The sequence below is a fragment of the Carnobacterium jeotgali MS3 genome (assembly GCF_000745125.1).
Lineage (GTDB): Bacteria > Bacillota > Bacilli > Lactobacillales > Carnobacteriaceae > Carnobacterium_B > Carnobacterium_B jeotgali.
On sequence record NZ_JQNF01000010.1, the window covers coordinates 749,070 to 806,740 of the forward strand.

The following is a 57,671-nucleotide window of genomic DNA, read 5'->3' on the forward strand; positions in this document are numbered from 1 at the left end:
GTTGCATTATTTCGTTACAAAGACCGATTAGTATATATCGCTGCATTAAATAAAGGCGTAAAAGAAGAAGCAAAGGCAATAGAATGGATGCAAGAAATAGGGAAATTAGCATTTAAATTTTTAACGAATGCTGACTGATGATCATCCTTCTTGCTGATAGAATTAAAAACGAAGCAATAAGGAGAGAAAAAAATGAAAAAAATAGTGAATGTTGCTACAACTTTTTTATGGTCAAACAATAATGATCATCCTATTAAAGAAAAGTTAGCACTACAAAATAGTAAAGAAAATTTTTATACATTATCAGATGAAGAAGTCCTCAGTTTATATAAAGATCGTTTGGTAGATTCAGAAGTGCTTTATGGTGATAGTGTTGAGGTTCTTGAAATTGTTGGAGAATATGCTAGAGTAACGGTTCCAAAACAAGCTTATAAAAATGACCCTAGCGGATATCCAGGCTGGATAATGGTTAAAGACCTTGTTCCCATGCCAGATGGCTGGTCAGAAGCACTAAAACAAGTTGTGGTTAGCCAACCAACGGCAACACTCAATTTTATAAATGAGACACAAATTGCGCAAGTTGTTTCGATTGGTACGATTTTACCTTTAGTAGAAGAGACGTCTACCCACTACAAACTTCTCACTCCAGATGGGATTGGCTATATTTCAAAAGAAAAAGCTCATATAGTGGATAACACGCAAATCAATGCTGTCGAACAAATAATCGAGCTAGCAAAATCTTTTTTAGATTTGAGATACGTCTGGGCGGGAACGAGTGCAGCAGGATTTGATTGTTCTGGATTTGTCTATACCTTGTTTCGGACTTTTGATATTTGGCTGAGCCGGGATGCTCAAGAACAAGTTTTTGAAGGAGCTGTTTATACCTATCAAGAAGCAATTCCAGGAGATTTATTATTTTTTGCTTACGAGGAAGGCAATGGAGAAGTTCATCATGTAGGTCTTTATTTAGGCGATGATCAAATGATTCATTCGCAAACTCCTGGATCAAAAGTAATGATTACTAAACTTGAGGGAACAACGTATCAAAAAGAATTATGCGCAGTTAGACGTTTTTTTTAAAGGTACACATAAATTTATAAAACAGACATGAAAGGGTGAAAATAAATGAAAAATCAATTAAAGGGTTTAGGTATACTTAGTTTGACATTGTTATTAGCAGCTTGCGGAGACGCGGATTCTGATGGATCTTCAACTGCGAGTTCTCAAGCGGATGGAGAAAAGAATTTAGCCGATAAACAAGAATTGCGCTTAACAGCTTCCTCAGAAATACCCTCTATGGATACAGCTTTAGCAACCGATTTAACAAGTTTTACCGTTATGAATAATGTATTCGAAGGATTATATGTTTTAGGGCCAGATGCTGAACCTATCTTAGGTGTGGCAGCGAAAGAGCCGACTATCAGCAAAGATGGAAAAACGTATACCTTTGAGATACGAAAAGACGCTGTGTGGTCTAATGGAGAACCTGTAACGGCAGATGATTTTGTTTACGCTTGGCAAAAAGTCGTGGCACCAGAAACGGCAAGTGGATATGCTTATATGTTTGATGGCTTGATTCAAAATGCTACAGAAATTATAAATGATGAAGCAGAGCCAACTGATTTAGGTATCAAAGCAATCAGCGATACAGAATTAGAAATTACGTTGACGCAACCGACACCTTATTTTGACCAATTATTAACTTTGCCATTTTTCTTCCCACAAAATAGAGCATTTGCCCAAGAGCAAGGTGATGAATATGGCAGCACGAATGAAAACCTAATTTATAATGGTCCTTTTGTATTAGAGGGATGGGATCAAGCAAGCAGTGTAGGTTGGACTTTTGAAAAAAATAAAGAGTATTGGGATGCTGATTCAGTCACGTTAGATACTATAAGTGTTGATGTAATTAAAGAAGTTACTACTGAGTTGAATTTATATGAAAATGGCGATACCGATATTGCCTTTTTATCTGGAAGTTTTGTTTCACAGTATAGTGAAGACCCTAATTTTCATTCATCATTAAATGCAACAACGTTTTATATTGAGATGAACAACTTAAATAATGAAGAAACGATTGAATTAAGCAATCCCAATATTCGTTTAGCGATTGCCTCAGCAGTTGATAAAGAAGGCTATGTTAACAATGTCTTACAAGACGGATCAGCCTCTATTGATGGATTTGTTCCAGCTGGATTGGCAAGTAATCCGACAACCGGTGCAGATTACCGTGAAGATGCAGGGGATTTATTGCCTTACGATTTAGAAAAGGCTACAGAAGCTTGGGAAAAAGGCCTTTCTGAATTAGGAACAGATACTATTGAATTGGAATTGATCACTTCTGATACAGAAGATTCAAAACGATTGGCTGAATATTTACAAGACCAATTGCAAAAGAACTTGCCAGGATTAACGGTTAAATTGAGAAGTATGCCTTTCAGTATGAAATTAACAACGGTACGTGAAGGCAATTACGATATGGCTGTCAATTCATGGATTGCCGACTTTGCAGATCCAATCAATTATGTAGAACGTTTTGATACAGATATTAACCGGATGAACTATTCAAATCCAGCTGTCGATGCGCTAGTTGATAAAGCAAAAGCAACTTACGATGATGACGAAGCCCGTTGGGAAACATTAGTAGATATTGAAAAAGTTGCTTTAGGGGAAGATGCTGCACTTGCACCACTATATCAATCAGCGGATTCTTATTTGTTAAACCCTAAGGTCAACGATTATTACAAACGCGTTTTTGGTCCAGATAGTTATAAATGGACTTGGATAGAAGCGGAATAAGTGGAAATAAGCAGCCTGATATACTAAAGGGCTGCTTATTTGTTGGCGATTAAATTTTGATAAGCGCAAAAATAACTTAACTGAACGATTAAAGTTCGCGATAAATGATGAAAAATATGCAAGGGTATAAAACGGTTTTATTTTTTATGAAACACTGAGAGCAAACGCTTTACAACTATCTTTTTTAGCAGTACATTAAGAGTACACGGATTGTAAGCGCATTCTATTAATGGAGGGAATAAAATGACAAAAAAATATATTATGTCAATTGATCAAGGTACTACTAGTTCGAGAGCAATTATATTTGATAAAGCAGGAAACCCTAAGTGGAGTTCTCAAAAAGAATTCACGCAACATTTTCCTCAACCAGGTTGGGTAGAGCATGATGCGAACGAAATTTGGATTTCAGTTTTAACAGTTATTGCAGGTGTATTGATCGAATCAGGATTGAAACCATCGGATATTGATAGTATTGGTATCACCAACCAACGTGAAACAACCGTTGTCTGGGACAAAGAAACGGGTAGACCGATTTATCGTGCTATCGTATGGCAATCAAAACAAACAAACGATATTGCAGATCAATTAAAAAAAGATGGGCACACAAAATTAATTAAAGATAAAACAGGATTAGTGATTGATTCTTACTTCTCAGCAACTAAAATTAAATGGATTTTAGATCATGTTGAAGGATCAAGAGAACGTGCTCAAAAAGGCGAGTTACTATTTGGAACGATCGATTCTTGGTTGGTTTGGAAATTAACAGGTGGAAAAGCACATGTTACGGATTATTCAAATGCCAGCCGTACGATGTTGTTTAATATTTATGACCTTAAATGGGATGAAGATATTTTAGCATTATTAGACATTCCAAAAGAAATGCTGCCAGAAGTAAAATCTTCTTCAGAAGTATATGGAAAAACAATTCCAGAACATTTTTATGGTGGACAAATTCCAATTGCGGGTATGGCTGGTGACCAGCAAGCTGCTTTATTCGGCCAAGTAGGATATGAAAAAGGAATGGTTAAAAATACGTATGGTACAGGTGCATTTATCATCATGAATACTGGAAAAGAACCCATTAAATCTGAGAACGGTTTGCTTACATCTATTGCTTATGGCATAAATGGCGAGATTACGTATGCGTTAGAAGGTAGTATTTTTGTAGCTGGATCAGCACTTCAGTGGTTAAGAGATGGCATGAGAATGTTTAGAACAGCTCCTGAATCTGAAAAATACGCTGAAAAAGTAGACTCAACAGAAAATGTTTATGTAGTACCAGCATTTACAGGATTAGGTGCTCCGTATTGGGATCAAGATGCTCGTGGTGCTGTCTTTGGTTTAACACGTGGGACAACGAAAGAGCACTTCATCAGAGCGACACTTGAATCATTGGCTTACCAAACCAAAGATGTTGTAGATACAATGAACAAAGAATCAGGTATTCCAATTAAAACATTACGCGTAGATGGTGGAGCATCAAAAAATAATTTCTTGATGCAATTCCAAGCTGATATTTTAGACACTAAAATTGAGCGTTCTAAAATCAGTGAAACGACAGCTTTAGGTGCTGCTTATCTGGCGGGACTAGCAACAGGATTTTGGAAAGATCAAGATGAAATTAAAAAATACTGGGAAAAAGATGCTACATTTGAACCAAATATGGATGAAGAAGAGCGTGAAGATTTGTATGCCGGTTGGCAAGCAGCTGTAGAAGCTACTCGAGTATTCAAACATAAATCTAAAAGAAAAAATAAATAAATAGTTGTAAATCTCTTAAATGAATAAAAAACGGCTCTTCGTCAAATAGTGTGGCTGCTTCAAAAAATTCTTTCGGAATAGACGGATTTGCTTGTAAGAGCCCTGGTACCGTCTTAAGCCTAAAGTCTTAAGATCTTTCAAGCCTCAAACACCGCTTAATCGCTAAAGCGTTAAGGCGATGTAATTCGCATTGAATACTTTACAGGGCTACAAGCAATCCTATTCCTGCAGAAGTGTTAAGCATGAACTAAATTAATCTATCCACACTAAAAAGTATAGAGCCTAAAAAACGGATAACACACCCTCATTAAGATGGCGTATTATCCGTTTTTATGATGATTATTAACTAAATGGTTTAATCAAAATCGATAGAAGAGTTGTCTTTTACAGTCAAGTTTTCTTCTTGACGTAAATGTATTTTTTTCATAGCAAAACGAGCAGGTGGTTGAGCAAGCAATAATTCGCAGAATAAAGCGATACAAAAATTTCTTGGCCAATGAGACAATGCGGCAAAAGAAGCTAAACTAATGCCGTTTCCAAGCATATCTCCAATGATAGTCATTGTGAATGACATTCCGATAACAGTGAAAAAGACTGTAAATAATATTTTTGCATTAAAGCTGTCATTAGCATCAGAAAAATTGTGAACCATTTTTTCTGCAATGCGCCCTACGATAAAATTTTCCATTAACATGGCGATAATAAAAGCAAATGGGAATGCTTTAAGAATAATCAATGCAACTTGTGTATCAAATTTCCCAAAATTTAAGCTGATATTTACTGCACTCATAACTAGTGCGGATATCGCGCAAATAATAGCACCGTAAAGTATTCCTTCTTTGGCATTTCTGGGCAATCTGTCTTCTGTAAATTCTTTGATAATAAAAACTCCTTTTTTGTGTCTAAAATTAAGTATACACAAATGAAGTGAGTTGCATAAGAAATATTTTCATGAAAATTGCATGAAAATAAAAATCAAACGATTTCTAAAACAAACTAAAAGAATTTAAGCTGGGAAAGGGTGTAGGTAGGCTCTTTTTAGGCATCAAGACCCAGTATAAATAGTAAGAGCAATTGTCATTTTTGTAAATGAAATGAAGCAGCCATCCTATTTTAGGAACAGCATTATGTAGACAAAAAACGTTCACTGCGCTTTTGCAGTGAACGTTTTTTTTAAAATTTATTTGATTTTTAATGTATTCAATTGTTCTTCAATAGCTTCTATTGGCGCTTCTGCTTGCAACAAGGCAGCTGCAGTATAGGCACTTTCAATCAAAGCAGTATCGTATAAAGTGACCGTTTTATCAGAAGTTTCAATAGCGAGTTCTAAATTCATTTTAGCACTGCCTAAATCATAAAAAGCAAGGATCGTTTCTTCTTCAAATGAAGACAAGGTTTCTTCAATTCGATCAAAACTCGTTCCAATCCCACCTTCAGGAGTTCCACCAGCACTTTTAACAGTAACATCTTTAGCAACTTCACTGATTAATTTAGCTAATCCCTCAGCAATTTCAGCTACATGAGAAACAAGCAATACACCATATTTTTTACTCACCATAAACACCCGCTTCCACCATTGTTTTGAAGAGATAGCTGCTAGACATAGCACCAGGATCAATGTGACCAATAGAACGTTCGCCTAGATATGAAGCGCGTCCTTTAGTTGCTTTCATATCTTTGGTTTTTTCAACCGCTTCTTCAATCAAATCAACAGTTAAATTAGTCGATTTTACAGCTTCAATAACAGGAATCCATTCATCCACCATTGTTTTTTCTCCGGCTACAGCTTTCCCACGCTTTTGAATACCTTCTAATCCAGCTTGTAAGACCGTTGCTAAGTCATCACTGTCTTGGCTAGCTTTAGCCATGCTGATAAATGCAGACCCTAGTAGAGGACCAGAAGCGCCTCCTACTTTACTAACTAAAGTCATCCCAGTTGTTTTAAGAAGATCCGTTAATGTTTCAGGATTCTTAGTTTCTAAAGCTTCAGTTAATGCATTGGCTCCACGAGCAAGATTATTTCCATGATCGCCATCACCAATAGCTGTATCTAGATCACTGAGATAAGCTTTATTTTCTAGAATTTGTGCAATGAAAAGTTCTAACCATTTTTTTGTCGTTTCTTTTGTTAACATAAAATTTTGTCATCCTTTCTTTACCAAGCTATAGTCGTTACTGGTGCGTTTAAATACTCTAACCAGCTAGAGTCTTCAATTTTAGCTAATGTTAAAGATAAACCTTCCATATCAATAGAAGTCATGTAGTCACCGACTTTTCTAAAGGATAAAGTTAACCCTTCGTCTGCTAATAATTGTTTTACATCATTCATGAAAATGAATTGTTCCATTAATGGAGTACCACCCATACCGTTAACTAAAACGGCATAAGAATCGCCTTTTTCCCATTGGAATTCTTTTTTCAATTGAGTGACAAGTTCTTTAGCTAATGCTGCAGAAGGTTGAAGTTTTTCTCTACGGTAGCCGGGCTCACCGTGAATTCCTACGCCAAATTCGATTTCATCAGCTTCTAAATCAAACCCTGGTTTGCCAACTTCTGGTACAGTAGCAGGATTTAATGCTACGCCTAAAGATTTGATAGCCGGAATAAGTTTATCGGCTAATGCTTTAATTTCTTTTAAAGATAACCCTTTTTCAGCTGCAGCCCCTAAAATTTTATGAACTAAAACCGTGCCTGCAATCCCACGTTTACCAGCAGTATACGTACTGTCTTCAACAGCGATATCATCATCTACGATTACATAATCAACTTGAATATCTTCCATTTCTGCCAATTCTTTCGCCATATCAAAGTTCATGACATCGCCAGAATAATTTTTAATAATTAAGAAAACACCTTTTCCTTCATCACTAGACTTAATGCCTTCTAAAATTTGATCAGGAGTTGGAGATGTAAATACCTCACCACATACGGCAGCTGATAGCATTCCTTTTCCAACGAACCCTGCATGAGCTGGCTCATGACCACTTCCACCACCACTTACTAATCCAACTTTTCCACTTTTTTCAACTTTACGATGGATGACCGATGTTTCTGGCAAACGTTCAACTAAATCTTCATAAGCGAAAACTAAGCCATTTAACATTTCATCTAATATATTTGCTGGATCATTGATAATTTTTTTCATTATTTTCCAGACCTCCTAAAGTAATTTAAAAATAGTTTCACTAATAGTGTAACCGTTTTTAAGGTATAGAACAAATATAAACATTTAATGAAGTGAAATACTGAAAAATAACGAGTTGGTTGTTTATTGTTTTGGTATACTGTTAGTAGATAAGACGACTATTCTAAAATTGTATTCTCTAATGTACAAAAAAAAGCGAAGAATTAAGAAATTGAAAATGAAGGAGATTATACGATGAATAATCAACTGCAATTGTATTTACTAGTAAAGCAGCTTTATCAAGCTAACTTTTGGAAAGATTATTGGGATAACGATATTATTGGTATTCAATTGCCTAATCGTAAGGATCCTGTTTTTATTTCAGTACTAGGAAAAGCTGAACAAAATTTTGGTTTTTTGATTTATCGTGATTTGGAAGAACTGTCTTATTATTTTGAAATGAGCACACGTGCTGAGTACGATTCAGCAATGGAAATGCTACAGGTACAAAAATGCATCTCTATTAATTTTGAAGACCGACAAGAAATTCCAAAAGAAGAGTATGAAAAAATAAAAGCTAGTGGTGTTACTTTCAGAGGTAAAAAAGCTTGGCCAGTCTTTACCGATTACAAACCAGGATATTATCCGGTTACGCTAAATGAGAGTGATGTTTCTTTTTTGATAGCTGTTTTTGAAAAGTTAATCGAGACGGCAAATGCATTTCGGACATCTTTAGATTTTTATGAAAAAGAACAAGAAAGTTATGAAATTTTAATGCGCACATATAAAACAGATGGTTCTTATAGAGATGGCTTGTATGCTGTACCCGAAGTTATTTTAAAAGGGATATCCGTTAGTAAGATTGAGTATGCTGCAATCAAAATAACGGATTTTGAAATGAAACGAGTGAATAACCAAAAAATGAAGCATACGGTATGGGAGTTGGATATCGACTTTGTTGGTGTTCCAGTTGTACCTCCAAATGGTGGACGTCCGATCTTTCCTAGTTTATTGATTGTGGCAGATTCAGAAAATGGTGAAGTGATTTGTAGTGAATTTATTAATCCAAAAGATGCTGAAAAAATCCAACGTATTATCATTCAATTAATTTTGGCACAGAATGGAAGACCACCTAAGATTGTTGTACAGACAAATCGTTATGTTAAGATTGCCAGTTATTTAGAAAATGTATTGACTGCTTTAGATATAGAGCTGATTCCTATTCAACAGCTACCTTTATTATCTGTAGTGAAAGAAGATATGCTAGAATATTTTAAAGAGTAGTTTTGATAAAAAATGGAGGTAACTAGTGAAAACTTTAGTAATTATATCTCATCCTGACATAATGGAGTCGGGAAGCCAACAATATCTATTAAGTTCAATCCCAAATGATACGAATATAACCGTTCGCCATTTGGAATCGTTGTATCCGGATTTCAAGATAGATGTCCCAAAAGAACAGGCACTACTCAAGGAACATGATCGAATTATCTTTCAGTTCCCACTTTATTGGTATAGCTCTCCAGCATTGTTAAAAAAGTGGCAAGATGATGTATTAACAGATGGATTTGCTTATGGGAAAAAAGGGAAAGCTTTAACTGGAAAAGAATTTGGCTTAGTCCTAACAATTGGTGTGAAAAAGGAAGAATATCAACCTGGAGGGCGTGAAGCTTTCAGTATTGATGAACTAACAAAACCTTATCAAGCGCTAGCTCTTAAGACAAAAATGATATTTCTTAAATCATTGCCGATTTTTCAATTTAGCTATTTGACAGAAACACAAAAGATGGCTTTATTGATTCGTTACCAGCAATACTTGACTCGAGAAAAAGATGACAGTTTAGAGGCACGTGAAAAGTGGTTTATTCAAGAATTACAAATGACAGATTTAAGCAAATTAAATGAAGGCGATCAATTTATACTAGAGCAAACGGTCGAATTTATTGAAGAAAATCGGGATACAATCGACGAATTGAAAATGCTTTTAGATCAAATGAATTAAACTGGATAAAAGAACGAAGGTAGGCGAATGAAGTGGAACAAAAAGAATGGTTGCTTCTAGAATTGGAAAGAGTCATTCAAACGAGTCGGGATTATAAGCAAAAAGCGTTGTTAAAGTCAGCGAAGGACTTAATCAATGAGCAAGTTGAACGGATTCGCCAGATGGAAGGCGAATTAGATGGGACCTTATGGAGTCCGCGCAATTGGAATGAGTAAGAGTAGAATGAAACGCTAACGAACTAGAGATAGCTGTGTAAAAATGCAGCTGTCTTTTTTTGTTCTGAAGAATTAGGGTATCGATTGTTGGGTCAAAACAGGTATAATAGGAAAAAAGGAGGAGTAGTGAAGATGAAAAGAGAAAGTGCAGCAGACTATGACATTAAAATGGAAAACGTCCGTTATTCTGCTCCTCAACGGTATTATGGAACAAGGCTCTTATTTGTAATAAGAGGTTCTGCAACTATTTCATTTGGAGGACGTAATTTTGAAATGGCAGAAAGCGATATATTAGTTGTTAATCGCACAAATAATTATTCTGTCATGGGAAGTGAAGATAGTTGCATTATTTCATTTAGCATTTCTAGTCAGTTTTTTGTGACGCATTATAAAGACTATTTCCATTACAATTTTGACTGCTTTTCTAAGGAACTAGATCCTGGCAGAGAAGGTGTGATTGCTCAACTAAGACATTTGGTAGCTGAAATCATGATTGCCGATTCTAGAAAAGAAGAAGGCAACACATTAGAAATTCGCAGCAATTTGTATCAAATCATGTTAATGATGACGCGCTTTTTTAAAAAAGAAGCGCCACATTGGAAAGGCGTAGATACAAGTGATGAAAGAATTGCCCGCCTTATTCAGTTGATCGAACAACGCTATGCAGAGCCGTTGACCTTATCTGAGTTAGCAGAGCATGAAAATTTATCTTCTTCTTACTTATCTCGTTATTTCACGCAAATGACAGGCATGGGATTTTTAAATTATTTAAATCGAGTTCGGGTAAAGCATAGTCTAGATGATTTATTGTATACATCAGATAATTTATTTCAAATAGCAATGAAAAATGGATTTTCAACTGCCAAAAACTATACGGTTGTTTTTAAAATGATCTACCAACAGACACCGGCTCAATATCGAAAAGAACATCAACATGAGCAATTGGAACAGCATGAAGCTCTAATTAATAAAGTTGAAGCTAAGACAATCCTTGATTCTCCGGCTATTTTAGATCGACTAGCTAGCTATTTAGATGTAGGAAGCAATCAAAGCTACACGATTGATGAAAATCAACTTGAAGAACGCCAGATTGTGTTGAATTGTGATGGGAAACAAGAATTAAAACGGGAAAAACATATCGTATTTATTGGCGAACTAAAAGAATTATTGAATGAAAATGTAAAAAAACAGTTGATTTTGGCTAAACAGCAGCTAAGAGTAGACTTTGTTGGAATTCAAAAAATCTTTGAAGAAACACCGTTTTTAATCGAATCTGAAACACCCGAAGTACCGGTTAGTTCGCCGATATATGCTAATTCTGATATTGTTTTGCATTTTTTAAAAGAACAAGGAATCTACTTATTTTTGAAGCTAGAGTATAAACAAATTAGTCAGAATGAAGATTATTATATTAAGAAAATTGATCAGTTTATTCAACATGCTCTTCAAGTTTTCGGGCGTGAATTTGTAGAAAAATGGCAAATTTTATTTTATAGCAAAGAAGATAATTCAGTTGAGTCAACCGAAATAGAACGGATCTACTTAAAGGTTTGGCAAGTAATCAAAAACAAATCAGAAAAAATGAAAGTTGGAACATTTCTTCCGTTTGATGAAAAACAAGTGCAATTGCCAGAAAATCAACAATGGCAGATTAAACATGCTAGTAAGATTGAATTTATAGGGTATGAAACAGATCAAAATGACATAATCAATTTTAATGATATAAATGTAGAAGAATTTGCTAAAAGTCATCGTTATATTACAGACAAAACAAAAGAAATAAAAATATTCATGCATCAACATCAAATGGATAGGCCGTTGTTTCTTATTAATTGGAACATTTTAACCGGCAATACTCGTTATATAAATGGAACTTTCTTTAGAGGAGCATTAATCTTGAAAAAGATTTTGGAATTAGAAGGTGAAGTAGAAGGGATTGGATTTTGGATTAACACTGAAATTCATGAACGTGTAGAGAGATGTACGAATAATTTAGTAGATAGTTTGGATTTATTTCATTTTTTTAATGAAAAACACCCGATTTTTTATACCTTGCGTTTTAAAGAACGGTTACGAGGTAATGTGATAGCAAGCGGAAACGATTATATTATGACTGAAAATGAAGATGGTTATCAGCTGATTATTTTCAATGAGCGACAATTCAGTCCGCGTTATTCCATAAATGAATTATTTGTAAAAAATAGAAGCAAAGAATTGCACATTCATCTTACAGGAATAAAACCGGGCAATTATCAGATTCGAACATTAAAATTTGATCGTGATAATGGCGGGTTGTATTCTAAATGGTGGAATTTAAACAGTAAATACGGTATTGACCACGAATTGATGGATCATATCGTTCAGTCGATTAATCCATCGCTAGATATTAAAGATGAATATTTAAATGAAGAATGGTCTTTTTATGCTTTGTTAAATACGAATGCGATTCATTTTATTGAATTTCGAAAAGCAATTGATTAAATAATCTTGATTGCTTTACAAATTTGAACGCTATGGCTATAATGTAATTCGGTAGGAGGTAAACCATGAAAAAAGTATTAATTGCTGGTATTAAAGGCTATCAAAAAGGAATTTCACCTTTATTTCAACCAAGTTGCCGCTATTATCCAACCTGCTCGCATTATGCCATTGAAGCCATTGAAAAACATGGTGTTGTAAAAGGAACAGTAATGGGAACAGCTCGTATTTTAAGATGTCATCCTTTTATTAAGGGAGGATACGATCCCGTCCCAAATAAATTTACGTTAAGACGAAATAAAGAAATAAAAACAATTAAAAATTAACAATAAGCTGACAAATTTTAAATTTGTCAGCTTATTTAGTCGCTTCAGATTAGTGTTAGAAAGACGGGGAAACTACATTTTAATTTTAGTATTTGCATAAAAAGGGATGGACAACTTTGACAAACCTCTAAATATAGTGTAAATTGTCTTAGGGACGAAATATTAATAAAACAACGAGAAATAATGTTCGTGTTTTACGATCCTGTATAAAAAACAAATAATTGCCTAAAAATTAGAGCTATAAGAGAAAGAGGTTAAGGAAAAGATGAAAGTTTTTGACTATGAAGATGTCCAACTTATCCCTAATAAAAGTATTGTAAGAAGTAGATCCGAGTGTGATACAACAATTGAATTTGGCGGTAGAAGATTTAACTTACCAGTTGTACCGGCTAATATGCAAACAGTTATCGATGAAACATTAGCTATTTGGTTAGCAAAAAATAACTTTTTTTATGTTATGCACCGTTTCGATGAAGAAGACAGAATTCCTTTTATCCAACGAATGAATGAAAAAGGATTATATTCTTCTATTAGCGTAGGTGTAAAAGATGCAGAATATGACTTTATTGAAACATTAGCGAAAGAAAATCTAGTACCAGAATACATTACAATCGATATTGCTCATGGGCATTCTGATTTAGTAATTAATATGATCCACCACATCAAAAAGTTCTTGCCAGGAACATTTTTGATTGCGGGTAATGTTGGTACTCCTGAAGCTGTTCGTGAGTTAGAAAATGCTGGGGCGGACGCAACTAAAGTGGGTATTGGACCAGGAAAAGTATGTATCACAAAATTAAAAACCGGATTTGGTACTGGTGGCTGGCAATTAGCAGCTTTGCGTTTATGTGCTAAGGCTGCAAGAAAACCATTGATTGCGGATGGCGGAGTACGAGATCATGGCGATATTGCTAAATCAATTCGTTTTGGAGCATCTATGGTGATGATGGGTTCATTGTTCTCAGGCCATGATCAATCTCCAGGAAAAACGATTGAAAAAGACGGAAAAATGTACAAAGAGTATTTTGGTAGTGCTTCTGAATACCAAAAAGGCGAACACAAAAATGTCGAAGGTAAAAAAATCCTTGTAGAATATAAAGGCGATATTGCTAGAACCTTATTGGAAATGAAACAAGATCTACAATCTTCTATTTCATATGCGGGTGGAAATGATGTTGAATCGATTCGCAAAGTAGATTACGTGATTGTTAAAAATTCAATTTTTAATGGTGACCGCTAAATAAATCTTAAAAGATCCTGTAAAGGGTCTTTTTTTGTAGCTGAAAAATAGTTGCGTTTTATTAGTTCTTTTGAGTAAATGCAAATAGTTTGTATCCGTAAGTTTCTTTGTTACACTTAATAAGTAAACTGAAACGAAAGGAGCAAGAAATGATGAAAGTATTAGTAGTAGGTGCAAATGGACAAATCGGTAAAATGATTGTAGATAAATTGCACGAAAGCGACAAACACTCAGTACGGGCGATGGTTCGAAAACCAGAACAAGCCAATGCACTAGATATGAACGGTGTGGAAGCGTGCTTAGCAGATTTAGAAGGACCAATTGGGGCGATTCAAAATGCTCTTGAAGGTATGGATGCTGTCATTTTCTCAGCTGGTTCAGGCGGACAAACAGGTTATGACAAAACAATGTCGATTGACTTAGATGGAGCAGTAAAAGTAATGGATGCAGCAAAAGAAGTTGGCGTAAATCGTTTTATTATTGTTAGTGCAATGAATTCAGATAATCGTGCAGCATGGGATAGTGAAGAAATGAAACCTTACAACATTGCCAAATATTATGCAGATCGTTGTTTGAAACAAAGCGGATTGACGTATACTATTTTGCGTCCAGGAGCATTGGAAAATGATCCTGCTACAGGGAAAATTGAAGTTGCTGAAAACTTGCCAGGCGGTGCTATCTCTCGTGAAGACGTAGCAGAAGTTGCTATTGCTAGTTTAGATAACGAAACGACTTTTAATAAAGAGTTTGATCTTTTAAATGGAGATATACCGATTGATGAAGCATTAAAAAATCTATAACCTCTTTTATTAGGGTGTGTTTTAAAACTAGTTTATCACGAGAAAAATAGCTGAGATAAGCTGAATCAAAATCGTTATCCGTTTGAGTAGCCGTAATAAGCCCTCATTCGACTCACTCAAAGTCGTTATCCATTTGAGTAGACGTAATGAGTCTTTATTCGAGCAACTCAAAACAAATTTCTATTTGAGTTTGCACAGTAAGTCATCATTCGACCAACTTGAAGTCAGTTTCTATTTGAGCAGACGCAATGAGTCTTAGTAGTTTTCAAATACGTCCTAGTTAAACGGAGACTTGTTTTAGTGCTCATTTAATCAATAAACCTAAACGAAAGCTCTTTTCACTTTGAATATGTAGGTAGAAGAGAGACAGAATATAAAATAAGAGGCCGGGGACAATTTAATTGTCCTCAGCCTCTTATTTTCATACCATACCTGGTTTTAAGATCACTTTGATATTTTGATCTGCTTTTTTATCAAAAATATCATAAGCTTTTGCTGCTTGTTCTAGCGGCATAGTATGAGTAATGATATCCGTAGGGTCAAAAATATTTTTTTCGATCATGTCATATAATTTTGGCATAAGATGAATAACAGGAGCTTGACCTGTTTTTAAAATAACGTTTCGGTTGAAGAAATCATTGATTGGGAAACTAGCAGAAGGCGTCATGTACACTCCAGTAACTTGGACCGTACCGAACTTCTTAACACTTTCAGAAGCTGTAACAAGCGGACTGATCGTTCCACTTTGTACGCTTAGAAGCGTCTTAGCTTTTTCTCTAGTAGGAGTCACTCCATCCATCCCAACGCAATCGATCACGACATCCGCTCCGCCGTTAGTTGTATCATAAAGGAATTTTCCAACTTCAGTAACATCTTTAAAATTCACCGTTTCAACATTATTGGTATTGCGTGCATGGTCTAAACGATGCTTCACATTATCGACTGCAATAACTCGTTTAGCCCCTTTCATTTTGGCAAATTTTTGAGCAAATAGCCCAACAGGACCAGATCCTAAGATGATGACCGTGTCGCCTTCTTTGACGCCGCTGCTTTCTACACTCCAGTAAGCAGTAGGGACGATATCGGATAAGAAAAGAACTTTTTCATCTGGCAAATCATTTTCCGGAACAACAAAAGAGGTGAAATCAGCAAAAGGAACACGTAAGAATTCTGCTTGGCCTCCAGGGTAATTCCCATGCATCTTACCAAAACCAAATAGTCCGCCGTTATCGAAAGCTGGATTTGGATTAGAATTGTCGCATTGACTTTCCATTTCGTGAGTACAGAAATGACATTCGCCACATCCAATATTAAATGGAATAACGACACGGTCGCCTTTTTTAACTTTTTTTACACCAGGACCGACTTCTTCAACAATTCCCATCGGTTCATGACCCACTACATAATCTTCTTCCATTACTGGCTTTCCGTTATGATACAAGTGTAAATCAGATCCGCAAATAGCTGTTGCTGTAATGCGGACAATCATATCAGTAGGTTCTTGAATCGTTGGATCTGGAACATTTCGGACTTCCATTTTTTCATTTCCTTGCCATGTTACTGCACGCATAAAATCGCTCCCTTAATTTGTATTTTATCAATCAAAGTTTAACATTGCGATTACAGATAGTAAATTAATAACGCTTACTTTTAAGGATAAAAAAACGTCTGATCCATTAAAATGCTAAAGGATCAGGCGCTTATTTCTTTTAAACTAATTTAACTAAGAAGTATTTTTTCTTCCCTTTGCGAATCAAGATAAAACGTTCATCAAAAGAGTTTTCAGGTGTCACAATGGCTTCAACATCTGTGACCTTTTCACCATTCATGGATAAAGCTCCATTTTTAATATCTTCACGAGCTTGGCGTCTAGAAGGTTCAATACCGACTACATCGACTAACCATTCTACGATATTTTTTTCTTCTTTTGGAGCTTCAAACGTAGGCATGTTTTTGAATCCTTCTTCGATTTGATCAGCCGTTAAACTTTTTACATCACCGGAAAAAAGAGCTGCAGTAATTTTTTCAGCATCTTTCAACGCTTGTTCGCCATGAACAAATAGCGTCATTTCGCTAGCTAATGTTTTTTGTGCTTCGCGTTTATGCGGCTCTGTTGCTATCTTTTCAGCTAAAGCATCGATTTCTTCTTTAGTTAAGAAAGTAAAGTACTTCAAGTATTTCACGACATCACGGTCGTCTTGATTTAACCAAAATTGGTAAAACTCATAAGGAGTGGTTTTTTCTGGATCTAACCAAATAGCACCACCTGCAGTTTTCCCAAATTTAGTTCCGTCTGCTTTTAACATTAACGGAATGGTCAGCCCATAAGCTTCAGCTTCAGAACCTTCTTGTTTACGGATATATTCTAAACCAGCTGTAATATTTCCCCATTGATCTGCGCCACCAATTTGTAATTGAACATCTTCATGTTGGTACAAGTGTAAGAAATCAATCGATTGTAAAATTTGATAAGTAAATTCAGTAAATGAGATACCTGTTTCTAAACGACTGGCAACGATGTCTTTTGACAACATAGTGTTGACGTTAAAACTTTTCCCAATATTACGTAAGAAATCAAGTAAAGAGATTTCTTTTGTCCAATCCAAATTGTTCACCATACGAATAGAGTTTTCATTTTTACCTGCATCAAATAGTTTTTCCATTTGATGTGTTAATTTATCGACATTATTTTGAACTTGTTCGCTCGTTTGTAAAACACGTTCTTCAGATTTACCACTAGGGTCACCAATTGAACCCGTCGCGCCACCAATGACGATAACGGGGCGGTGTCCAGCTAATTGAAATCTTTTCAGAATCATAAAAGGAATCAAGTGGCCAATATGCATACTATCGCCAGTTGGGTCAACCCCACAGTATAGACCTACAGCTTTTTGGTCAATCAATTTTTTTAAACCTACTTCATCTGTTTGTTGATTAATGGCATCGCGCCATTCTAGTTCATCAATAATATTCATTTTTCTAGCTCCTTATATCTGTATTTTTGTGCATAAAAAAAGCCCAATAAAAAGAAGTTATCTTTTTATCGGGACGAAAATTTCCGTGTTACCACCCAAATTGCAGTCTGTTTTCAACACAAAACAAGCCTGCCACTCATTTACTGTTAACGTTAGTAATACGCTTGAGGTTAGTCAAGTTACTCCGGAGTGTACTTCGCAAAAAAGGTTTGTGCCTATTTTCATCAACCATAGGCTTTCTATTGAACAGGGACCAAATGCTACTAAGCTCTTTCATTGTAAGTTTGTTATGAGATTGTTATTAGTATAGATGAAGTGAAGACAATTTGTCAATCTTGTTTTTAAGGGAATAATACTAGTACTATAAGTGGAAGAGTTGAAATGAAAGACGAAAAAATTGACTCACTTGATGTTAACGATGACAATGGACTGCTACAAGAGATGATATCTAGTCATTAAAATAGGAGTTAGGTATCGTTTTTTTGATTTACACGTTAGTTGTCTGTATAATTTTGATAAGTAAAGGGAAGGTAGGATTTTGAATGGATATTTACACAATAGGTCATTCTACTCATAGTAGTGAGGAGTTTATTTCTTTGCTTCAATCATATGATGTAGAAACTTTAGTTGATGTACGTTCTTACCCTGGTAGTAACCATATGCCTCAATTTAATAAAGAAAACATAGAAAAATGGTTGCCTGAAAGCGGTATTAGTTATATTCATATGCCTTCATTGGGTGGTAGAAGAAAGAAAAATCACGAAATAGACGAATCATTAGTGAACGGATGGAGAAATACGTCTTTTCAGAATTATGCAGCCTACAGTCTAACGAATGAATATGAAAAGGCAATCAGTGATTTACTAGACCTTGAAAGTAAAAAACGAGTTTGTTACATGTGCTCTGAAAGTGTTCCTTGGAGATGCCACCGCTTGATTATTTCAAATACTTTGTCATTAAAAGGATTAACTGTTCACCATATCATGACAGAGAAAAAAGCTACTTTACATGAAATAGGTATGTATGGTGCTAAAGCGGTTATCGAAGGATCCAAACTTATTTATCCTGATTCATGTTCATAAATCAAAAAGACGCTATTCATCACAGGCATATAGGCCATGATGAATAGCGTTTTTTTATCAGTAATTAATTATATCAAATTTCTTGTACAGAATTAAGAAGGTACACTATATCTTACTGCTATGAAAATAATTTTGTTCACTTGTGCCAAAATCAAGTGAAAACTTTTGTTACATAAATTTAAATTCAACGAGTATTAAAGGTCTCAGCGATTTCAATCATTGCCTCATTGAATTCTTTTTGAAAATATGTGGTTTTACTGTGATCCTTATTCACGATGAGGCTAATGTAAAAGTGAGGTGCATTTTCAATGGGAACTCTGACCAGTCGTGGGCGATCGTCTATTAGAATATCGCTCATAAAAGCAACCATGTTAGTGGAAGAAGCAATGGACAATGCCGTTTGAATTTCCTTAGTATAAAGAGTCTGTGGCTGTTTAATTTGGTTGTTTTTAGTCCATTCTTCAAAAATACGTTGGTGTGTATAACCTTGCGCTAAGGAGATAAACAGCTCATCTTGAAGTTCCGCTGCCATGATGATGCTTTTTTTGGCTAATGGATTGTCAGGGGATACCCAAAGAGCTAACTCTTCTGTTCGCAAAGGAATTTGTAATAAATTTTCTGCTGAAAAAGTAGGACAATCGCTCCCAATAATGGCCAATGGAACTTGACCTTTGCATACCAAATCCAGCATAACATCAGAACTTTCTTCTTCAATGAGTTTCATAGAGGCTGAAAATTTTGTCAAATGTGGCATCAGTTGTGCCATGAAATGGCCGCCAATGGTTGGTAAGAAGCCAAAATAAACGATTTGATTTTTCAAATCATGAATTTCTTCTTTAACTTGTTCTACTGTTTGTAAAATATGAGTTGAATGCTTAAATAATATTTCACCAGTTTCTGTCAAACGTAAATGTTTGTGAAGTCTTTTTCTATCTATCAATACAGTTTCGAGTTCCTTTTCAAGGCGTTTTAAAGCCATCGAAATGGAAGGCTGGGAGACGTAAAAATGTTCTGCTGTTGCAGTAAAGTTCAAGTTTTCAGCCAAATAATTAAAGTAAACTAAATCTTGTAAATTCATAGGGTCCTCCTGTTGGTTTTGTGAATTTAATAACATAAACGAAACGTATACTAAACTAATTTTGCATAAATATTATTTATCATATCATAAAAAAACAATATTTTCTAAGTGTGGAAGAACATGATAAAGTAACACAAGTGGTGAAGCGCTTCCAAAATAATGGTGAAAGGTGTGACATTTTTAAAGTGATTAACAGGTTGAAAATTATTCAAGATTGATGTCCAAATCGCTATGTCTGAATTACTTTTTGTGAGACGGATTATAGTTGTAATTGTAGCTCCGTTGACTGTACTGAGTGCTCAATGGCTATTTTAAATTTAGAAATAAACTATTAAATTCATTATATAAAAAGGATGGTTGGAAATTTATGGTAAATGAACAAACGATTAAATACGAAGCACCAACAGTAGAGCAAGAAATTGAAGTAATCAGCACTTATCGGCTTGAAGACAGAGCTCGTGAAGTCGTTCCACATGGTGGATTTGATTATATGTCAGGTGCTTCAGGAGATGAATTTACATTAAAACAAAATAATGAAGCTTGGTCACACAAAGGAATTTTGCCTCGTGTATTAGCTGATGTAGAAAATCCGGACACATCGACTTCTATTTTAGAACATGACATTAAAGTCCCTTTTATTATGGCTCCTATTGCAGCTCATGGGTTAGCTCATGAAACAAAAGAAGCAGGAACAGCTAAAGGAATCGCTGAATTTGGCGGCACGATTATGTCTATCAGTGCTTATTCAGGAGCTACGTTTGAAGAAATTGAAGATGGCTTGAAAGGCAGTCCTCGTTGGTTCCAAATTTATATGAGTAAAGATGATGAAATGAATAAAAATATTCTTGATGAAGCAAAATCTGATGGTGCGACAGCAATCATCTTAACAGCGGATTCAACATTAAGTGGTAATCGTGAGAAAGATATGCTGAATAAATTTGTTTACCCATTTGGTATGCCAATTGTCTCTCGTTACTTAACCGGATCAGGGAAGAATATGTCTTTGAACAACATCTATGCTCAGTCAAAACAAAAAATCACCCCAAGAGATGTGAAGTTTATTTCAGATTACTCTGGCTTGCCAGTGTTTGTTAAAGGAATTCAAACTCCTGAAGATGCTTCATTAGCGATTGGTGCAGGAGCAGCTGGTATTTGGGTATCCAATCATGGTGGACGTCAATTAGATGGTGCACCTGGATCATTTGATACTTTGGAAAGTATTTCTAAAGTTGTAGCTGGCCGTGTTCCAATCGTATTTGACAGTGGTATTCGTCGTGGAGAACACATCTTCAAAGCTTTAGCAAGCGGTGCAGATATCGTGGCTGTGGGTCGTCCAGTATTATACGGGTTAGCTTTAGGCGGATGGAAAGGTGTTAAATCTGTCTTAGAATACTTCGAAACAGACTTGAAACGTGTTATGCAATTAGCTGGAACTCAAACAATCGAAGACGTTAAAAATGCTCGTTTGTTTGATATGAAAAAATAAATTTATGTGAATTTGAGGGAGCGGTGCCGACTAAACGGCATCGCTACATATTAAGTGGAGCAGAGGATTTATGAAAGATGAAAAAAATGCACTTATACAAAAGAATCAAGCTCTGAAACTCACTTAATAAAAAACGGATAATGGAAGGAAAAAAATTATGATATTACAGACATTACTTGCAGTACTGCCTATTGCATGGCTAATTATCTCACTTGGCGTATTAAAGATGCCAGGTACAAAAGCTTGCTTGATTGGACTGCTTCTTACACTTGGAATCAGCATCGTTGGTTTTGATTTCCCAATTATTGATGCTTTTACAGCAACATTAGAAGGCGTTATTAATGGCATTTGGCCAATCGTTTATATTATTGTAGCCGCTTTATTTACGTATAATTTAGCTACTTATTCTGGAAGTATGAAAATTATCAACCAATTGTTGACAGGAGTCTCCAAAGATATGCGAGTATTAGTTTTACTGATTGCTTGGGGATTTGGTGGTTTTTTGGAATCAATTGCTGGATTTGGTACGGCAGTTGCAATCCCGGCTGGAATTCTAGCTTCATTAGGTGTAAGCCCAGTTATGGCAGCTGTTATTTGTTTGATTGCGAATACTACCCCAACTGCATTTGGAGCAATAGGATTGCCTGTAACCTCATTAGCTCAAGCAGGAGGGCTGGAGGTTATGCAAACATCTTATATAGTCTCATTGCAGTTGTTATTGCTTATTCTAATTGTTCCCTTTATTTTAGTTATGCTAACAGGTGAAAGTATAAAATCATTAAAAGGCGTTACTCTGATCACCTTATTATCAGGGCTTGCATTTGGTTTGCCTCAGGTTTTTGTGGCTCGCTACATTGGACCTGAGTTGCCGGCTGTTATTGGTTCTTTAGTTTGTATTTTGGTCACAGTCTTGGCGGCCCGTTTTGTAAAAACACCAGAAGACTCTCCTTACTTGATTAAAGATAATGATCACGTAGGAAAGTCATCAGTTACCTTCTCGGTAGCTTTTAAAGCTTGTCTGCCTTATGTTTTTGTTTTTCTATTTATCATTTTATCTTCATCTTTATTCCCAGCTATCAGTGGTACATTGGGAAAAGTACAGTCTTCATTTGTAATCTATTCTGGAGAAGGTGCAAAACCTTATATGATCAAGTGGTTGACTACTCCAGGGACATTGATTATCTTAGCTACTTATTTAGGTGGATTGATTCAAGGAGTTTCCTTTGGCAAAATTACAGATATTTTGTGGAGTACGATCAAGCAGCTTAAAAATACCGCTGTGACTGTAAGCGCGATTGTAGCCCTATCTAAATTAATGGGATATAGTGGCATGATCAGTGTACTATCAACCTCACTTGTTACTTTTACGGGACCTTTATTCCCATTGATATCTCCTCTAATTGGAGCCGTTGGTACATTTATTACGGGTAGTGATACAAATGCGAATATTCTCTTTGGAGCACTGCAAGTTAATGCTGCTCAATCGTTAGGTGCAAATGAATACTGGTTAGCTTCAGCTAATATGGCGGGAGCAACAGCCGGTAAGATGATATCTCCTCAAAGTATAGCTGTAGCAACTGCAGCTACAGGTTTGATTGGACAAGAAGGTGCAATCACTAAAAAAGTATTTAAATACTTTGCCTTGTATTTAGGTGTAATTTGTTTAATTGTATTCTTTTTAGGGAAACTGTTAGGTATGATTTAATTCTAAATCAAGTAATACGTTTATAAAAGGCTATTAAAATTGAGCTGTTGTGCATTTTAGGAATGCACAACAGCTCGATTTTTTTGTTTACTCAATATATGATGATGTAAACAATAGTAACCAGGCTAAAGATAGTTGAACTCTGAAAGCCAAATAACAGGTGATCTGACATTTGATAACTTTCATGAGTACAGTCGCTATTCATCACAGTTATATATGTCCTGAAGAATAGTATGTTTTATCAATGACTAATTATCTCTGATTTCATAGTCTCAGTCGCTTATATATTTTATGTAGTAAACGTTTTACATATCATTATGACGGCATTGTTGTTAAAATAACGATGTACTCTTTAACTAATAATTACTAATTACCAGGAGGAGATAAAATGTTATTCTTACTTTTAGCTGTTATTGGTCTCATTATCGTTGGTTGGGGTTGGTCTAAAATGGATGGTATTGCTGATTATTGGATTGATCAAGGTAAAAAAAACACTAAAAAATAATGAAATGCCTATCATATAGAGTTAGGGAATTTAACGATTACTTTTTTAATTACAGAATTTAGTTTTTAACGTAAATTCCCTATTAAATTTAATAGTCATTTTGTTAGTTCATGACTTATGTCAATCAAATTATATATTTCTTCATTCGAAGCGGTTCCATTTAAAATAACAGTTAACCAGTGTTCCTTATTCATATGGTATGCATGGGAAAACCCTTCTTTTGAAGACAAAGGAACGACTAGCTCAGGTTCACATTTTATGTTTAATATGTCAATAATTTCATCACCGTCTAAACCAATTTTATTTTTAGGAACACTCATGATAAGTGCATACCATTTTTTATTGTGTTTATGCCGTAGCACTTCATAACTTGGATACTTAGTCCATAAATGCTCTGAAATAGTTTTATAGTTCTCTTCTGCGTATTTTAAAATATCTGAACGAGTAGCCATATTATTGCCTCCCACAAATTTAATTACATAATATATCACAGTTTATCAAAAGGACAAAGCAGTCAATAAAGTTTAAAGTGAGCAGATGATTCATTTAAGAAGTATAAGAATTTCACTATAGATATACGACTTTATGTACCAAATATTAAATTCATTAGGTTAATGATAGGAAGTAGGAAATGATAAAAATAATTGGGGGAAAATTGTTTAATTAATCTGCTAACGACAATCCTATAATGTCAACATCTTGAAATTTATGTAAGAGTTTTAATTCTTTGTCAACTGTATCGTATTCATACAAATCACAAGGTGATTGCCAATTTACATTTAATTTTACTAAAACAAAATAATTTTCAACAACTTTGAATATTTGGAATTCCAAAATATCGTGTTCTATTTTTTCTGCTGATTGAAAGATTCCTGTAATTATTTCATCATTCTTAACAATAGTACCTGCAGAATCTTCAAGAGCAATGTTATTTATCTTATTAAGAACCTTATTATTAGAAATATAAGATGAAAAACTATCTGAATCGGCATTGTATAATTTGAAATCGTCACTTATAAATGTGTCTATTTCTTCGCTATTCCAATTTGAAGAAATCGATACATACTCTATTTTCCCAGTGGTTTCATTTCGTGTGATTAAATTTATTAATGGGCTATTAGATATTTTATAGGAGCTTAATAAAATCATAACTATAACTATTATGGACAAAATAAATTTAATTTCTTTTTTCATAATTGCCTAGCTCCTTGTGTGTATGGTTATCCTTTATTTTATATTATAACGTAGAAAATAATTGTATGTATATGGCGTCATTTAAACCTTAATAAAAAGATAACAATAATTATATGAATTCATATAAAATTAAAAGGTATACTTCTTTTAGTAATAAAAACTAAAAGAAGGTAGGAGATAAAATGGGTTTTTGGTATTTTCTAATACTCTTTGTAGGGATTGCTCTTATTGTAGTAGGTATGCTGAATAAGGATGTTTCACGTTCAGTTAAAGTCGTAAGCATGATGTTTAGTATAGGTGTTTTATTTATTGTCATTTCGTTAATTATGTTTTTACCAGGTAGCTCTGAAATAGTCGCGCAATTACTACAACTAAATTAAAAAATAAAGAAAAAGATAGGAACTTAGATTCTTCAAAGTAAGTTTCTATCTTTTGTAACGTGTAAAAGCAAACCAAGTTAGGACCTCTTTTACGTTAATATTAACTGAGTAAACTATCCAATGCTGAATAGTTGTCTTTTAAATTTCCTTGGTCTTTCAGAAAAGAGTTTGCTAACTTTACAAAGTATCCCAATCGATATCCTCCAATGCAAAAAACTCATTTTCTTGTTTACGCTGGTGAATCGCATACCAGTATTTTTTATTGATAATTATTTACTGAAAACCTTTAACTATTTTGTTAAATTCTAAATCAGATATCTAGAAATTTATAATAATTACATTTTTTTATTTGGAATTTTTTGAGATGTAAACCAGTGGTTGCTAATTGTAAACGAATAGGTGCGGTACTTTTTAGGTTGAATTTGGGATAATCAGAGTACTAACTTAAGGAAGGAAGTCTTAAAATTAATTTTTTTATTATTAATTTAAATAGGAGAGAATTCAATGAATTACTTTACAGAAGAAAAACATGATCTTGAAGGCTATATGGATAATTTAAGGACTTTAACTAAAGTACTAGATATAGATACTCATAGTTTTTTATTAAACAACTCTTTTCATGATAGTCGTATAAGCGAAATTATATTGGTAAATAATTATAATCCAGAAGCACCAGATGAGTCTCAAGAAAGTATAGTATCTATTTCATCTGTAGCAAAGCATTGGGATAATAATATATATCAATTGTTATGGACAGATGTGACAATCTATTCTATTGATTTTGATATTTCAAGAAATAGACTATTTGAAAGTCAAAAAATTTTGTTTAACCATGGTTTAGATGAGTGGTCACATGACGAACTAACATTGCTAGATAGTGGTCGTTTAAGACACGAAATTTATTTATTTTCACAAACAACAATTATTATTGAGTGCGGTAATTTTTCTATCAAACGCATGGAGCTATTTTAAATTACATTTAGAAATTAAGCAAAAGTCAATAAATATAGAGTCATATATGAAAAAACTTATCTAAGTGTATTCAATACCTCCTCTACATAAAACTGAAAGGAAATTATTCATGAAAAATCACAAAAAAATTTTAGGCTATATTTTAATTTTAGGAGCTGTATTAATACTAGTTCGTTTACCTAATATGGTTTATCCTATACCGGATGATGATGGAATGGATATTTATCTTTATATATTGGAAGCGATTTTAAATATAGCGAGGTATGTTGTTCTTTCCATCTTCTCTTTTGTTTTAGGAACAAATCTTGCATTTAAGAATTAAAGGCTCTATGTCAAATAGTGTTGGTGAGTAAACTATCCAATTAAATAAAAGTTAAGGTGAAGGTTTTAAGAAGATGATTTCTTAAAGCCTTCATTTTTTATTTTTTGTAGTACAAGACAGCAGGATGCGATTACGAAAACTCGTGAAACTTCTGAAACCAAAAGCAATGCGTTTAATGACTTTAATTTTATTATTAATCCCTTCAAGCGGACCATTTGAATAAGCGTAGACAAATGTATTTTTTATAGCTGGAGCATATTTCTTTAATGTTTTAACACTCGTTTTCATGTAAGAAGAGAGATGAATCGATGGTTCATTTAGACTAGCTATAAAAGAGTCGAAATCATTCTGATGAATAGCATAGAGTAAATCTTGATAAAAACGGTACGTATCACGTAACATTGGATCCAACGAAATGAGGTAATCAATGACTTCCGTTTCAGATTTATAGCCTTTAAATAGACGATGATAGGCATAGCTTGTGTAGTTTAGTTTATCAGAGTCTTTTAATAGCAGTTTCCAATACTTTTTTAGTTTTCGATTGTTTTTCTTATCTTCAGGTTTGGATGTGTTGTACTGATTCATCACTTTTATCCGTGTCTTATTTAACGAGCGACTAACTAATTGCACTAAATGAAACCGATCAATGATAATCTTAGCTTTTGGAAATAACGTGTGAATCAATGAAAAATAAGGTGTATTCATATCAATGACGATTGTTTTGACTTGGCTGCGAACCGTTAATGAATAGCGTTGGAAATGTTCTTTTAAGCAAGTTAGTCTCCGACTAGGCAAGATACCAATGATCGAATGGTCCTTTGAATCAGCGTAAATAAAGCTTAAATTTCCTACGACAGATTTGACGGATTTAAATTCATCAAAAGAAAGGTGTTCAGGTAAAGCGTTAAAATTGATTTGGAAACTTTTAGCGAATTGTTCAATAATACGCGTAACGGTAACAGGTGACACGAAGTGTCTATTCGCTAAATCCTTCATAGAGATTTTATCTTGCGCTTCTACAGCAATGGATTGTTTAACGGCATTTACAATAAAACAAGACCGGTCAACTTCTTTGGTTTCTGCGCTAAAGGTCGTTTGACAGTTTTTACAATAGAAACGCTGTTTCTTTAATGCTAAATAAGTAGGGTAATGGGTTGTGGGTTGTGCTATTGAGCGTCAATCGAGAGGTTTTAAAGCCATATTTAATAATCGAATAGGCGTTGTTTTCCATCCCACAATTCGCACAATGGGTAGGATGATAGGTTAATGTACCATAGAAAACTTTTGATTGTTTTCCTTTAATCCGTTTTTCAGAACAATTATTTTTTCCAAAAGTGATATTTTTATCTTTAATATCTAAAGCAAATCGTATAGAATGAGATTGAGACAAGTGAAAATCCTCCCTTTGAATGTGGTGTCGTAACTTTATTCTAACGGAGATTTTCGCTTGTTTCTATTTTTTTGTCATTTTATACAAAAATAGTGCTGGCGATTTTTAGTCACCAACACTAAATATTATAGAACCGAATTAAATAGAAAATTTTCATTTGTTAATCGAGATAAAAGGAGACTATTTATGTACTTAATTTCTGGAACTTTATTTTTTATAACATCATTTTTTATTTTTATAGGTAACTATGTGTTAAGTGATATGTATTATGGCGAGATGAATGGTTTCATTTCAATAATTGCTTTTATTTCTTTTCTTATGGGTATTGTTTTTTATTATGCTCACAATTCTCAAATTAATAACAATTTCGTTTGTCAAATTAAGTTAGACAGTTCCCACTCATTAATGTAATTTAAAAATACTTCTAACGGTGTCAGATACTGTAAAGATTTTCTTGGGATCTGATTTCTTACTGAAGCGACTGCAGAGACAAAAGATTGATCAACTTGGTTAAAATCCATTTCTTTCGGTAAACCGTCTTTTCGAAGCAGTCCATTAGAATGCTCGTTTAAAGCTCGCTGGGATGGAGTTCCTGGATCAGCAAAGTAAATAGCAACATCATTTAGATTACTAATGGTTTTCCAGTTGGAAAACTCTTTTCCACAATCAAACGTAATGGATTTGAAGAGATTTCTTGGAATACATTGGAACCAGTTGTTTATAGCTTCTTCAACATCTTGTGCTTTACGCCCATTGGGCTTCAAAGTAATAATGGCTTTTGAAATCCGTTCAACCAATGTGATTACAGCACTTTTATGATGAATGCCAACAATAGTGTCTCCTTCTAGATGACCAAACTCGTCTTCAAATTGAGGATAATCCGTTAATCTTTCAGATATATTTCTTTTGAAAGCTTGTTTCCCTCGTTTTTCTTTATGACCGTTTGGTTTACGTTTTCCTTTCATAGGAAGAGTTGTTTGATCAAAGAGCCCTTGTTTGAACTGTCGGTACAAGGTGCGTGAGGAACAAGCGATGAACCTTTCTGCACGACCAATAATCACATCTGGAGTCCATCCTTGAGCAACCATCTTTTGAATATATTCTTGTTGGTCATTGGGTAAGGTAATAGGATGTCTACCGCAGCGCTTCTTATTTTCTTTGTATTGTTTAAAGTAATCAAGAGCCGTGTAACCTTTCCTTAGGAAAGTAACTACGTTATGAATCGTCTGACGTGAACGGCCAATGTAGGTGGCAATTTTCAAAACAGAAATTTTTTGATGGAAATAAGCTTCTATCATTACAAGTTCTTCAGTGGTAAGATGGGTGTAGGTCATTCGTGATCACTCCTATGTTTTCTTTGGTCGGAAATACATTTTGAGTGTACCACGAATGGCTTTTTTATTTGTCTAGCTTAATTTTACAATCGGCGCAAATAAAAAATCAGGTTATTTCAGTAAGATAAAATCACTATTAATAACAGGGAGATATGGGATATGGAAAATTTTTGGCCTTTTATATTAAGTCTATTACCTATTTTAGGAGCTTTAGCTGTTGTTAGATATGATATTGATAAATTAGAAAAGCGATTGGGGAAAAAAATAAATGATTTAGAAAAAGAAGTTAAGCGATTAAATAACTTAGGTAATGGGAAAATAGATAACAATGATAAATAAACTAGTAGAAAGAACAAAAAGGAACTGGGAAAATAGAAAATGGTTTATTTATGGAGCAACTATCTCGTTTGTGGTTGAAGAAATATGGAGAATACTGAAATGAAAAAATCAGGCGCTAAGATAAAAAAGAAATAAAGTATTAAAAGCTTTATTTCTTTTTTATCTTACCTATATGTACGCCCATACTATTAAACAGTTTCTTTCTATTTATTGGCGCATAGACGACGGATGATGTTTGTATATCTCTTCAAGGAACGTATTGATTTTATTTTGATTTCCCAATACTCTTTTAGGAATTATGTAAGCTGAGATGGAGGAATTGTAAATATAGATGTACTCACCCGTTTCTTCTACTTTGTTTACGTCACTCCAAGGCGTCTTCGTCTCACTAGCCGTGCTGGTTTCAATTATCGCTTCATCTGTTAAAAAGAGTTTTCTTTTCTGTAATAAATTTTTATTATTTCCTTCTTTAAGCATTTTTTTAATATTTCTTCCCATTTCCCAATTGAAATAATTTGGATAAAAAACTAGCCAAATTACACTCATAATACTAAATACAGTTATCCAATACCACATAGATATTTCTGAAAACTTTACAAGTGCAAGTGTAGCTATTAAGAAAACAAAGGGACCTAGTGTCCTTTGTAAGATTAAACTTCTTTTTACTGAAACGGACGAGTTAGCGTGCTCAATATTAAAATTCACATAATCTTCTTCCAATAATTCAAATTCGATTTCCATCTAGCATCTCCCTAATATGAACAAATTTAAAAATTAATGTTAACCAATAAAGCTAGGTGACAAAAACAGTTCTAAAAAAGTTATTCGCTTAAATGATCAATAAATTGTTTCGCTTCAAGTAGTCCGGCTCCGGTGGCGGATCTATACTCTTTAATAGCCTTAATTTTATTTCCTTCTGAGATGAGTTCTAAAAGAGTTGATTTTAGATCATCATTTATTAAGCCAGGTAAGCCAACGTGTGTAGCGACACTATCCAGTTTTTTTTCATCTGATAAAGTTCCGCTTTTAACTGACTAATACTTAAAGTAAGAGACAGTAATAATAGAAATGCTCCTGCCAGAAGTAAGAAAATAACGATAAAATTCATTTTTCCATTTCCTTATAAGTAGTCGTATTGCCAAAAGTTTGTCATTAATTAGAGCTTAAAGGGGATAAAGAGCAGAATTAATTCTAGCCATTAAATATTCATTAGCATATTTCCCGTTTCTTATTGCTGCTAGTCGTTTAAGCCCTTCTTTTTCAAATCCAAATCTTTCATACAAATGTATAGCGTGTTCGTTGTCTTCAAATACAGTGAGTTCAAGCCTAACAAGCATTAACCAGTTGTCTGCTACATCGATAACTGCATCTAATAAAGCCGTGCCCACCCCTTGGTTTTGGTAATCTTTATGAATCATTATGCCAATGCTTCCGCTATGACGAGTACGATGGTTGCCATGTACAGATAACCCTGCAGTTCCTATGATTATTTCTTCTTTATTTTTAAGCGTTGAAATAGCAACAAACTGATGTTGATTAGCGTCCATATTAATAACAAAATCTTCGTTCTGTTGTATTCCTCCTCAAAAGTGTAATCTAATATAAAATTATTGCTATTTAATAATGTTATTATACAGTTTATTCGCTTGCAAAAGCAGGTTAATGAATCATATAATTCCTGAATAATTCATAGATCTAATTTTTTTGGGAAAATAACGTTTATACATCGATTTGAGTTGAATTTTCTTTTTTCAACCGGTTTGTACTTGCGAAAACAGATTTCCTTTTGTTTTTTTAACGAAGATAGGGAATCTGGAGCTGTTTTTGGGCGCACGAATCCCTTGGTGATTCCATGTCTTTTTAAAAGCTGATTGCTATTTTACACTTGCCAACTGAGTTGCTGGATTTTGTCCAGTAACTGATAAAACAAGTCTTGATAGACATGGGAGGAGCTCATCCGTAAAAGCAATCTACGGCCACTGCGGACTAATTTACCCGCGACCTTGAACAGGCGGAGCCGCAATGTGTCGACTTGGAATGTCGCTTCCTTTTCAGGTAGACATATGGTCTTCATGAAGTTGACCAGGTTGTAAGCCAACAGGCTTACCATCATCCGTGCATGATTTTCCAAGAAGCTTGAGCTATCCGTCTTGTCGAAATAGAACCCATTTTTTGCTTCCTTGATGAAGTTCTCCATGGTGCCGCGTTTATGGTAAATCTGGAAGATGGTTTTCGCGGATAGTTCCTCGTGAAAATTAGTGACCACGTACTCGTGACTGAACACCAGCTGATTCGATTCCCGAGTCGATTTGATACAGATTCGACGTTTTTGGGACCAGCTATTGGCTTGATAGAACGCGGAATAGTAGTGGACTTCCCTTTCCTCCCAGGGATGGTCGTCCCCAACCAGGACAAAGGTTTCCGCTAGTTTTTCCACGACTTTATTTGATTTCAGGCGGATGACATAGAAACTTTCGTTGGATTCACACGTATCATAGACCTCGGGCGTCGCAAAGCCGCTGTCTCCCCGGACCAAAATATCAGTGCAGGGAAGGACTTGACGGTAATGTATGAGCATCGGTGCCAGAAAATCTTTTACACCTTTTGACGTATACACATTTCCAGAACGAAGTTCTGCTTTCAGAAAGTCTCCCGTAAGGCCATCGAAGGCTACCAACGGATGATAGCCCTGTGTGCCGTAATGGGCATTGTACTCAGTCTTTTCTTGATTCCCGAACGTATCCGAATGTGTGGAATCTAAATCGATGATCATTTGGGTATTGTTCCGTTCCATGCGGACCTTGTCCAGCATGGCTTGGTTCAGTTCCTGGAACTGTGCAATGTTCTCCTCGCTGATCCGGTCCCAGAAGCGGGATAGCGAGGCCTGGGAGGCGATGGCTTCCTTATCCAAAACCAACCGAAAAATGGGATCTTCCTTCAAGAGATTGGCGGATGAATCTGCGGAATATCCGGCAATCAACTGGAAGAGCAGCTGTTCGAGCAGGGAGATGTTGTCATGAGTCCAATAAATACGGTCCTCATTGAAGTGGAGGAATTGCTTCGCGAACGAATAAAATCCAAGCGAATTCATGAATTCCTTCACCAAGATGAGACCGGCATCTGACGAAAGATTACCACCGGTGTTTGACACCACCATTTTAGAGTTGAATTTTACGTGTTTTTCCTGTAATGTAGCCATTGAGAGAACCCCTTTCTTGGTTTAGTTTAGACACTTTAACCATAGCAGATTGGGGTTCTTTTTGTACACCCAAAGGGTGCGGTAAAAGAAAAGAAGAACCGTGCGTTAATAAGCTTTTAATAGAGTTTCAGAAATTCTATGAATTATTCAGGTAATTGAATAAATTTATAGTTTTTATTAAAAACCCAAAAATACTAGTAAGTATGAAAGATTAGCTACAAGACCTTTATTTTGTGAATGGATAAACAAAGGAGCAGAAGTTTATGAAAAAAAAGTCGTTTTATTTCTTTTTTATTTTAACAGGTTTAATCTTGGTCTTTTTGGTGCGTAATCCACTTTGTACTGTGAAATCTATAGATTATAAGGCGGAAGGTCCTTTTAATGAACAAACAAAGGTCATAGCTGTTCCACAACATGCACTATACGACTATGTAGAAGTTAGTAAAGAAATAGTATACACTTCAGACTATGCGGCTAATCAATCCAGTCAAGGGACTAAGTTTCCCACGGAAGAGGGTTTTCATTGGACTGAAGATGATGGAACTCATTTAACTGCGAGAAGTACAGATCATTCTTTTGGCCGTGTTGATCCGTTGGGTGGAATAGTGGTGAACGTTCCCAATAGAACGGATCATTTTAGACTAAAAGTAAAAGAAGGATGGGAAGTAACAAAAACAGCTGTATATGCATACTCAGAAAGTAGTGGCAGTAAAAAGTTCCTTTACTACATCTATCCATCGACATTATATAATCGGGAATTTACATCCGTAATAGTGAATTAAGAATCTTAATATGACGAGTTGAATACTAGTGAAAATATGGAAAACTGCATCTCTTAGTTAAAGTTAGTTGTAGGTGCTATTACAGACTTGCAACTAACTTTTTTAGTATGCATAAGTAAATACAAGACAACAGATAGTTGTTTGAAATTTGTTGTTCATTTGCACAATTAATTTTGTTAAATTGACAATGGCTTTTTCTTGTAATGAAAAATATAATGTAAGCGCACACAGATGAAGTTGGGAGATGTTTAAAGATGTTAGATAGTGCGATTCCATGGTTTGCAGCAATTATTGGATTGATCGTTGCAATTGTACTGATATTGAAAAAATTCAATCCAGTGTATTCTTTATTTTTTGGAGCCATCGTTGGTTGCTTAGTAGGTGGAGCTTCCTTAGTAGATACTATTGATATTCTAATCAGTGGTACACAAAGCGTTATTGGAACTGCTATTCGCGTTCTTGCTGCAGGAATGCTTGCAGGTGTAATGATGGAATCTGGAGCAGCAGAATCCATTGCGAACGCGATTGTAACGAAACTTGGAGATAAGAAAGCCATCTTATCATTGGCTCTTTCGACAATGATCATAACGGCTGTAGGAGTATTTATTCCGGTAGCAGTCCTAATTGTTGCTCCAATTGCATTATCCGTTGGAAAACAAACAGGAATTAGTAAAATTGCATTATTAACAGCTTTATCAGGTGGAGGGAAAGCAGGAAATATTATTTCGCCTAATCCAAATACGATTGCAGCAGCTGATGGTTTTGGCTTAAATTTGAGCAGTGTGATGTTAGCAGGTTTTATTCCAGCTTTGTTCGGACTTGCAACAGCTGTTATTGTAGCGAATTTAATTAAAAATAAAGGTGAAATGGTAAGAGATAGGGATATCCTTAAGAAAGAAGTAAAAGAATTAATGCCATTGGGAAAGGCGCTGATTGCGCCGATGCTTTCAATTGTTCTTTTATTGGTTAACCCAATTGGGACCCTATTAAAAATAGAGGTCCTCACAAATTTAAAAATTGATGCATTATATATTCTACCTTTTGCTTCAATCATAGGAACGCTCGCAATGGGACATGCGAATAAAATTAGTGAATACGCTTCTTCAGGAATTAGACGAGTCACAGATACGGTACTTATTTTGATAGGAGCCGGTGCAATTGCAGGATTGATATCTGCTTCTGATTTATCTGTTCAAGTTGTAAAATTAATTCATACAATAGGTATTTCTGGCACATTCTTAGCACCAATCTCAGGTATCTTGATGGGATTAGCTGTAGGATCAACGTCTACTGCTGTTATATTGGCTACTGGATCATTTGGACAAGCCATTCTAGATACAGGAACTTCTTCTTTAGCAGCATCTGTAATGGTTCATACAGGAGCAACCGTTATTGATAGTGTTCCACAAGGGAATTATTTCCATATTAGTGCAAATAGTATGAACATGACGATAAAAGAAAGATTGAAGGTTATTCCCTACGAGATGTGTGTAGGTGGGTCAATGACTGTAGTTGCAACTATTTTATATGGATTTATTCTGAACTAATTAATGGAAAAGAGGCAAATATAATGGTAAAAAGATTTGTTGTTGCACCAGATTCGTTTAAGGAAAGTATGAGTGCAAAAGAAGCCTGTGAAGCAATGGCTAGAGGGATCAGAAAAGTATTCAAGGATGCAGAAATCAGTCTTGTTCCAATGGCTGATGGAGGCGAAGGAACGGTTGATTCGTTAGTAGATGCAACAGAAGGAAGACGAATCAATGTTGAAGTGTCCGGTCCGATTCCTGAAGAAAAAGTAACGGCCTATTTTGGTGTTTTAGGTGACAATAAAACAGCAGTCATTGAAATGGCAAAAGCAAATGGGATTGAATTGTTGCCAAAAGAGCGTCGAAACCCATTGATTACTTCTACATATGGCACAGGAGAATTGATCAAAGCGGCTCTGGATCACGGTGTAGAAAAAATTATTATCGGAATTGGCGGTAGCGTAACGAATGATGGTGGAGCTGGAATGGCCGAAGCATTGGGTGTGAAGTTTTTAGACGAAAATGGACAATCGCTTCCTCAAGGAGGAGGAGCTTTAAATCAATTAGTATCAATCGATACTGCTGAATTAGATCCTCGAATAAAAGAAATCGAAATTGAAGTTGCCAGTGATGTTACAAATCCATTGACTGGAGAGCATGGGGCTGCTCATGTATTTGGTCCTCAAAAGGGAGCTACACCAGAAATGGTGCAACAATTAGACTCTAATTTAAAACATTATGCGCACATTATTCAAAAAGATGTAAAAAAATCTATTGAACATCTACCTGGAGCTGGGGCAGCAGGTGGACTAGGCGCTGGTTTACTAGCTTTTACAAATGCAACACTAAGACCTGGAATTGACATTGTTATTGAGATCAATCAACTAGAGGAACAAATTGCTGAAGCTGATTTTATTTTTACTGGCGAAGGTGGCATGGATTTTCAAACTAAGTTCGGAAAAGCGCCATATGGGGTCGCAAAAGTTGCAAAACACTATCAAAAACCCGTCTTTGCTTGTGCTGGTTACATTGGAAAAGATGTTGGTGTGCTATATGACGAAGGGATGACGGCTATTTTTGGGATTCTTTCAAAGGCCGAATCGATTGACGAAGCTTTGAAAAGTGGTGCATTAAATCTAGAACGAACCTGTGAAAACATTGCTCGAATCTTATCCTTAACCAATGAACAGAAATAAGCCTCATCTATTTTAGGAGATATACTTGATATTTTAAGTTTATAAGAAGATACTTTAACTTAGAAGCTAAGAAAAAACAGTTTAGGATGTATCATTCTAAACTGTTTTTTGTATAGAAAAGGTGGCAGAAGTAACGTGTTAACGAATATTCAGGCTAGTCTAATCGTCAGTAAACTTATGGAAGATATTCCTTACAATATCAATATTATGAATGACTTAGGTATTATTATTGCAAGTGGCGACAGTAATCGTATTGGAACTTCGCATAGAGCAGCTGAACGTGCAATTAAAGAAAAGAAGATTATAGAGGTTTATCAAGATACGCATTTAGAGAAAAAAGGGACAAACGAGCCAATAATATATGAAGACACTATTATTGGAGTAGTTGGAATTACAGGTGATCCTAATGAAGTTCGTCCATTCACAAAAATTGTTAAAACAGTCGCGTTGCTTTTGATTGAAGAATTAAATATTTATAAACAAAAAGAAGAGAACAGAGTAGCTAAGAATGAATTTTTGAAACAAGTCCGTCTATCAGATGGCATGTACACGGAACTGCTGAAAAAAGAAGCTAGTGAAAAATACGAGTTAGAATTAGGGCAGCCCTATTATGGTGTCTTTGCTGAAAGGAAGGAAATACTGAGAGCAATTGCGTCTAAGAAAGAACTATTTGAATGGTCTGAAGGTTCTATTATTTTTATGGAGACTGTTGATTCATTAGAAACAGCTACTAATGAATTTATTATCATCAGCTCTAGTGAAAAAAACATTGATCAAATTCTTCAAGATATCAAACAGACATATGCTTTGCTATCTTTTTTAAACACAAAGAAAGAAGGAATAAATAAAACAGAGAGCTGCTATTTAGCTAATTTATTTTCATTTTCTCTTCCCCCTAATCAGAAACTGTTGAAGAAGATAAAGGAAGTGGCACCAGAATACGCAGAAACACTAATCAGTTTTGCGAGGAATAATAAAAGTATCAATGACACTTCGCTAAAACTTCATATTCATAGAAACACATTAAATTATAGAATTCAAAAAATTGAAGAACTAACTGGCAAAAATCCTCGTATTTGGTATGAATTATGGGAACTGTTTTATCATTTTGCTTATCACAGCATGAATGAGGACGTTAACGAAAGGACAAGCTTTATTTGATAAAGAACGCTATACAAAAGTAGGATTAACACCCACATAAATTATTGGAAAAGAAGTATTTGAGGAAAGGAGTTTAACTGTATAGTTAGGGATGGAATATTTAAAGGAAATATCGGAAATTCTGATGTAATTTTTTGATTTCTTTAGTGTATTGTTATTTAAATAATTAAAGAGAAAGACCACCTAATACATTTCATGGTGGTCTTTCTCTTTAAGCAAAGCCTCAACTAAAAGGCTGCAAAGTTAGTTGGATTCTTTGCTATGGGTGATAACTTGTTCCAAGATATTGAAAACATGATCGTCATCTAAACTATAAAAAATCGTTTTCCCCTCTCTTCTGGTTTTAACTAAGTGAGCTTTTTTTAGTGCGATTAACTTATGAGAAACAGCTGACTGTTCCATATTTATTAAATCAGTAATTTCACCCACACTTAATTCTTGGTCTTTTAATAAATAAATAATAGAAAGTCTAGCTTCATTTTGTAAAAGTTTGAATATCTTGCTAACGGAAGTAAGCGTTTCTTGATCTAAGATAGATGGTTCTTTAGTTGTCATGGTTAACCTCCTTGGATACATTAAGTAAGATTCATGTGTTAAGAATAGCACGCTTTTTTTTAAAAGCAAGAGGAGAAAAGTAACAATAATAAAGCTTGAATTTGTTGACTTTATTCGTATTCGTGGTATACTTTTTTTGAGACACATGAAAAAAAAATCATATATAAAACAGAGTTATTACGATTTAGAAATTTGTACAGGAGGAATTTTTATGTCTGAAGAAAAGAAACGCCATGAGTGGATACTTGAAGGGATAGATTGTGCAAATTGTGCGAGTAAAATTGAAAATGGTGTATCAAAAATTGCGGGCGTCACAAACAGTAACGCTAATTATATGACAAAGACTCTTAGTTTTGATGTTGACAAACAAAAAGAGAAAAACATTCTACCTATCATCAAATTAAAAATAAACAAACTGGAACCTGATGTAACATTGCTTTCTAAATCAGATAAGCTTCCGATTGGAAAGAATGGCCTGCCAACGGCTGAAAATAAAGAAACAAGCCAGCTAGAAGAACCGCATCATCCACACGAACATAGCCATGTAGAAAGCAATGTGAAGAAGACCACTAGTCGGTTAGTCATTTCTTTGGTGTTGTTATTAGTGGCAAATTTTGTTCCTATGAATGAACTGTTATCCTTAGGATTGTTTGTAGTTGCCTATCTTGTAGCAGGATACGATGTAGTCTGGAGAGCCATCAAAAATATGTTTAATGGCCAACTATTTGATGAAAACTTTTTGATGACTATCGCTACGATAAGTGCTTTTTATATTCAGGAATATCCAGAAGCGGTAGCTGTTATGCTATTTTATCAAGTAGGAGAAATTTTTCAAGGTGTTGCGGTCAATAGATCCCGAAGGTCGATTGCTGATTTGATGGATATAAGACCCGATTATGCGAATCTAAAGCTAGCAGATGGCAACACAAAGAGTGTTGCGCCAGATACGATTAGAGTTGGCGATACGATTGTCATACGGCCAGGGGAAAAAGTTCCTTTAGATGGGAAGATTGTTACTGGAACGACTTCAATGGATACTTCAGCCTTAACTGGTGAATCGGTTCCTAGAAGTGTGGCAGTAAAAGACAGTGTTTTGAGTGGATTTATCAATAAAAATGGTCTAATTGAAGTGGAAGTTGAGAAGCTTTTTTCTGAATCAACGGTTACAAAAATCCTTGATTTAGTAGAAAATGCAAGCAGTCGAAAGGCACCTACAGAAAACTTTATTACGAAGTTCGCGCGTTACTATACGCCAGCTGTTGTTATTATGGCTTTAATCCTAGCGATTATTCCGCCATTAGTTTTTCCAGGAGCTACATTTAATGAATGGATCTATCGAGCAAGCATCTTCCTGGTTATTTCTTGTCCGTGTGCATTGGTTGTATCGATTCCTGTTGGTTTTTTTGGTGGGATTGGATCAGCTTCACAAAAAGGGATTTTGGTGAAAGGTAGTAACTTCTTAGAAGGATTGAACGATATTAAATACGTTATTATGGATAAGACTGGAACGTTGACAAAGGGTAAATTTGAAATCACGGATATTCAACCTGAAAATGGATGGAATAAACACCAGTTGTTAGAGTTGGCCGCATACGCTGAGACTCATTCTTCACATCCAATTGCTGAATCGATTAAAGAAAAATATGAAGAGAAAATTGATGAGAACCGCATTACGGAATACAATGATATTTCTGGTCATGGTATTCAAGTGAAAGTTGATGGGAAAGAAGTATTAGCAGGAAATGCGAAATTGATGCAAGAGTTCAATATTTCATTTAGGGATTCAAAAGAAATTGGAACCATTATTTACCTAGCTGTTGCTAAAAAGTATGTTGGTCATATTTTGATTGCAGACGCAATTAAGGAAGACGCTGCAGCAGGAATAGCGTTAATGAAAGAGAAAGGTGTAGAGCACGTTATTATGCTAACCGGAGACTCGAAAGCCGTGGGAGAAGCCGTGGCTAAGAAGTTAGGTATTGACGAGTTCTACGCAGAGCTTCTGCCTCAAGACAAAGTAGAGAAAATGGAAGAAATTATGGCGCGTAAAGGACCAAAAGAAAAAGTCGCTTTTGTCGGTGATGGAATCAATGATACTCCAGTATTAGCACGTTCAGATATAGGAATTGCAATGGGAGGATTAGGTTCAGACGCAGCAATTGAAGCGGCAGATATCGTTATAATGGACGATAAACCATCTAAAATTGGAACAGTTATGCAAGTCGCAAAAGATACTAGAAGAATTGTATGGCAAAATATCATTCTAGCACTTGCAGTAAAGGGCTTTTTCTTAATTCTAGGTGCAGTGGGTATTGCAACAATGTGGGAAGCCGTTTTTGCAGATGTTGGTGTAACGGTTATCGCCGTCCTAAATGCTATGCGCGTATTAAAAAAATAAATAACATCAACTAAGAACCACAAAATAGAAATCATCTATGTATTTCTTTATACTAGAGACAGAAACGGGATATAAGAAACGACAATACAGGATAGCACGTATTGCATAATGAGGAGATGGAAAAATAGTGAGATTAAGTGTCTTAGATCAAGCACCGATAACAAGTGGAAATACGGCTGCAGAAGCATTATTGAAAGCAGAAGAATTGGCTATTTTAGCAGATGAATTAGGGTATACACGTATGTGGATGGCAGAACACCATGGAACAAATGGTTATGCAAGTTCGGCTCCTGAGATCACCGCAGCACATTTAGCAGCAAAAACAAAAAATATTCGAATCGGTACGGGTGGCATTATGATGATGCATTATTCGCCATTGAAATTAGCTGAGGTGTTTAAAACGTTAAGTGCTTTTGCACCAGGAAGAATTGATTTTGGGGTAGGCCGTGCTCCAGGTGGCGACAATAATTCGATTTACGCTTTATCAGAAGGTCGTCAGCCGATGTTGGATAATATGTATGAAAAATTTGATACAGCATTAAAATTAATCAATGATGAAGTACCTGAAGATCGATTGTATAATCGAACAATTGCTACTCCTTCGCATATCCAATTGCCTGAATCTTGGTTGTTAGGATCAAGTGGAAGTAGTGCACGAAAAGCAGCTCAAATGGGAGTAGGGTATTCATTTGCTCAATTCTTTATGGGTGGAATGACAAAAGATATTTTTGATGAATATAGAGTCAATTTTCAACCATCTGCCTTTATGGAAAAATCGACTATCAATGTTGCTTACTTGGTCACAACGGCTGAGACAAGAGATGAAGCTGAATATGAAGCTAAGCCGCAAGATATCGCCCGTTTATTAATGGGGAAAGGCCGTATGGGACAATTAATGACGCCTGAAGAAGCGCAAAATTACCCACTGACTGAAATTGATAAATTGACGATTCAACAAGGACGCAAATTGCATCTAGTTGGTCCTCCAAAAGAAATTGCTGAAAAGTTATTGGAAGATCAAGCACAATTTGGGTTTGACGAAGCTATGATTTGCAGTATTCCTCATTCACAAGAAAAACGTTTAGCTGTTTATCGTTTATTAGCAAAGGAACTACTAAACTAACCATTAGAAAAACTAGTATTTTTAGATAAGTATAAAAATAGTTAAAACCTCAAACCGATGAGTTTAATCATTCATTGGTTTGAGGTTTTTGTTTATTTTAATAAATAAATGAGAAAGATGATAGTTTTTTAATCTTTTGAAAATCAATCAAATGAAGGGTTTTTGTTGTGTTTTGTGTTTATTTCTACTAAAATCGTGTGAGGATATATCACATGAAAAAGATATATGTTAATTGATTTCTCATAAACGAGTATCTATACTATTATTTTAAGCAGGAAGAAAACCTCACCTGTCTAAAAAATCTAACCTAATGACTAAAATGTTTTTGCAAAGGAGATGAGGAAAAGTTGATTAAGTTACAGAATGTAAATAAATATTTCGGCGACCACCATGTATTAAAAGATATTAATTTAGAGGTGGCAGAGGGGGAAAAGCTTGTTATCATAGGACCTTCTGGTTCTGGGAAAAGTACAACAGTCAGATGTATGAATTTTCTTGAAGAACCAACATCGGGAGAAGTTTATATAGAAGGAAACCAACTAACAGCAAAAAATAAATTAGAAATGGTGCGAAATTCTTCTGCAATGGTTTTTCAACAGTTTAACCTCTATCCGCATATGACAGTGTTAGGAAACCTAACAATTGGACCGATGAAATTACAAAACAAATCAAAAAAAGAAGCAGAAGAAATTGCTTATCGGTATTTAGATATCGTAGGGTTACGAGAAAAAGCAACAGCGTATCCTTCAACGCTCTCTGGAGGACAACAACAAAGAGTCGCTATTGCGAGATCTCTTTGTTCTGAAAAAAAAATAATTTTATTTGACGAGCCCACTTCTGCTTTAGACCCTGAGACAGTTCAAGAAGTGTTGGACGTCATGATTAAGTTATCTAGTATGAATATCACAATGGTTGTTGTGACACATGAAATGGGTTTTGCTAAACAAGTAGCGGATCGTGTGATTTTCATGGACGACGGGGCCATTCTTGAAGTGGGGCCACCAGAACATTTCTTTGAAAATCCCACTCATGAACGAACTAAAGAATTTTTAAGCAAAATTTTAAGATAAAAAAATGGAATTTACTTAGGAGGAAAAGAAATGAAAAAGAGAAATTTATTAGCGACAGTGGTTTTGTCTAGTGTGTTATTTTTAGGAGCTTGTTCCTCAGATGATGATGCAACAAAAGCAGGAACTACAAATAATTCAGATCAAGTAACGGTTGAATCAATCAAAGAAGCAGGAGTATTAAAAGTTGGTGTCAAAGAAGATGTTCCAAATTTTGGCTTGAAAAATACGGATACAGGTGAAATAGAAGGATTTGAAATCGATATTGCTAAAAAGTTAGCGGAAGAGATATTAGGTGATCCAGATGCTATTGAATTGACACCCGTTACAGCTAAAACGCGCGGTCCGTTACTAGACAACGGCGAAGTAGATATGATTATTGCTACTTTTACGGTAACAGAAGAGCGTAAAGAGACCTATAACTTCACGGATGCGTATTATGAAGATGCAGTTGGTCTATTAGTGAAGAAAGATAAAAATTATGAAGGATTAAAAGATATGGATGGAGCAACTATTGGTGTATCACAAAGTTCTACCACAGCAGAAGCTATTGAAGCAGAAGCTGAAAAATACGATATCGCAATCGATTTTTCAGAATACGCAACTTATCCTGAAATCAAAGCAGCTTTGGATTCAGGGCGTGTAGATGCATTTAGTGTAGACAGATCTATTTTAGCTGGATACTTAGATGACTCAACTGAGATTTTATCAGATCGTTTTGCGACGCAAGATTATGGAATTGCAACGAAGAAAACGAACACGGAATTAGCAGACTACACAAATGATTTAATCACAACATGGGGAGAAGATGGCACTCTTGATGGATTGGTTTCAGAGTGGGGATTGAGTGAATAATGAAAAGTACGAATCCATTTGCTCTTTGGAGATGGGAGGATCTTTTTCAAAATTTTGATCACTTTGGTTCTGGATTTTTAAGAACACTCCAAGTAGCTATTTTAGCATTAGCACTGTCATTGGTGATTGGCGTCATTATAGGCATCTTGTCCACTGCACAAAATGTGATTTTACGTTCAATAGCAAGAGTATATGTGGAGATTTTCCAAAATATCCCACTAGTTATCCAGATTTTCTTTATGTATAACGGATTGGCAATGGCTGGTTTGGTGTTGAGCGAGTTTATGATTGGGGTAATAGGTGTTGGATTGTATCATGGAGCTTATATTGGAGAAGTGGTGCGTGCAGGCATACTATCTATTCCAAAAGGCCAGCAAGAAGCCGCATACTCGCAAGGTTTTAATTACACTCAGACCATGCGCTACGTCATATTGCCGCAAATGGTAAAGAGTATTTTGCCGCCGTTGACGAATCAAGCGGTAAACTTAATCAAGAACACATCCGTACTAGCAATTATTGCTGGAGCAGACTTAATGTATGCAGCTGATTCTTATGCTTCATCTAGTTTGAATTATGGAACATCTTATGTGGTTGCGGGATTGCTTTACTTCATTTTGTGTTTCCCATTGGCTACATTCTCAAGAAAATATGAAGAAAAATTAAAGAAGAATGATGCTATGGTAGTGGATATTCCGGAGGTGATGGAATGATAGAATCCATACAAACCGTTTTTACGCAGCCAAACCTGTTGTTTTTATTAAATGGATTAAGGACTAGTTTAGTAATTTCTTTATGCGTGATCATTCTTTCAATACTATTAGGAACCCTTTTAGGATTGGTTAGAAATTACGAAAAGAAAGTTTTTGGCAAATTAGCTAGTTTTTATATTGAATTGTTTCGCAATACGCCCTTACTTTTATGGATGCTAGGTTGTGCATTTCTGATTCCGGGAAGTACGATTTTAGTAAAAGGCTCACTAGCTTTATTTTTATATACAGCAGCCGTAGTAGCAGAAATTGTACGTGGAGGCTTAAATGCTATACCCAAAGGACAATTCGAAGCAGCTCATTCTCAAGGTTTTTCTTTTTTTCAAACCTTACTGTACATTATTTTGCCGCAAACGTTCAAAAAAATAATTCCTTCTTTATTGTCACAAGTCATTACAACTATTAAAGATACATCTTTTCTTGCTGGTTTAGGAATAATGGAATTTACGCGAAGCGGACAAGTTATTTTAGGGAAAGTCACAAAAACTTCAGAAGTCTTTTTAATTTATGGTTTCTTAGCAGTGGTTTATTTCATAATTTGTTTTACTTTATCTGTTTTAGTCAGAAATTGGCATAAAAAAAATTCTGGTAATGTGTAATGGTCAATATAAGCGAAGATAAATTGATTTGATTGCTTATAGCAAGGCTAGCGCTTATATTGTTAAGGCTTAAGACGATCTCAGATTTATTAAAAGCAATTCCGTCTATTTTGTAAGAATTTATAGAAGTGTCCTGGCTATTTCATAAAAAACAATAGAGTTTACTCACTAAGAGTAGACTCTATTGTTTTTTATTTAGTTGGAATAATTTTAAAAACCCTCTCCAAATAAATCTAAATCGGTCTGTTGCGGAGCAAGATTTTCGAAAGTAAGCTGCAATTTTTTTTGCAATTGTTTTGCATTTTTTGCGGCGTGTCCACCAGAATTATTGTTAAAAATAACTGCGACTTCTTTTGAATCTTTTTCTAATTGGCGAATAAGTGCTGCGAATTCATCTAACTCGTCTGAAGTGTAATCGTATAGGGTTCTTTTTTTGCGCCAATCAGGTCCGCTAGCATCTAACCAACCTTCATAATTCCGACCATGCAGGCGAACGAGCGTTAATGCTGCATGTGTTCCTTTGTTAACTAAAGGAACACTGTTTCCAGGAGTTTGAGGTTGGTCAACAACAGTATGAATGAACTTTTCTTCTGTTAAAAAGAGAAGTGTATTTTCTTTATTTGTCTCACTAAACCAACTAGAATGACGGAATTCAATAGCAACGGGCAATTCTCCCATAAATAGGCGGATTTTTCTTAAATACTGAACATGTTCTTTCGTACAATCAAAATAAGGCGGAAATTGAAATAAAAAAGCCTTGATTCGATTGGCTGTAATCATTGGTTCGAAAACAGCAATATAATGTTCAAACATGTGCTCTTCAGTTGGAAAAAATTTCAACCAATCTTTGTGCAGAGTCATTGCTTGAAAAGCCTTTGGGATAAATTGAAAAGTATCAGGTGTTTTTTCCATCCAAGTCAAAATGTTTTTATTAGGAGGAATAGCATAAAAGCTAGTATCTAATTCTACAAATGGAAAGTGCGAACTATAGTCTTCCAATCGTTTAGAAGCGTGGATGGTCAATAAGTCGTGATCAGACCAACCGGTTAAACCGATAGAAATCATGAGGATTCCTTCTTTCTTGAGTAGTGAATAACTAGCCTTATTGTATCGCAACCGTTATTATTAAGGAAAGTGAAAGGCTGCAATTAAATTTGGGCCTTTAAGAGAGTAAAACGAAATAAATAACATTTGAATTGTTTCACGCGAAACAATTTATTTCACTAATATCTGCAGCAATAAAATAAAATAGTAATTTGAGTAAAAAAAATTAAAGGGAGCCATTGAGATGTATAAACTTGTATTTTTTGATATTGATGGAACGCTATTGACAGAGAGAAAAAAAATTCCGAATTCTGCTAGAAAAGCTATTCAAGATTTAAAAAAGAAGGGTATTACACCGGTCATTGCAACGGGAAGGGCACCTTTTAGAATTGATGAAATTTTGAAAGAGTTAGATATTCAAACACATATTACGTTAAATGGACAATATGTAGTATATGAAGGAGAAGTTATCCATCAAAATCCATTATCAGTAGATTCTGTTAAACGGTTGGCGCTCGCCGCGGAAACAAATAAGCAACGAATTGCATTTTGTGGGAGTGATGAGATATTAGGTACGTCGCTAGTTACATTTGGACAAAAAGGTCTATTAAAGAAAATGATTCAACGAGTTCCGATAGCTCCTCCCAAAAAAGTGATGAAATTGGTTACACGTTATATTGGTTCTTCTAAAAAAGTAAAGCCAGTTTTGCCGCATTACTATGAAAACCGTGTTATTTATCAATGTATTATTCATACAACAGAAGAATACGATGATTTTTATCAAGAAGCTTTCCCAGATTGCCATTTCACAAGATGGAATCCTTATTCAGTAGATGTAATCTCGAAAGGAATGTCTAAAGCAGTGGGAATCCAAAAGTTGATTGATCATATGGGAATCGAGGTTAGCGAAACGGCTGCATTTGGAGATGGATTGAATGACATCGAAATGTTGCAAGCAGTTGGTATGGGTGTTGCTATGGAAAACGGTCGCAGTGAATTGAAACAAATCGCAGATGCAATTACAGCTTCTCCAGAGAACAACGGTATTTTAAAAGGTTTGCAAAAAATGAATTTATTGCCTTAAGAAGTCTTAAAGATAGTAGGTGAAAGTTTGTTTAAGAAGTGATAATTCGTTCGGATTTTCCTATTTCTGGTCGTTTTCTGTGGTATACTATTTCAGAAAGCTTTTGAGGAAAATCAACTTAAATAAAAAAGCACCCTACTCATTTGTTGCCTAAACGCACCTTCTTTTCTAAAAGATTGTTTGATAGAGGGTTAGAATAGAGTAGCTAAACCTACTAAGGAGGCACCTAAAGTGACTGAGAAAAAAACATTTTATATTACAACACCTATTTATTACCCAAGCGGAAAATTGCATATTGGAAATGCCTATTCAACGATTGCGTGTGACGTTATGGCACGGTATAAAAGAATGCAAGACTTTGACGTTTTCTATTTGACAGGTAGTGATGAACATGGTCAAAAAATTGAAAACAAAGCACAAGAATTAAACATTACGCCGCAAGAATATGTGGACGAAATGGCTGAAGGCATGCAAAATTTGTGGGAGTTACTGGAAATCAGTAATGATAAGTTTATTCGTACGACTGACCCTATACATGAGAAAGTTGTAGCAGATATTTTTGAACGCTTTTTAGCGCAAGGCGATATTTACCTCGATGAATATGAAGGTTGGTATTCTGTTCCAGATGAAACGTTCTATACCGAAACACAGTTAGTTGATGTTGAACGAGATGCTGAAGGCAAGATTGTCGGTGGAAAGTCACCAGATAGTGGACATCCAGTCGAGCTGATTAAAGAAGAGTCTTATTTCTTTAGAATGAGCAAATATGCAGATCGTTTATTGGCTTATTATAATGAACATCCAGATTTTATTCAGCCGGAATCGCGTAAAAACGAAATGATCAATAACTTTATCAAACCAGGTTTAGAAGATCTAGCTGTCTCACGTACAACATTTACTTGGGGAGTTAAAGTACCTAGCAATCCGAAACACGTTATTTATGTGTGGATTGATGCGTTGGCAAATTACATTACGGCATTGGGTTATGGAACAGATGATACATCATTATTTGATAAATTCTGGCCAGCAGATGTGCATATGGTAGGAAAAGAAATCGTTCGTTTCCATACAATTTATTGGCCGATTATGTTAATGGCATTAGATTTGCCATTGCCTAAAAAAATATTTGGCCACGGCTGGTTATTGATGAAAGAAGGTAAAATGTCTAAATCCAAAGGAAATGTTGTCTATCCAGAAATGCTAGTAGAGCAATATGGGTTAGATGCTTTACGTTATTACTTGATGCGTGAAGTGACTTTTGGTAGCGATGGAGTGTTTACTCCGGAAGACTTTGTGTCTCGTGTGAATTACGACTTAGCAAATGATTTAGGAAACTTGTTGAATCGTACCATTGCGATGATCAATAAATACTTTGATGGAAAAGTTCCAGACTATACTGGTAATGTTACGGAATTTGATGCGGTTCTAAAAGAAACAGCAGAAAAAGTTTGTACAAATTACCAAGAAGAAATGGAAAATATGCAATTTAGTAGTGCGCTAAGCCATGTTTGGGTATTGATTTCGCGTGCCAATAAATACATTGATGAAACAGCTCCATGGAAATTAGCAAAAGAAGAAGATCAAAAAAACGAGTTGGCTAGTGTGATGGTTCATTTAGCAGAAACGCTTCGTATTTCGGCTATTTTATTGCAACCGTTCTTAACTCACGCCCCTAAAGAGGTTTTTGCTCAATTAGGAGTTGAAGGAGAATTTGCTGGTGACTGGTCAACTATCCAGTTTGGTTCCTTCCCTACAAATACTACGGTAATCAAAAAAGGGACACCTATATTTCCACGTTTAGATATAGATGCAGAAGTTGCTTATATCAAAGAGCAAATGGCAAATGTTTCTGGCAATTCAACAGAAGAGTTTACTGAAGTGGAAGCCGAGTGGGATCCTTCAGAGACAACTTTAGTTTCAACAAAAGAAAAACAAATCAAATATGAAGATTTTGATAAAGTTGAATTGAAAGTTGCTGAAGTAATAGACTGTCAAAAAGTCGAAGGAGCAGATAAACTTTTGAAATTCCGTTTAGATGCAGGAGATGAAGGTCATCGCCAAATTCTTTCCGGTATTGCAGAATGGTATCCAAATCCAGAAGCTTTAATCGGAAAAAAAGTTGTGATTGTTGCGAACTTGAAACCACGTAAAATGCGTGGAGAAATTAGTCAAGGAATGATCTTATCAGCTGAAAAAGATGGTAAATTGCAAATCATTGAAGCGCCAACAGAAGCTCCAAATGGATCTGAAGTTGCTTAAAATCTTATAAAACGAATACCCTGCTGGAAACTCATTTAGCAGGGTGTTTCTGTAAATGCAAAAAAAGAAAGGATGTTACGATGTTATTTGATACACATACGCATGTGAATGCGGAGGAATTTGACAATGAAGTTCCAGAAACTGTGCAGCGTGCACTAGAAAATGATGTCACTAGGATGGCCGTTGTCGGCTTTGATACTGAAACAATTGAAAAATCTTTAGCTTTGAGCAAAGAATATAAAGAAATCTATAGCATTATTGGTTGGCACCCTACTGAAAGTTATTTGTACACGGAAGAAATTGAAGAAAAGCTCTACCATCAATTGCAATTGCCAAAAGTTGTGACGATGGGAGAAATGGGCTTGGATTATCATTGGGATACTTCTCCTAAAGATGTTCAAAAAGATGTTTTTCATAGACAAATTCAAATTGCTAAAGAGTTGAAGATGCCTATCAGTATACACATGAGAGATTCGATTGAAGATACTTATCAGTTGATGAAAAAAGAACACGTTGAAGATATTGGTGGTATTATGCACAGCTTTAGCGGGGATACATTGTGGATGGAACGATTCTTAGACTTGGGAATGCATATTTCTGTAAGTGGAGTCATCACTTTTAAAAATGCTCCTGAGGTAAGAGAGGTAGCTAAAGCAGCTCCTTTTGATAAACTGTTGATTGAAACGGATGCGCCTTACTTGGCTCCAATGCATTTCAGGGGAAAACGCAATGAACCCGCATATGTTAAATATGTAGCAGAAGAAGTAGCTAAGCAAAGAGGCGTGAGTTACGAAGAAGTAGCTAAACAAACAATGCAGAATGCCAATCGCTTATTTAGGTTAGTTTAATGGAAAAAATAAAAGAAATTATTGTAGTTGAAGGCCGCGATGATACAAGACGTATTTTAGAATCAGTCGAAGCAGATACTATTGAAACAAATGGATCAGCGATTGATGAAAAGACGTTAAAATTGATTCGAAAAGCTCATGAAACAAGAGGCGTAATTGTGTTCACGGATCCTGATTTTCCAGGTGAAAAAATCCGTAAAATTATTTCGCAAGCCATCCCTGGAGTTAAACATGCTTTTCTAACAAGAGCTGAAGCAAAATCAAAGGGGAAAGGCAGTTTGGGGATTGAGCATGCTTCTCCAGATGCGATACGTGCAGCGTTATCAAAATGCTATACAGAAACGATTGCTAAAGAGTCTTTAATATCAAAAGAATTGTTAATGGATGCTGGCTTAATCATGGGGCATTCTGCTCGAAAGAGACGAATAAAATTGGGTGAAAAGCTCAATATTGGTTACACTAATGGAAGACAACTTCAAAAGAGATTGCAAATGTTTCAAATCTCTCCTGAAGAAGTTGTGACAGTGATGCATCAAATTTTGGAGGAAGAAAATGACGAATCGTAAAGATATAGCAACCCCATCAAGAACAAAAGAAATAATGGAAAAATATGGTTTTTCAGTAAAGAAAAGTTTAGGACAGAATTTTATTGTAGATCCTAATATTTTAAGTAATATTGTAGCGGCTTCTGATATCGATAAAAATACAAATGTCATCGAAGTAGGTCCTGGAATAGGAGCTTTAACGGAGCATCTTGCAAGAGCCAGTAAAGAAGTAATTGCTTTTGAAATAGATAACCGTTTATTGCCAGTTTTAGCAGATACTTTAAGCCCGTATGATAATATTTCTGTTGTTCATAGTGATGTATTGAAAGTTAATTTACAAGAAATGTTACCCGAAATGATTGATTTAGATGAACCATTAGTTGTTGTGGCTAACTTGCCATACTACATTACAACACCTATTATTATGCATTTCTTAGAAACGCCTGTTCGAATTGATGGATTAACAATCATGATGCAAAAAGAAGTAGCAGAACGAATAACAGCTGCTCCAGGAAGCAAAGCATATGGGTCTTTGTCTATTGCTATTCAATATTACATGGAAGCAGAAGTGGCTTTTATTGTTCCTAAGACAGTCTTTATCCCACAACCAAATGTTGATTCAGCCATTATTAAATTAACAAGAAGAGCTACACCAAGTGTAACAGTCAAAAATGAGAAATCCTTTTTTGCGCTTGTTCGTTCAGCCTTTGTACAAAGACGTAAAACGCTTTGGAACAATTTGTTAATCAGATATGGTAAAGAAGATGAAACGAGAGAAAAATTAACACAAGCCTTAGAAGCAGCAAATATTGATCCTAAACGTCGCGGAGAAACCTTGAGTTTAGCAGAATTTGCTCTTTTATCAGATGCAATTGACGAAATTGTATTAGAAAAAGATTAGTTCTTTTTCTAATACAAGCTTGTATATCAGCAATAGCAAGACATTAAAAAAATGTAATATGAGAGAATTATTATTTGTGCATAAGGTTTTCATATGGTATACTTGTAAAATTTTGGTCAGTATGATATAATGGTATAAGACGAGTGAGGTGAATCTGATGCCAAGTACATTAGCAGACATTAAAGAAAGCTTAGATGATCATTTAGGTAAGAAGATTATGTTGACCGCGCAAGCTGGTCGTAAGAAAAAAACCGAACGTAAAGGTATATTAGCCGACACATATCATTCAGTATTTGTGGTTGAGCTAGACCAAGATGAAAACGCATTTGAACGTGTTTCATATAGTTATACAGATGTTTTAACTCAATCTGTAGAAATTGAATTTATTGGAGAAGAAAAACGCCAATTAGCTTAAAATCGTAAAATTTAAATAGAATAGAACTAATTTTAACGAGCCATTATAAGCTCGTTTTTTTTGTATAGATTAAACTGCATTCTTTGGAGGCTAGCTATTGGAAATGGGGCATATTCATCATATTGAACTAAATGTTTCTAATTTAGAAAAATCAATAGAATTTTGGGGATGGTTTCTAGAGGAGTTGGGTTATCAACCGTTCCAGAATTGGGATGAAGGGAAAAGTTGGAAAAAAGATGAAACTTATCTTGTTTTTGTTCAAACAAAAGATAGATTTCTTTTAGAAGGTTACCATAGAGGGCATATAGGATTGAATCATTTAGCCTTTCAGGCCGGTTCTAAACAACAAGTAGACAGTCTGACAAAACAACTGCAAGACAGAGGTATTGAAATTCTTTATCAAAATCGACATCCATTTGCTGGTGGAGAGCAGCATTATGCCGCTTTTTTCGAAGATCCTGATAGAATTAAAGTTGAATTGATAGCTCCACGTACATAAAGAGAACAGGTCTAGGACATTTTTTGTCTAGGCCTTTTCTTATTGAAACTACTGAAAAGAAGTCTTTTATTTTGAATAGTGCGAACTTAAAGCCATTAAATCCTACTTTTTATAACATTTAAGTTAAATTATGCCGTTCTTGCTTTTCAAATCTTTTTTTTTAGGCTAGTATGTTTTACAGACAATAAAAAAATATAACAGAAAGGAGTGAAGGATAAATGGAGATAATAGAAAAGGCACCAGCTAAAATTAATTTATGTTTGGATGTTTTGCATAAGAGAGATGATGGTTACCATGAAATGCAGATGGTAATGACTTCAGTTGATTTAGCAGATCGCATAGTGCTAAAAACAATTGAAGAAGATCAGATCGTTATTCATTCAACTAATGGTTTTCTACCACTGGATCAACGCAATCATGCGTACAAGGCTGCAAAACTTTTGAAAGATACCTATCAAATTGAAAAAGGCGTCGATATTAGTATTGAAAAGAATATTCCAATCGCTGCCGGTTTAGCTGGTGGTAGCAGTGATGCGGCTGCTACTTTAAGAGGACTTAATCGTTTATGGCATTTAAACTTGAGCAATGATGAATTAGCTCTTCTAGGTGAGAAAATCGGTTCGGATGTTCCTTATTGTGTTTATGGTGGAACAGCATATGCAACAGGTCGCGGAGAAAAAATACAGCAAATTGAGGCTCCGCCACAATGTTGGGTAGTGTTGGTTAAGCCTAAAAAAGGTATTTCAACATGGACTGTTTTTGAAAATCTTTCATTTGATCAGTTAGTTCATCCGGAAACAGACAAAATGTTAACAGCTATTCAAGAAAAGGATTACGTTCAAATGGCTGACAGTACGGGTAATGCTTTAGAAACCGTTTCTGCTATAAAACAACCGGATATTAATCATATCAAAAAAAAGATGCTTCAATTTGGAGCAGACGCTGCTTTAATGAGTGGAAGTGGCCCAACAGTGTATGCTTTATGTAAGAAATATTCAAAAGCTCAGCGTGTGTATAATGGTTTGAAAGGATTTTGTAATGAAGTTTACTTGGTACGAACGCTTAAGTAAACTGGAAATTAGTCATATAGATAGGGTTGAGGCATTAGTCTCAACCCTATCTGTATATCCTATTGTTTATTCTAGAACGTTATTTTTCTTGACGCATAAAGTAGATAATGATAAGCTACATAAGGAATTTTAAATAGTAATGGTTACGATTTAGGTAAAATAATAATTAAATAAAAAAAACAAATAAACAAAAGGAGGTATAAGCTCAATGAACAGAAAAAAAAGAATTGGATTAGCGTTATTGTTCTCTATCTTGCTTATAGTAGTAGTAGGATGTGGGAGTCAAGAAGATGCTCAACCGAAATCAGATAAACTAACTGTTGTAACAACATTCTATCCGATGTATGATTTTACGAAAAATGTTGCAGGAGACAATGCAGATGTAACTTTATTGTTAGAAGCAGGTACAGATACGCATGGTTATGAACCCAGTGCGAAAGAAGTTGCGGCAATTTCAGAAGCAGATGTTTTTATTTACAATAGTGAGGAAATGGAAGTTTGGGTTTCAAGCGTTTTAGAAAGTATTGATACAGAAAATACGGTTGTAGTAAATGCTAGCGAAGGAATTTCATTATTGGAGTCAACAGAAGAACATAGTGAGCATGAAGCAGCAGGAGATGATCATGAGGTTGATCCTCATATTTGGTTAGATCCTATACTTGCTAAAGAAGAAGTTAATAATATTAAAGCAGGGTTGATTGCTGCTGATCAAGAAAACGAAGAAACATATGAAACAAATGCAACGGCGTACACTGAAAAATTAGAAACACTGAATCAAGAATTTGAAACAGCATTTAAAGGAGCAACTAAGCGTACTTTTGTGACACAACATGCAGCTTTTGCCTATTTAGCAAACAGATATGACTTGGAACAAGTTTCAATTGCGGGCATTTCAACTGAAGAAGAACCTAGCCCAGCTAAATTAGCTGAGTTACAAGATTATGTAAAAGAGAACGATATAAAGTATATTTATTATGCAGAAACATCTTCTAGTAAAATTGCTGAAACACTAGCTAATGAGACAGATGCAGAATTAGAAGTTTTAAATCCAATTGAAGGAATTACGACAGAAGACCAAGAAAAGGGAATCGATTATATTCAATTAATGAAAAATAATCTAGCCGCTCTAGAAAAAAGTATTCAATAACTAATGAAATAGGAGTAGGAGCAATAACTTCTGCCTATATGTAAAAGAAAGAAGGGATAACGATGCATTACGTTGAAGTGAAGGATTTATCTTTTTATTATGACGAAGAGCCCGTACTGGAAAATATTTCTTTCACAGTTGATCCAGGCGAGTTTGTTATGCTGACGGGAGAAAATGGCGCAGCAAAATCAACGTTATTACGCAATGTTTTAGGATTGCTCAAACCAACTAAGGGTTCAGCTAAAATTTCTGCTGTAAATAATCGGAATGAACCTTTATCAATCGGTTATATTCCGCAACAAGTCGCTTCGTTTAATGCTGGTTTTCCTAGTACAGTATTGGAATTGGTTCAATCTGGGCGCTATCAAAGAGGGAAATGGTTTAAACGTTTAGATGCAGAAGACCATGAGCATGTTGAACGGTCATTAAAATCAGTTGGTATGTGGGATCTACGCCACAAAAAAATTGGCGATCTTTCTGGTGGACAGAAGCAACGTATATCACTAGCCCGTATTTTTGCGACAGATCCAGATTTATTTATTTTAGATGAACCCACTACGGGTATGGATTTAGACTCCAGAACAGAATTTTATGAATTGTTAAAGCACAATAGTGAGTTTCATGGCAAAGGCATCTTAATGGTCACACATAATCATGAAGACATTAAAAACTATGCGGATAGACACATTCAGCTTATCCGAAAGGAGGATTCCCCATGGAGATGTTTTTCTATGGATTCATGCAGCGAGCATTCCAAGCTGCATTCTTAATTGCAGTTATTTCTCCAATTCTAGGTCTGTTCTTAGTTCTTAGAAGACAATCATTGATGGCAGATACGTTATCACACATTTCATTAGCAGGAATTGCGTTGGGGTTGTTTTTAAATGTAAATCCAACCTTTATGACATTGATTGTAGTAATTATTGCAGCTGTGCTAATAGAATATTTAAGTACATTGTATAAATCTTATTCTGAAATATCGATTGCGATTTTGATGTCTGCTGGAATGTCTGTGGCTCTTGTTTTAATGAGTTTAAGCAGTGGCGGTTCTACCACTACTATTCAACAGTATTTGTTCGGATCTATCGTGACGATCAGCCAGCAACAACTCTATTTATTAGCGGCATTATTTTTGATTGTGATTGTTTTATTTTTGGTCTTTCGCAGACCGATGTATGTTTTGATTTTCGATGAAGATACGGCTTTTGCAGCTGGGTTACCAACGCGATTAATATCAATACTTTTCAATGTTATTACAGGGGTAACTATTGCGGTAATTATGCCGATTGCAGGAGCGTTGCTGGTTTCAGCTATTATGATTCTCCCAGCAGCAATTGCTATGCGGATAAGCAAAAGTTTTAAATGGGTTATTCTTGTAGGTATTCTTGTGGGTATTGTAGGTATGTTTACAGGCTTAACTGTTTCATATGAATGGGGTACACCACCAGGCGCAACAATCACTTTGATTTTTATCTCTATTTTCATGATTACAACAATGACAATAAAAGTAATCCAGCAGTTGAAATATAAAAAAAGTCGTTCTTAATAAAGAGCTAGCGACCAAATAAATCAAAAGGATTGAGTGTTTTCTCAATCCTTTTTTTATTTAGCAAAATTATGAAGGGAATGAATACGAAGGTTCGTATTTTTTTTGATGAGAAAGTGCTAATAAAAGCGAACGATTTTATAATATTTTTTAAAAAGCTACCTTTTTGTATGCGAAACGCGTATAATGATGTTTGACAGAAATAATGACCTGGCAAAACTAAAAAAATAAAACAATAGAAAAGGTGAAATAATGAAGATAAAAAGAAGTGAACGCTTGATTGATATCACGCGTTACATGTTAGAACGACCGCATACATTAGTGCCGCTTACCTATTTTGCTAATCGTTACGACTCTGCAAAATCTTCTATCAGTGAAGATCTAAGCATAGTGAAAAAAACGTTTAGAGAACGAGGTACTGGAACATTGGAAACCGTTCCTGGAGCAGCAGGAGGAGTGCGGTATATACCTGAAATTGCAAAAGATGAAGCTGAAGAGTTTGCAAAAGAAATGTGTGAACGTTTATCCGAATCAGATCGTTTGTTACCAGGCGGATATGTCTATTTGTCTGATTTATTAGGACAACCAAGTGTGTTGCGTCAAGTAGGTAAAATTATTGCAACTAAATATTTAGAACAACCAATCGATGCCGTTATGACAGTAGCAACAAAAGGTGTTCCAATCGCTCAAGCAGTATCAACGTATTTAAATGTGCCGTTTGTTATTGTCCGCAGAGATTCTAAAATAACTGAAGGATCTACTGTGAGTGTTAATTATGTTTCTGGATCCTCAGATCGTGTTGAAAAAATGGAATTATCAAAACGCAGCTTAAAAAGAGGCTCCCGTGTATTGATTGTAGATGATTTCATGAAAGGTGGCGGTACCGTTAACGGTATGAAGAGCCTGATTGAAGAATTTGAGGCAGAATTAGTTGGAATTACTGTTTTTGCAGAATCTACTTTTAGTGGCAACAGAATGGTTGATGAGTATACGTCACTTTTATGTGTAGATGAAGTCAATGTTCGTGAGAAAACGATACATGTAGAACCGGGTAATTATTTTACTAAATAAAAAACAAGGACAAGAGTAAGAAGATTACTTTTGTCCTTGTTTTATTTGTCTTTAACTATAAAAAAACACAAAGTGGTCAAGTCATATTGCTTCTTGAAAACTAATGGTGTATAAGCTATCATAAAACAGAAGACTTAGCAGTAAAAAGCCTTTACTTAGTAAAAATAACTAATCAAAATTAAAAAAAATTAAAGCAGATAGGAGTCTATATAATGCCTCAACGTTATGCAATCATATTAGCAGCAGGACAAGGTTCAAGAATGAAATCTAAATTATATAAAGTGCTACATCCAGTTGCAGGAAAACCAATGGTAGGTCATGTAGTTAGTCAAGTTGAAGCTGTAGGCGCAGATAAAATCGTAACAATTGTTGGAGTTGGCGCTGAAAAGGTAAAAGATTATCTTGGAGAACGCTCTGAATACGCTGTTCAGTCTGAACAGTTAGGAACAGGACATGCTGTTATTCAAGCGGAAGAACTGTTAAAAGATAAAGAAGGAACAACTTTAGTTA

General features: G+C 35.2%; 60 protein-coding genes and 1 other annotated feature (2 of these 61 cut by a window edge). Of the genes, 41 read left to right on the forward strand and 19 right to left on the reverse strand.

All coding sequences use genetic code 11. From position 1 onward, the window contains the following. The 4 genes from BP18_RS11175 to glpK all read left to right on the forward strand — a co-directional run. A protein-coding gene (locus tag BP18_RS11175; RefSeq protein ID WP_051669188.1) for a serine hydrolase crosses the window boundary here: on the forward strand, positions 1-138 show its final stretch. Its footprint begins 654 nt before the window's first position; the window shows 138 of its 792 coding nt (coding positions 655-792); its start codon lies off the left edge, out of view; its stop codon occupies positions 136-138. Positions 139-192: 54 nt separating this feature from the next. After that, on the forward strand, positions 193-1,080 hold the full coding sequence (locus BP18_RS11180) for a C40 family peptidase (protein ID WP_035050635.1): 888 nt from the start codon (positions 193-195) through the stop codon (positions 1,078-1,080). A 45-nt stretch (positions 1,081-1,125) separates the two neighbouring features. Then, complete coding sequence (locus tag BP18_RS11185; RefSeq protein ID WP_007724539.1) at positions 1,126-2,799, forward strand: peptide ABC transporter substrate-binding protein; 1,674 nt, start codon at positions 1,126-1,128, stop codon at positions 2,797-2,799. 243 nt (positions 2,800-3,042) lie between these two features. Next, positions 3,043-4,560, forward strand: a complete 1,518-nt coding sequence (glpK, locus tag BP18_RS11190) for a glycerol kinase GlpK (RefSeq protein WP_007724540.1) — start codon at positions 3,043-3,045, stop codon at positions 4,558-4,560. Between the two features lie 355 nt (positions 4,561-4,915). On the opposite strand, the gene BP18_RS11195 is transcribed toward glpK, so the two are convergent. The 4 genes from BP18_RS11195 to dhaK all read right to left on the reverse strand — a co-directional run bounded on the left by BP18_RS11195 (position 4,916) and on the right by dhaK (position 7,705). Next, a complete protein-coding gene (locus BP18_RS11195) occupies positions 4,916-5,416 on the reverse strand; it encodes a DUF2798 domain-containing protein (protein ID WP_035019572.1) in 501 nt (166 codons plus the stop codon). Between the two features lie 324 nt (positions 5,417-5,740). After that, positions 5,741-6,118 carry a dihydroxyacetone kinase phosphoryl donor subunit DhaM gene (dhaM, locus tag BP18_RS11200; protein ID WP_007724544.1) on the reverse strand — a complete coding sequence of 126 codons (378 nt, stop codon included), beginning with the start codon at positions 6,116-6,118 and terminating at the stop codon, positions 5,741-5,743. Then, positions 6,108-6,695, reverse strand: a complete 588-nt coding sequence (gene dhaL / locus BP18_RS11205; protein ID WP_007724546.1) for a dihydroxyacetone kinase subunit DhaL — start codon at positions 6,693-6,695, stop codon at positions 6,108-6,110. The genes dhaM and dhaL overlap by 11 nt, the downstream gene beginning before the upstream one ends. Before the next feature lie 20 nt (positions 6,696-6,715). Then, complete coding sequence (gene dhaK, locus BP18_RS11210) at positions 6,716-7,705, reverse strand: dihydroxyacetone kinase subunit DhaK (protein WP_029277994.1); 990 nt, start codon at positions 7,703-7,705, stop codon at positions 6,716-6,718. Positions 7,706-7,939: 234 nt separating this feature from the next. Between dhaK and BP18_RS11215 the strand changes: the two genes are divergently transcribed. The 7 genes from BP18_RS11215 to BP18_RS11245 all read left to right on the forward strand — a co-directional run bounded on the left by BP18_RS11215 (position 7,940) and on the right by BP18_RS11245 (position 14,745). Continuing rightward, complete coding sequence (locus BP18_RS11215; RefSeq protein ID WP_007724558.1) at positions 7,940-8,968, forward strand: DUF7309 domain-containing protein; 1,029 nt, start codon at positions 7,940-7,942, stop codon at positions 8,966-8,968. Between the two features lie 25 nt (positions 8,969-8,993). Continuing rightward, positions 8,994-9,686 carry an NAD(P)H-dependent oxidoreductase gene (locus BP18_RS11220; RefSeq protein ID WP_029277993.1) on the forward strand — a complete coding sequence of 231 codons (693 nt, stop codon included), beginning with the start codon at positions 8,994-8,996 and terminating at the stop codon, positions 9,684-9,686. Between the two features lie 32 nt (positions 9,687-9,718). After that, on the forward strand, positions 9,719-9,901 hold the full coding sequence (locus BP18_RS11225) for a hypothetical protein (RefSeq protein WP_007724562.1): 183 nt from the start codon (positions 9,719-9,721) through the stop codon (positions 9,899-9,901). 132 nt (positions 9,902-10,033) lie between these two features. Then, positions 10,034-12,382 carry a helix-turn-helix domain-containing protein gene (locus tag BP18_RS11230; RefSeq protein WP_029277992.1) on the forward strand — a complete coding sequence of 783 codons (2,349 nt, stop codon included), beginning with the start codon at positions 10,034-10,036 and terminating at the stop codon, positions 12,380-12,382. A gap of 65 nt (positions 12,383-12,447) precedes the next feature. Next, positions 12,448-12,705, forward strand: a complete 258-nt coding sequence (gene yidD, locus BP18_RS11235) for a membrane protein insertion efficiency factor YidD (protein ID WP_007724566.1) — start codon at positions 12,448-12,450, stop codon at positions 12,703-12,705. A 265-nt stretch (positions 12,706-12,970) separates the two neighbouring features. Beyond that, positions 12,971-13,945 carry a GMP reductase gene (gene guaC, locus BP18_RS11240; RefSeq protein ID WP_029277990.1) on the forward strand — a complete coding sequence of 325 codons (975 nt, stop codon included), beginning with the start codon at positions 12,971-12,973 and terminating at the stop codon, positions 13,943-13,945. A 149-nt stretch (positions 13,946-14,094) separates the two neighbouring features. After that, positions 14,095-14,745: an SDR family oxidoreductase gene (locus BP18_RS11245; RefSeq protein ID WP_231549466.1), complete on the forward strand. Its 651-nt coding sequence runs from the start codon at positions 14,095-14,097 to the stop codon at positions 14,743-14,745. 421 nt (positions 14,746-15,166) lie between these two features. Here the strand turns inward: BP18_RS11245 and BP18_RS11250 are convergent, their stop codons facing one another. Beyond that, positions 15,167-16,315, reverse strand: a complete 1,149-nt coding sequence (locus tag BP18_RS11250) for a zinc-dependent alcohol dehydrogenase (protein ID WP_007724572.1) — start codon at positions 16,313-16,315, stop codon at positions 15,167-15,169. A 139-nt stretch (positions 16,316-16,454) separates the two neighbouring features. Continuing rightward, positions 16,455-17,720, reverse strand: coding sequence for a tyrosine--tRNA ligase (tyrS, locus tag BP18_RS11255; protein ID WP_007724573.1), 1,266 nt, complete (start codon positions 17,718-17,720; stop codon positions 16,455-16,457). A gap of 66 nt (positions 17,721-17,786) precedes the next feature. Then, positions 17,787-18,006, reverse strand: a binding site (T-box leader). 256 nt (positions 18,007-18,262) lie between these two features. On the opposite strand from tyrS, the gene BP18_RS11260 reads away from it, so the two are divergent. After that, complete coding sequence (locus tag BP18_RS11260; protein ID WP_007724576.1) at positions 18,263-18,802, forward strand: DUF488 domain-containing protein; 540 nt, start codon at positions 18,263-18,265, stop codon at positions 18,800-18,802. Between the two features lie 184 nt (positions 18,803-18,986). Here the strand turns inward: BP18_RS11260 and BP18_RS11265 are convergent, their stop codons facing one another. Continuing rightward, positions 18,987-19,880: a LysR family transcriptional regulator gene (locus BP18_RS11265; protein WP_007724578.1), complete on the reverse strand. Its 894-nt coding sequence runs from the start codon at positions 19,878-19,880 to the stop codon at positions 18,987-18,989. 367 nt (positions 19,881-20,247) lie between these two features. On the opposite strand from BP18_RS11265, the gene BP18_RS11270 reads away from it, so the two are divergent. Together BP18_RS11270 and BP18_RS11275 are read left to right on the forward strand one after the other, a co-directional pair. Next, positions 20,248-21,366 carry a lactate oxidase gene (locus BP18_RS11270; protein ID WP_007724580.1) on the forward strand — a complete coding sequence of 373 codons (1,119 nt, stop codon included), beginning with the start codon at positions 20,248-20,250 and terminating at the stop codon, positions 21,364-21,366. Positions 21,367-21,523: 157 nt separating this feature from the next. Then, positions 21,524-23,071, forward strand: a complete 1,548-nt coding sequence (locus BP18_RS11275; RefSeq protein WP_007724582.1) for an L-lactate permease — start codon at positions 21,524-21,526, stop codon at positions 23,069-23,071. Positions 23,072-23,671: 600 nt separating this feature from the next. On the opposite strand, the gene BP18_RS11280 is transcribed toward BP18_RS11275, so the two are convergent. Both BP18_RS11280 and BP18_RS11285 read right to left on the reverse strand, forming a co-directional pair. After that, positions 23,672-24,028, reverse strand: a complete 357-nt coding sequence (locus tag BP18_RS11280) for an MmcQ/YjbR family DNA-binding protein (RefSeq protein ID WP_007724584.1) — start codon at positions 24,026-24,028, stop codon at positions 23,672-23,674. Positions 24,029-24,239: 211 nt separating this feature from the next. Then, the gene (locus BP18_RS11285) at positions 24,240-24,770 is read right to left on the reverse strand and encodes a hypothetical protein (RefSeq protein WP_007724585.1); all 531 of its coding nucleotides are present in this window, start codon (positions 24,768-24,770) and stop codon (positions 24,240-24,242) included. Between the two features lie 182 nt (positions 24,771-24,952). Between BP18_RS11285 and BP18_RS11290 the strand changes: the two genes are divergently transcribed. From BP18_RS11290 to BP18_RS11300, 3 genes are all read left to right on the forward strand, one after another. Then, entirely contained in the window at positions 24,953-25,150 is a 198-nt protein-coding gene (locus tag BP18_RS11290; RefSeq protein WP_007724587.1) for a hypothetical protein, read from the forward strand. A gap of 504 nt (positions 25,151-25,654) precedes the next feature. After that, on the forward strand, positions 25,655-26,122 hold the full coding sequence (locus tag BP18_RS11295; RefSeq protein ID WP_029277984.1) for a hypothetical protein: 468 nt from the start codon (positions 25,655-25,657) through the stop codon (positions 26,120-26,122). Positions 26,123-26,231: 109 nt separating this feature from the next. Further along, positions 26,232-26,444 carry a hypothetical protein gene (locus tag BP18_RS11300; RefSeq protein WP_035050638.1) on the forward strand — a complete coding sequence of 71 codons (213 nt, stop codon included), beginning with the start codon at positions 26,232-26,234 and terminating at the stop codon, positions 26,442-26,444. A gap of 90 nt (positions 26,445-26,534) precedes the next feature. On the opposite strand, the gene BP18_RS11305 is transcribed toward BP18_RS11300, so the two are convergent. The 3 genes from BP18_RS11305 to BP18_RS11315 form a co-directional block, all read right to left on the reverse strand. After that, positions 26,535-27,614, reverse strand: a complete 1,080-nt coding sequence (locus BP18_RS11305) for an ISL3 family transposase (RefSeq protein ID WP_197050127.1) — start codon at positions 27,612-27,614, stop codon at positions 26,535-26,537. Beyond that, positions 27,550-27,834 (reverse strand): hypothetical protein, encoded by a 285-nt coding sequence (locus tag BP18_RS12745; RefSeq protein WP_197050110.1) that lies wholly within the window; start codon positions 27,832-27,834, stop codon positions 27,550-27,552. The genes BP18_RS11305 and BP18_RS12745 overlap by 65 nt, the downstream gene beginning before the upstream one ends. Before the next feature lie 374 nt (positions 27,835-28,208). Next, on the reverse strand, positions 28,209-29,168 hold the full coding sequence (locus BP18_RS11315) for an IS30 family transposase (protein ID WP_035050157.1): 960 nt from the start codon (positions 29,166-29,168) through the stop codon (positions 28,209-28,211). A 159-nt stretch (positions 29,169-29,327) separates the two neighbouring features. On the opposite strand from BP18_RS11315, the gene BP18_RS11320 reads away from it, so the two are divergent. Continuing rightward, positions 29,328-29,507 carry a hypothetical protein gene (locus BP18_RS11320; RefSeq protein ID WP_029277023.1) on the forward strand — a complete coding sequence of 60 codons (180 nt, stop codon included), beginning with the start codon at positions 29,328-29,330 and terminating at the stop codon, positions 29,505-29,507. A 207-nt stretch (positions 29,508-29,714) separates the two neighbouring features. Here BP18_RS11320 and BP18_RS11325 read toward each other — a convergent pair whose 3' ends face one another. The 5 genes from BP18_RS11325 to BP18_RS11335 all read right to left on the reverse strand — a co-directional run bounded on the left by BP18_RS11325 (position 29,715) and on the right by BP18_RS11335 (position 32,706). Beyond that, positions 29,715-30,248 (reverse strand): YcxB family protein, encoded by a 534-nt coding sequence (locus tag BP18_RS11325; protein WP_029277025.1) that lies wholly within the window; start codon positions 30,246-30,248, stop codon positions 29,715-29,717. Between the two features lie 80 nt (positions 30,249-30,328). Further along, positions 30,329-30,505 (reverse strand): ribosomal protein L7/L12, encoded by a 177-nt coding sequence (locus tag BP18_RS13040; RefSeq protein WP_081835462.1) that lies wholly within the window; start codon positions 30,503-30,505, stop codon positions 30,329-30,331. Beyond that, positions 30,466-30,615 (reverse strand): hypothetical protein, encoded by a 150-nt coding sequence (locus BP18_RS12635; RefSeq protein ID WP_156097228.1) that lies wholly within the window; start codon positions 30,613-30,615, stop codon positions 30,466-30,468. Before BP18_RS12635 ends, BP18_RS13040 begins: the two co-directional genes overlap by 40 nt. Positions 30,616-30,670: 55 nt before the next feature. Further along, the gene (locus BP18_RS11330) at positions 30,671-31,054 is read right to left on the reverse strand and encodes a GNAT family N-acetyltransferase (protein ID WP_231549467.1); all 384 of its coding nucleotides are present in this window, start codon (positions 31,052-31,054) and stop codon (positions 30,671-30,673) included. 332 nt (positions 31,055-31,386) lie between these two features. Then, positions 31,387-32,706: an IS1380 family transposase gene (locus tag BP18_RS11335; RefSeq protein ID WP_029277029.1), complete on the reverse strand. Its 1,320-nt coding sequence runs from the start codon at positions 32,704-32,706 to the stop codon at positions 31,387-31,389. A gap of 263 nt (positions 32,707-32,969) precedes the next feature. Here BP18_RS11335 and BP18_RS11340 point away from each other — a divergent pair, with 263 nt between their 5' ends. The 4 genes from BP18_RS11340 (at position 32,970) to BP18_RS11355 (ending at position 37,371) form a co-directional block, all read left to right on the forward strand. After that, positions 32,970-33,488 carry an exonuclease/endonuclease/phosphatase family protein gene (locus BP18_RS11340; protein WP_029277031.1) on the forward strand — a complete coding sequence of 173 codons (519 nt, stop codon included), beginning with the start codon at positions 32,970-32,972 and terminating at the stop codon, positions 33,486-33,488. Positions 33,489-33,742: 254 nt separating this feature from the next. Next, the gene (locus BP18_RS11345) at positions 33,743-35,035 is read left to right on the forward strand and encodes a GntP family permease (protein WP_029277033.1); all 1,293 of its coding nucleotides are present in this window, start codon (positions 33,743-33,745) and stop codon (positions 35,033-35,035) included. A 23-nt stretch (positions 35,036-35,058) separates the two neighbouring features. Continuing rightward, positions 35,059-36,210 (forward strand): glycerate kinase family protein, encoded by a 1,152-nt coding sequence (locus BP18_RS11350; protein WP_029277035.1) that lies wholly within the window; start codon positions 35,059-35,061, stop codon positions 36,208-36,210. 135 nt (positions 36,211-36,345) lie between these two features. After that, complete coding sequence (locus BP18_RS11355; RefSeq protein ID WP_051669230.1) at positions 36,346-37,371, forward strand: CdaR family transcriptional regulator; 1,026 nt, start codon at positions 36,346-36,348, stop codon at positions 37,369-37,371. Between the two features lie 243 nt (positions 37,372-37,614). On the opposite strand, the gene BP18_RS11360 is transcribed toward BP18_RS11355, so the two are convergent. After that, entirely contained in the window at positions 37,615-37,926 is a 312-nt protein-coding gene (locus BP18_RS11360) for an ArsR/SmtB family transcription factor (protein WP_029277039.1), read from the reverse strand. A 211-nt stretch (positions 37,927-38,137) separates the two neighbouring features. On the opposite strand from BP18_RS11360, the gene BP18_RS11365 reads away from it, so the two are divergent. From BP18_RS11365 to BP18_RS11390, 6 genes are all read left to right on the forward strand, one after another. Next, entirely contained in the window at positions 38,138-40,321 is a 2,184-nt protein-coding gene (locus tag BP18_RS11365; RefSeq protein WP_029277041.1) for a heavy metal translocating P-type ATPase, read from the forward strand. A gap of 127 nt (positions 40,322-40,448) precedes the next feature. Continuing rightward, a complete protein-coding gene (locus BP18_RS11370) occupies positions 40,449-41,444 on the forward strand; it encodes an MsnO8 family LLM class oxidoreductase (RefSeq protein WP_007724255.1) in 996 nt (331 codons plus the stop codon). A 347-nt stretch (positions 41,445-41,791) separates the two neighbouring features. Next, on the forward strand, positions 41,792-42,514 hold the full coding sequence (locus BP18_RS11375) for an amino acid ABC transporter ATP-binding protein (protein WP_007724257.1): 723 nt from the start codon (positions 41,792-41,794) through the stop codon (positions 42,512-42,514). 30 nt (positions 42,515-42,544) lie between these two features. Then, positions 42,545-43,366: a transporter substrate-binding domain-containing protein gene (locus BP18_RS11380; RefSeq protein ID WP_007724260.1), complete on the forward strand. Its 822-nt coding sequence runs from the start codon at positions 42,545-42,547 to the stop codon at positions 43,364-43,366. Next, the gene (locus BP18_RS11385) at positions 43,366-44,076 is read left to right on the forward strand and encodes an amino acid ABC transporter permease (RefSeq protein WP_029277043.1); all 711 of its coding nucleotides are present in this window, start codon (positions 43,366-43,368) and stop codon (positions 44,074-44,076) included. Before BP18_RS11380 ends, BP18_RS11385 begins: the two co-directional genes overlap by 1 nt. Then, positions 44,073-44,732, forward strand: coding sequence for an amino acid ABC transporter permease (locus BP18_RS11390; protein ID WP_029277045.1), 660 nt, complete (start codon positions 44,073-44,075; stop codon positions 44,730-44,732). Before BP18_RS11385 ends, BP18_RS11390 begins: the two co-directional genes overlap by 4 nt. Positions 44,733-44,942: 210 nt before the next feature. Here BP18_RS11390 and BP18_RS11395 read toward each other — a convergent pair whose 3' ends face one another. Beyond that, on the reverse strand, positions 44,943-45,797 hold the full coding sequence (locus BP18_RS11395) for a DUF72 domain-containing protein (protein ID WP_035050642.1): 855 nt from the start codon (positions 45,795-45,797) through the stop codon (positions 44,943-44,945). Positions 45,798-46,020: 223 nt separating this feature from the next. Between BP18_RS11395 and BP18_RS11400 the strand changes: the two genes are divergently transcribed. From BP18_RS11400 to glmU, 13 genes are all read left to right on the forward strand, one after another. Continuing rightward, positions 46,021-46,860, forward strand: coding sequence for a Cof-type HAD-IIB family hydrolase (locus tag BP18_RS11400; protein ID WP_035050643.1), 840 nt, complete (start codon positions 46,021-46,023; stop codon positions 46,858-46,860). A 231-nt stretch (positions 46,861-47,091) separates the two neighbouring features. Continuing rightward, on the forward strand, positions 47,092-49,119 hold the full coding sequence (gene metG, locus BP18_RS11405; protein ID WP_029277047.1) for a methionine--tRNA ligase: 2,028 nt from the start codon (positions 47,092-47,094) through the stop codon (positions 49,117-49,119). Between the two features lie 80 nt (positions 49,120-49,199). Then, a complete protein-coding gene (locus BP18_RS11410; RefSeq protein WP_029277049.1) occupies positions 49,200-49,967 on the forward strand; it encodes a TatD family hydrolase in 768 nt (255 codons plus the stop codon). Further along, positions 49,967-50,533 carry a ribonuclease M5 gene (gene rnmV / locus BP18_RS11415; protein WP_029277051.1) on the forward strand — a complete coding sequence of 189 codons (567 nt, stop codon included), beginning with the start codon at positions 49,967-49,969 and terminating at the stop codon, positions 50,531-50,533. Before BP18_RS11410 ends, rnmV begins: the two co-directional genes overlap by 1 nt. Further along, entirely contained in the window at positions 50,520-51,413 is an 894-nt protein-coding gene (rsmA, locus tag BP18_RS11420; RefSeq protein WP_029277053.1) for a 16S rRNA (adenine(1518)-N(6)/adenine(1519)-N(6))-dimethyltransferase RsmA, read from the forward strand. The genes rnmV and rsmA overlap by 14 nt, the downstream gene beginning before the upstream one ends. Positions 51,414-51,570: 157 nt before the next feature. After that, positions 51,571-51,828, forward strand: coding sequence for a Veg family protein (locus BP18_RS11425; protein WP_007724277.1), 258 nt, complete (start codon positions 51,571-51,573; stop codon positions 51,826-51,828). A 103-nt stretch (positions 51,829-51,931) separates the two neighbouring features. Then, the gene (locus BP18_RS11430) at positions 51,932-52,327 is read left to right on the forward strand and encodes a VOC family protein (protein WP_029277055.1); all 396 of its coding nucleotides are present in this window, start codon (positions 51,932-51,934) and stop codon (positions 52,325-52,327) included. Between the two features lie 218 nt (positions 52,328-52,545). Continuing rightward, complete coding sequence (gene ispE / locus BP18_RS11435) at positions 52,546-53,397, forward strand: 4-(cytidine 5'-diphospho)-2-C-methyl-D-erythritol kinase (RefSeq protein WP_007724283.1); 852 nt, start codon at positions 52,546-52,548, stop codon at positions 53,395-53,397. 199 nt (positions 53,398-53,596) lie between these two features. Then, positions 53,597-54,544, forward strand: a complete 948-nt coding sequence (locus BP18_RS11440) for a metal ABC transporter substrate-binding protein (protein WP_407921367.1) — start codon at positions 53,597-53,599, stop codon at positions 54,542-54,544. A 62-nt stretch (positions 54,545-54,606) separates the two neighbouring features. After that, entirely contained in the window at positions 54,607-55,314 is a 708-nt protein-coding gene (locus BP18_RS11445) for a metal ABC transporter ATP-binding protein (protein ID WP_007724288.1), read from the forward strand. Beyond that, entirely contained in the window at positions 55,260-56,090 is an 831-nt protein-coding gene (locus tag BP18_RS11450) for a metal ABC transporter permease (RefSeq protein WP_007724291.1), read from the forward strand. Before BP18_RS11445 ends, BP18_RS11450 begins: the two co-directional genes overlap by 55 nt. Positions 56,091-56,342: 252 nt before the next feature. Next, a complete protein-coding gene (purR, locus tag BP18_RS11455) occupies positions 56,343-57,161 on the forward strand; it encodes a pur operon repressor (RefSeq protein WP_035050646.1) in 819 nt (272 codons plus the stop codon). A gap of 212 nt (positions 57,162-57,373) precedes the next feature. Continuing rightward, positions 57,374-57,671: the 5' end (the start) of a bifunctional UDP-N-acetylglucosamine diphosphorylase/glucosamine-1-phosphate N-acetyltransferase GlmU gene (glmU, locus tag BP18_RS11460; protein ID WP_029277059.1), read on the forward strand. 1,070 nt of this gene lie beyond the right edge of the window; the window shows 298 of its 1,368 coding nt (coding positions 1-298); its start codon is at positions 57,374-57,376; the stop codon falls past the right edge of the window.

Excerpts from the sequence above, each read along its gene's own strand:
- BP18_RS11180 (WP_035050635.1), top strand. The coding sequence starts at position 193 with ATGAAAAAAATAGTGAATGTTGCTACAACTTTTTTATGGTCAAACAAT.
- BP18_RS11185 (WP_007724539.1), top strand. The coding sequence starts at position 1,126 with ATGAAAAATCAATTAAAGGGTTTAGGTATACTTAGTTTGACATTGTTA.
- glpK (WP_007724540.1), top strand. The coding sequence starts at position 3,043 with ATGACAAAAAAATATATTATGTCAATTGATCAAGGTACTACTAGTTCG.
- dhaM (WP_007724544.1), bottom strand. The coding sequence starts at position 6,118 with ATGGTGAGTAAAAAATATGGTGTATTGCTTGTTTCTCATGTAGCTGAA.
- dhaL (WP_007724546.1), bottom strand. The coding sequence starts at position 6,695 with ATGTTAACAAAAGAAACGACAAAAAAATGGTTAGAACTTTTCATTGCA.
- dhaK (WP_029277994.1), bottom strand. The coding sequence starts at position 7,705 with ATGAAAAAAATTATCAATGATCCAGCAAATATATTAGATGAAATGTTA.
- BP18_RS11215 (WP_007724558.1), top strand. The coding sequence starts at position 7,940 with ATGAATAATCAACTGCAATTGTATTTACTAGTAAAGCAGCTTTATCAA.
- BP18_RS11230 (WP_029277992.1), top strand. The coding sequence starts at position 10,034 with ATGAAAAGAGAAAGTGCAGCAGACTATGACATTAAAATGGAAAACGTC.
- yidD (WP_007724566.1), top strand. The coding sequence starts at position 12,448 with ATGAAAAAAGTATTAATTGCTGGTATTAAAGGCTATCAAAAAGGAATT.
- guaC (WP_029277990.1), top strand. The coding sequence starts at position 12,971 with ATGAAAGTTTTTGACTATGAAGATGTCCAACTTATCCCTAATAAAAGT.
- BP18_RS11245 (WP_231549466.1), top strand. The coding sequence starts at position 14,095 with ATGATGAAAGTATTAGTAGTAGGTGCAAATGGACAAATCGGTAAAATG.
- BP18_RS11250 (WP_007724572.1), bottom strand. The coding sequence starts at position 16,315 with ATGCGTGCAGTAACATGGCAAGGAAATGAAAAAATGGAAGTCCGAAAT.
- tyrS (WP_007724573.1), bottom strand. The coding sequence starts at position 17,720 with ATGAATATTATTGATGAACTAGAATGGCGCGATGCCATTAATCAACAA.
- BP18_RS11260 (WP_007724576.1), top strand. The coding sequence starts at position 18,263 with ATGGATATTTACACAATAGGTCATTCTACTCATAGTAGTGAGGAGTTT.
- BP18_RS11265 (WP_007724578.1), bottom strand. The coding sequence starts at position 19,880 with ATGAATTTACAAGATTTAGTTTACTTTAATTATTTGGCTGAAAACTTG.
- BP18_RS11270 (WP_007724580.1), top strand. The coding sequence starts at position 20,248 with ATGGTAAATGAACAAACGATTAAATACGAAGCACCAACAGTAGAGCAA.
- BP18_RS11275 (WP_007724582.1), top strand. The coding sequence starts at position 21,524 with ATGATATTACAGACATTACTTGCAGTACTGCCTATTGCATGGCTAATT.
- BP18_RS11280 (WP_007724584.1), bottom strand. The coding sequence starts at position 24,028 with ATGGCTACTCGTTCAGATATTTTAAAATACGCAGAAGAGAACTATAAA.
- BP18_RS11285 (WP_007724585.1), bottom strand. The coding sequence starts at position 24,770 with ATGAAAAAAGAAATTAAATTTATTTTGTCCATAATAGTTATAGTTATG.
- BP18_RS11290 (WP_007724587.1), top strand. The coding sequence starts at position 24,953 with ATGGGTTTTTGGTATTTTCTAATACTCTTTGTAGGGATTGCTCTTATT.
- BP18_RS11295 (WP_029277984.1), top strand. The coding sequence starts at position 25,655 with ATGAATTACTTTACAGAAGAAAAACATGATCTTGAAGGCTATATGGAT.
- BP18_RS11300 (WP_035050638.1), top strand. The coding sequence starts at position 26,232 with ATGAAAAATCACAAAAAAATTTTAGGCTATATTTTAATTTTAGGAGCT.
- BP18_RS11315 (WP_035050157.1), bottom strand. The coding sequence starts at position 29,168 with ATGACCTACACCCATCTTACCACTGAAGAACTTGTAATGATAGAAGCT.
- BP18_RS11320 (WP_029277023.1), top strand. The coding sequence starts at position 29,328 with ATGGAAAATTTTTGGCCTTTTATATTAAGTCTATTACCTATTTTAGGA.
- BP18_RS11325 (WP_029277025.1), bottom strand. The coding sequence starts at position 30,248 with ATGGAAATCGAATTTGAATTATTGGAAGAAGATTATGTGAATTTTAAT.
- BP18_RS12635 (WP_156097228.1), bottom strand. The coding sequence starts at position 30,615 with ATGAATTTTATCGTTATTTTCTTACTTCTGGCAGGAGCATTTCTATTA.
- BP18_RS11330 (WP_231549467.1), bottom strand. The coding sequence starts at position 31,054 with ATGGACGCTAATCAACATCAGTTTGTTGCTATTTCAACGCTTAAAAAT.
- BP18_RS11335 (WP_029277029.1), bottom strand. The coding sequence starts at position 32,706 with ATGGCTACATTACAGGAAAAACACGTAAAATTCAACTCTAAAATGGTG.
- BP18_RS11340 (WP_029277031.1), top strand. The coding sequence starts at position 32,970 with ATGAAAAAAAAGTCGTTTTATTTCTTTTTTATTTTAACAGGTTTAATC.
- BP18_RS11345 (WP_029277033.1), top strand. The coding sequence starts at position 33,743 with ATGTTAGATAGTGCGATTCCATGGTTTGCAGCAATTATTGGATTGATC.
- BP18_RS11350 (WP_029277035.1), top strand. The coding sequence starts at position 35,059 with ATGGTAAAAAGATTTGTTGTTGCACCAGATTCGTTTAAGGAAAGTATG.
- BP18_RS11360 (WP_029277039.1), bottom strand. The coding sequence starts at position 37,926 with ATGACAACTAAAGAACCATCTATCTTAGATCAAGAAACGCTTACTTCC.
- BP18_RS11365 (WP_029277041.1), top strand. The coding sequence starts at position 38,138 with ATGTCTGAAGAAAAGAAACGCCATGAGTGGATACTTGAAGGGATAGAT.
- BP18_RS11380 (WP_007724260.1), top strand. The coding sequence starts at position 42,545 with ATGAAAAAGAGAAATTTATTAGCGACAGTGGTTTTGTCTAGTGTGTTA.
- BP18_RS11385 (WP_029277043.1), top strand. The coding sequence starts at position 43,366 with ATGAAAAGTACGAATCCATTTGCTCTTTGGAGATGGGAGGATCTTTTT.
- BP18_RS11390 (WP_029277045.1), top strand. The coding sequence starts at position 44,073 with ATGATAGAATCCATACAAACCGTTTTTACGCAGCCAAACCTGTTGTTT.
- BP18_RS11395 (WP_035050642.1), bottom strand. The coding sequence starts at position 45,797 with ATGATTTCTATCGGTTTAACCGGTTGGTCTGATCACGACTTATTGACC.
- BP18_RS11400 (WP_035050643.1), top strand. The coding sequence starts at position 46,021 with ATGTATAAACTTGTATTTTTTGATATTGATGGAACGCTATTGACAGAG.
- BP18_RS11410 (WP_029277049.1), top strand. The coding sequence starts at position 49,200 with ATGTTATTTGATACACATACGCATGTGAATGCGGAGGAATTTGACAAT.
- rnmV (WP_029277051.1), top strand. The coding sequence starts at position 49,967 with ATGGAAAAAATAAAAGAAATTATTGTAGTTGAAGGCCGCGATGATACA.
- rsmA (WP_029277053.1), top strand. The coding sequence starts at position 50,520 with ATGACGAATCGTAAAGATATAGCAACCCCATCAAGAACAAAAGAAATA.
- BP18_RS11425 (WP_007724277.1), top strand. The coding sequence starts at position 51,571 with ATGCCAAGTACATTAGCAGACATTAAAGAAAGCTTAGATGATCATTTA.
- BP18_RS11430 (WP_029277055.1), top strand. The coding sequence starts at position 51,932 with ATGGGGCATATTCATCATATTGAACTAAATGTTTCTAATTTAGAAAAA.
- ispE (WP_007724283.1), top strand. The coding sequence starts at position 52,546 with ATGGAGATAATAGAAAAGGCACCAGCTAAAATTAATTTATGTTTGGAT.
- BP18_RS11445 (WP_007724288.1), top strand. The coding sequence starts at position 54,607 with ATGCATTACGTTGAAGTGAAGGATTTATCTTTTTATTATGACGAAGAG.
- BP18_RS11450 (WP_007724291.1), top strand. The coding sequence starts at position 55,260 with ATGGAGATGTTTTTCTATGGATTCATGCAGCGAGCATTCCAAGCTGCA.
- purR (WP_035050646.1), top strand. The coding sequence starts at position 56,343 with ATGAAGATAAAAAGAAGTGAACGCTTGATTGATATCACGCGTTACATG.